The organism is Streptococcus infantis (assembly GCF_047463275.1).
Classification (GTDB): Bacteria; Bacillota; Bacilli; order Lactobacillales; family Streptococcaceae; genus Streptococcus; species Streptococcus infantis_AF.
Genome location: NZ_JASHEE010000002.1, coordinates 288,357 through 346,027, shown reverse-complemented (window position 1 = coordinate 346,027; position 57,671 = coordinate 288,357). Strand labels below are relative to the sequence as shown.

Below are 57,671 nucleotides of genomic sequence, written 5' to 3'. Positions count from 1 at the left end.
ATGACTATCGTAAAGGTGGACGTTCAAAGGATCGCTTTGATAAAGAGAAGCGTTACCGTAAGGATACTAAAAAACCACGCAATACTTCAAGCGAGAAGAAAACAGGATTTGTTATTCGTAACAAAGGAGATAAATAACAAAAAAAGCGGTTCACTGAGGTGGATCGCTTTTATATATAAGGAGACCGAGAGTCATATGAAAAGTAATACGAGAAGTTTGTATTTATAAATTTGTTATCTTGTAATGTTATTCTATCAAAAGATCAGGAAGCTGTCAATAAGAAAATTAAAAAAAATAGGAAAATTTTTCGAATACACTTGAATTGCAATTCAATAAACAATTTTCAGATAATTGTTGAAGTAGTCAGAATTTTATGATATAATGAAAGCGATTATATGCGAGGTAAAAAATGGCACATTTATTAGAAAAAACAAGAAAAATCACATCAATTTTAAAGCGTTCGGAGGAGCAATTACAAGATGAGCTTCCTTATAATGCCATTACACGTCAATTAGCAGATATTATTGACTGTAACGCTTGTATTGTGAATAGCAAGGGTCGTTTGTTGGGCTACTTTATGCGCTACAAAACTAATAATGACCGAGTAGAGCAATTCTTCCAATCAAAGACTTTCCCAGAAGATTATGTGCAAGGTGCAAACATGATCTACGATACGGAGGCCAATCTTCCAGTAGAGCATGATTTGACAATTTTCCCAACTGAGAGTCGTTCTGATTTCCCAGATGGTTTGACAACAATTGCTCCAATCCATGTCTCTGGTATTCGCTTGGGTTCTTTGATTATTTGGCGTAATGATAAGAAGTTTGAAGAAGATGATTTAATTCTTGTTGAAATTGCCAGCACAGTAGTAGGAATTCAACTCTTGAACTTCCAACGTGAGGAAGATGAGAAAAATATTCGTCGTCGTACGGCAGTAACTATGGCGGTTAATACCCTTTCTTACTCTGAACTTAGAGCAGTATCGGCTATTCTAGCTGAATTAAATGGTAATGAAGGCCAATTAACAGCTTCAGTCATTGCAGACCGTATCGGTATCACTCGTTCTGTAATTGTTAATGCCCTTCGTAAACTCGAATCGGCAGGGATTATTGAGAGTCGTTCTCTTGGTATGAAAGGAACCTATCTCAAAGTTCTCATTCCAGATATTTTTGAAGAAGTGAAAAAGAGGGACTATTAATGGCTAAGGCTTTAATTTCTATTGACTATACAGAAGATTTTGTAGCGGATCATGGGAAACTGACTGCGGGAGCTCCGGCTCAAGCAATATCCGATGATATCTATCATGTGACCCAAAAGGCTTTTGAACGTGGAGATTATATCTTTTTTACCATCGATGCCCATGAAGAAAATGATGTTTTTCATCCTGAAAGTAAACTATTCCCTCCACATAATATTATTGGGACTAGTGGACGAAACTTGTATGGTAAACTAGCCGAGTTCTATCAGGAATATGCTGATGATAGTCGTGTTTTCTGGATGGATAAACGTCATTACTCGGCTTTTTCTGGAACAGATTTGGATATCCGCCTCAGAGAGCGTAGGGTAGATACAGTCATTTTGACAGGAGTTCTTACTGATATTTGTGTCTTGCATACAGCCATTGATGCTTATAATCTTGGTTATCAGATAGAAGTTGTCAAACCAGCAGTTGCATCCATTTGGCCTGAAAATCATGCCTTTGCACTTGGACATTTCAAGAATACACTTGGTGCGAAATTGGTTGATGAAAATTTGCTTGAAATTACAGAATAATACATTTCAAGATGAAAAAATCTGAAAAAAGTCTTGACAATTTTTTTCAAAGTTGATATACTAGTAAAGTAATCGACGCGGGGATGGCGGAATTGGCAGACGCGCAGGACTAAGGATCCTGTGACCGCTTTAGGTCGTGAGGGTTCAAGTCCCTCTCTCCGCATAGTAGTGAGCTAGCTTTGGCTAGCTTTTTATTTTTTGAAATAGGTAGAGTGAAAAACATACAAGCTAGTTTTTTTGTATGTTTTTTGTTTTCTTTTAAAAAGTGCTATAATATAGATAGAAAAGATGGCAAAAAGTTCAGTATTGAAAAATTAGAGAGGTAGTAGTCTAGAAAAGTTAATCTATCCTAGTTTATAACGGTTATTATCGGGAAAGCTTTCATAGTTAAAGACTTGTATTTCCTGATTTAAAATAGGTATTTCAAAAATGTAAAGGAGGATTACGATGGTTAATGAACTTCAACGTATCATAAGTGCCTTTATTCAAATTCTCTTTATTATTTTACTACCTTCTATCTGGTGGTTTTTAATAGTGAGAGGTAAAGTATCTTTTGGGGAATGGATTGGTCTAAAAGCTGTTAAAAGGGTTGAAGATTCTTATCTTATCGCATGGATAATTGGTGGATTTCTCCTGTTTACAATTTTTTCTATGTTCATCTTTCCTCTTACACGTAGTATAGAAACGGCAACTTCGACTTTTTCCGGCATGGGTCTTAAAGCTTTGCCAAGTATACTAATTTATAGTTTTTTACAGACTTCTTTGCCTGAGGAACTTTTATTCAGAGGGTTTTTATTAAAACGATTAGTTAATCATATGCCATTTTTCTTTGCAAATACGATACAGGCTATCGCTTTTGGTTTGCTTCATGGAATATTATTTGCCTCACTTGTATCTATAAAAATTACTCTTTTTATTACCTTGTTTACAGGAGTAATCGCTGCTTATCTTGGTTTTGTGAATGAAAAAAAAGCTGGAGGGTCTATTTTAACAAGTTGGATCATACATGCACTAGCTAACATTTTCTCTGGGATAGTTGCTGCATTTTCTCTGTTTTAATCTGGGTGATTTATAAATGTAAAGTCAGTAGAAATACTGGCTTATTTTATTTCATAAATTTTTCTTATTTCATAAGCATTTCATATTTGAATATTATAATGGTTTTACAAATATGGAGGTGCTATATGAATCCCACTCAAAGAGCATGGGCTTACGTCAGCAGAAAACGACTGAGAAGTCTCATATTATTCTTAATTCTATTTGTCTTATTGGCTGGAATATCGGCTTGTTTGACGCTCATGAAGTCCAACAAAACAGTAGAAAATAATCTCTATCGCTCATTGAATACATCTTTTTCGATTAAAAGAATAGAAGCAGATCAGACTTTTCAACTGTCTCAACTAGATGACCTTAAAAAGATAAAGGGTCTTGAGAAGATTTCACCTGAGCTAGAAACAATAGCTAAGTTAACTGACAAAGAAGTCGTTACTGGAGAACAAAGTATCCAAAGGGATGATTTGACAGAGGCTGAAAAAAATCTTATCAGTTTGATTGCTTTGGAAGATTCTTCCAAGGATGTTTCTTTTACAAGTTCCGCCTTTACCCTTAAAGAAGGAAGACATCTACAAAAAGAAGATAACCAGAAAATATTAGTCCACGAGGAATTGGCTAAGAAGAATAACCTAAAACTTGGGGATAAGATTAGCTTAAATCCTGCTCAAGTCGAAGAAAATAGTGGACAAAGGCTAGACTATGAAATCGTAGGTATTTTCTCAGGTAAGAAGCAAGAGAAATTCACTGGTCTTTCGTCAGACTTTAGTGAAAACACGGTCTATACAGACTACGAAAGTAGCCAAACTCTTCTTGGAAATAAGGAAGCTCAAGTTAGCGCCGCTCGTTTCTATCTAGAAAATCCAAAAGATATGGATAGTATCATTCAAGAGGTTGAAAAGTTATCTCTGGAAAACCAAGGTTACCAAGTTGAAAAGGAAAATAAGGCTTTTGAACAAATCAAGGATTCAGTTTCGACCTTCCAAACCTTCCTACAGATTTTCCTCTATGGTATTATGATTGCTGGTGTAGGAGCCCTGATCTTGGTCTTGTCACTTTGGTTACGAGAGCGAGTTTACGAGGTTGGTATTTTATTGGCACTAGGTAAAGGGAAAATAGCAATCTTTAGCCAATTCTGCCTGGAAGTCATCCTAGTTTCATTGGCATCTATTCTGCCTTCATTTGTAGCTGGCAATGCCATTACTTCCTATCTCTTGAAGACTGTACTAGCAAGTGGCGACCAAGCTGCCCTACAAGATACGCTAGCAAAGGCAACGAGTCTTTCAACAAGTCTTCTATCATTTGGAGAATCTTATATCTTCCTACTTATCATCAGCTGCTTGTCAGTTGCACTTTGTTTCCTATTTTTATTTAGAAAATCACCGAAAGAAATTTTATCATCCATCAGTTAATAAAGGAGAAATCATGACTTTACTACAATTACAAGATCTTACTTATCGTTATAAAAACACTGCAGAAGCAGTATTATATAAAATCAATTACGATTTTGAACCTGGTAAGTTTTATAGTATTATCGGAGAATCAGGAGCTGGGAAGTCAACACTCTTATCTCTCTTAGCAGGACTTGATAGCCCAGTCGAAGGTGCTATCCTATTCGAAGGCAAGGATATTCGTGAACAAGGATATTCTTATCACCGCATGCACCATATTTCTTTGGTTTTCCAAAACTATAACTTGATTGATTATCTTTCTCCATTGGAAAATATCCGCTTGGTTAATAAAAAAGCTAGCAAGGACACCCTTCTTGAACTTGGTTTAGATGAAAGTCAAATCAAGCGGAATGTTCTCCAATTATCAGGTGGACAGCAACAACGGGTTGCCATTGCTCGTAGCCTTGTATCAGAAGCACCAGTGATTTTAGCCGATGAACCAACAGGGAACTTGGATCCTAAGACTGCTGGAGATATTATTGACCTGCTCAAATCTCTTGCTGAGAAAACAGGCAAGTGTGTGATCGTTGTGACCCACAGTAAGGAAGTAGCACAGGCGTCAGATATTACACTTGAATTGAAGAATAAGAAACTGACTGAAAAATAGAGTCTACTTCTTAAACTTTTGGAATTGCTTTAGTAAACTATTAAGTAATTATAAACGAAGTGATTCTTAAACAGTTATTTCCCGCTATAGTGGTATCCTAGATAATAACTTTGTTATTATCTAGGACGGGATTTTTGAGACAGATGGCTCAAAAATTAGGGATGAAATTCTAAAATGAAGTTGCTCCCGTCCGCACTATTTAAGGGAAATAAAGAAATATAAAAACATATAAGCGAAGTAAATCTAGAAAGGAATCTTATGTTACACAACGCATTTGCCTACGTCACAAGAAAATTTTTCAAGTCGCTTGTGATCTTTCTTATCATTCTCTTGATGGCTAGTTTGAGTTTGGTCGGCTTGTCTATCAAGGGAGCGACAGCCAAGGCTTCTCAAGAAACCTTTAAAAATATCACCAATAGTTTCTCCATGCAAATCAACCGTAGGGTCAACCAAGGAACTCCACGTGGTGCGGGGAATATCAAAGGTGAAGATATCAAAAAAATTACTGAGAATAAGGCCATTGAATCCTACATCAAACGGATTAATGCTATCGGTGATTTGACAGGCTATGAACTGATTGAAACGCCTGAAACCAAGAAAAATCTAACTGCAGATCGAGCTCAACGTTTTGGAAGTAGCTTGATGATAACAGGTGTCAATGACTCTTCTAAAGAAGACAAGTTTGTGTCAGGCTCTTACAAACTAGTCGAAGGAGAACATTTAACAAATGATGACAAATACCAAATTCTCATGCACAAAGACTTGGCTGCTAAACATGGCTGGAAAGTTGGTGACAAGGTCAAACTGAACTCCAATATCTACGATGCAGATAATGAAAAAGGAGCCAAGGAAACAGTAGAAGTAACGATCAAAGGACTTTTTGATGGACATAACAAATCTGCTGTAACCTACTCACAAGAACTCTATGAGAATACAGCTATCACAGATATTCACACAGCAGCCCAACTCTATGGTTATACAGAAGATACAGCTATTTATGGAGATGCTACCTTCTTTGTAGCTGGAGATAAGAATCTAGATACTGTCATGCAAGAATTAGGATCTATCAACGGAATCAACTGGAAGATGTATAGCTTGATTAAGAGTTCATCTAACTATCCTGCCCTCGAACAATCTATCTCAGGCATGTACAAGATGGCTAATCTTCTCTTCTGGGGTAGCTTGAGCTTCTCTGTTCTTCTACTTGCTCTCTTACTGACACTATGGATTAACGCCCGTCGTAAAGAGGTTGGAATTCTCCTTTCAATTGGTCTAAAACAAGCAAGTATTCTAGGACAATTTATCACAGAAGCAGTAATGATTGCAATTCCAGCACTTATTTCAGCTTATTTCCTAGCCAACTATACTGCTCGTGCCATTGGAAATACAGTTCTTGCAAATGTCACATCAGATGTGGCTAAGCAGGCTAGTAAGGCAGCACAAGCCTCTAATCTTGGTGGTGGTGCAGAAGTTGACGGCTTTAGTAAGACACTTTCAAGTCTGGATATATCCATTCAACCTTCTGACTTTGCCATCATTTTTGTACTTGGATTAGTTCTAGTGGTACTAGTTATGGCACTTGCTTCAAGCAATCTCCTCTTTAAACAACCAAAAGAACTCTTGTTGGATAGTGAATAAAAAACCTGCTACCTATTCTCATTCAAATGAGATATAATATAGGTAGCATTTTTGATAGAAAAGGATTTATATGAAAATTCTAATTGTAGAAGATGAGGACATGATCCGTGAGGGAATTAGTGACTATTTGACGGATTGTGGCTATGAAACCATTCAGGCAGCAGATGGCCTTGAGGCCTTAGAACAATTTTCAAATCACCAAGTTGCCTTGGTTCTCTTAGATATTCAAATGCCGAAACTCAACGGTTTAGAGGTTTTGTCAGAAATCCGTAAAAGCAGCCAAGTTCCGGTCTTGATGTTGACAGCCTTTCAGGACGAAGAATATAAGATGAGTGCCTTTGCTGCATTAGCAGATGGTTATTTGGAAAAGCCTTTTTCTCTATCTTTGTTAAAAGTACGAGTGGATGCCATCTTTAAACGTTATTATGATACCGGTCGTATTTTTACCTATAGGGACACCGAGGTAGACTTTGACAGTTATAGCGCCAAAGTGGCTGGTCAAGAAGTTGCAGTGAATGCAAAAGAGCTGGAAATTTTAGATTATCTGGTAAGAAATGAAGGTCGAGCCTTAACACGGTCGCAGATTATCGATGCTGTATGGAAGATGACAGATGAGGTTCCTTTTGACAGAGTGATCGATGTCTATATCAAGGAACTACGGAAAAAATTGGATTTAGACTGTATTCTTACCGTGCGCAATGTTGGTTATAAATTGGAGAGAAAATGAGACGTTCAGGTTTATTTAAAAAAATTTTTATCTATACCTTCTCGGTATTTTCTACCTTGGTTATTTGTTTGCATTTGGCCATCTATTTCCTCTTTCCTCCGACCTATCTCAGTCACCGTCAGGAGAGCATCGGGCAAAAGGCTACAGAAATTGCCCAGTCTCTCCAAGGAAAGGACAGTCAAGCTATTCAGGAAGTCCTTGAACTTTATTCTAAAAGCAGTGATATTAAGGGAGCTGTTAAGGGAGAGATGACTCAGGATAAGTTGGAAGTCAATGATAATCTTCCCATTGATAAACAACGACAGACGGCTTCCTTGGTTATTGAGGAAAGAGAAGTTCAAACTAAGGATGGTCAGACCATGACCTTGCAGTTTTTAGCTTCTATGGATTTGCAGAAAGAAGCAGAAGACATCAGTCTTCAATTTCTGCCTTATACTTTATTAGCGTCTTTTATCATTTCGCTCCTCATCGCCTTTATCTATGCTAGAACCATTGTTGCTCCTATTTTGGAAATCAAACGAGTGACTCGACGGATGATGGATTTGGATGCAGAAGTGAGGTTGTGCGTGGATTCTAAGGATGAAATTGGCGATCTTAAAGAACAAATCAACAGCCTTTATCAGCATCTCTTGACGGTCATTGCAGACTTGCATGAAAAGAACGAGGCCATCCTCCAGCTGGAAAAGATGAAGGTTGAGTTTTTGCGAGGTGCTTCCCATGAACTGAAAACACCTCTAGCTAGTCTAAAGATTCTTCTGGAGAATATGAAAGCAAATATTGGACGCTATAAGGATCGGGACCATTATCTGGGAGTTTCTCTGGGTATTGTGGATGATTTGACTCACCACGTTCAGCAAATCTTATCTCTTTCTTCAGTGCAAGAATTGCGAGATAAGAAAGAAGAAATCAACCTTCTTGAAATGACAGATTTTCTCTTAAAGGATTATGATTTATTAGCCAAAGAGAGGGAAATCTCAATTGTGAATCAACTGACTGACCAGCAAACTTATCTAAATCCTTCGGTACTAAAGCTGATTCTTTCCAATCTTATCAGTAATGCTGTGAAACACTCTGTTCAAGGAGGCTATCTAAAAATTGGGGCAGAAGAAGGCTGGGTTTTCATTGAGAACGCCTGTACACCTGAGGAGCAAGATAAGTTTGAACAATCCTTTACGGTTTCTAGTCGACAAAGTAAGGGAGCAGGTTTGGGACTCTTCGTAGTCAAAAGTTTATTGGAAAACGAAGAAATTGACTATCGATTTGAACGCTATGAAGACCACTTAGCCTTTTATATGAACCTACCTAAAGACCTATAAAATTAGGACTTTGAGGAGAGTTCCATATTTTTAGATAGAAGAAATTCAATCTAAACTACAGGAAAAACTAGATTTTTTTGTCAAAAAGTGATAAAATGAACAATGTAAATGGGATATCCCATAAAAATATACAGGAGGCCTGATAAAATGGCAATCGTTTCAGCAGAAAAATTTGTCCAAGCAGCTCGTGACAACGGTTATGCAGTTGGTGGATTTAACACAAACAACCTTGAGTGGACTCAAGCTATCTTGCGTGCAGCAGAAGCTAAAAAAGCTCCAGTTTTGATCCAAACTTCAATGGGTGCTGCTAAATACATGGGTGGTTACAAAGTTGCTCGCAACTTGATCGCTAACCTTGTAGAATCAATGGGTATCACTGTACCAGTAGCTATCCACCTTGACCATGGTCACTACGAAGATGCACTTGAGTGTATTCAAGTTGGTTATACTTCAGTTATGTTTGATGGTTCACACCTTCCAGTTGAAGAAAACCTTGAAAAAGCTCGTAAAGTTGTAGAATTTGCTCACGCAAATGGTGTATCAGTAGAAGCTGAAGTTGGAACTATCGGTGGTGAAGAAGACGGAATCATCGGTGATGGTGAATTGGCTCCAATCGAAGATGCTAAAGCAATGGTTGCAACTGGTATCGACTTCTTGGCGGCTGGTATCGGTAACATCCACGGTCCTTACCCTGCAAACTGGAAAGGTCTTCACCTTGACCACTTGCAAAAATTGACTGAAGCTGTACCAGGATTCCCAATCGTATTGCACGGTGGATCAGGTATTCCTGACGACCAAATCCAAGCAGCTATCAAACTTGGTGTTGCTAAAGTTAACGTTAACACTGAATGCCAAATCGCATTCGCTAACGCTACTCGTAAATTTGCTCGTGACTACGAAGCAAACGAAGCAGAATACGACAAGAAGAAACTCTTCGACCCACGTAAATTCTTGGCTGACGGTGTAAAAGCTATCCAAGCATCAGTTGAAGAACGTATCGACGTATTCGGTTCAGAAGGTAAAGCTTAATCTAGCTGAACCATACAAAATGAAACCCGCCTGTGAAGGTGGGTTTTTTGTTTCTGGATATAGACAGATTATACAGGAAAATTCTTAAACTTAAGTTGCTAAAAGAGTCTAATTTTTGTACAATAATGCTATGAAAATACTGAAAAAATCAGTCCTTGTCCTTCTTAGTTTCCTTATCTTGTTTTTAGTAGGGACATTTATCTTTCATCGTATCAGCTTAGAAAAGGAGCAAGCCTCTCTAACTCCTATGGGTAAAACTGTTCTCGTTAATGGGCACAAAATCAATGTTTACGTTGAAGGGGATGGTCCAGAGACAATAGTATTTCTCTCAGGTGCTGGAATTGCTTCACCTATATTAGACTTTAAGAATGTTTCGGATTCCTTATCAAAAAAATATAAGGTAGTCATCGTGGAGCGGGCTGGCTATGGTTATAGCGAGGATAGTAATCAATCCAGAGATGTGATGGAAGTTTTGTCTGAGACACGTCAAGCTCTATCACAAGCAAATATATCAGGACCTTTTATCATTCTGTCTCATTCCATGGCTAGTCTTGAAAGTCTGGCTTGGCAGGAAAAGTATCCTGATGAGGTGAAAGCCTTGGTTGGTCTGGATTGGGCATTACCAGCAAGTTATGAGGATTTAAAGGATAATCAGGCCTTGCTTACTGTGGCTTATTGGAGCAGTAAAATTGGCTTATTACGCTATTTCCCTGAGTCCTTTTATATAAAAAATCCAACTCTGACTGAAACTGAACGACAACAATATAAATTACTAGCATATAAGCAGTTGATGTCACAAGCCATGCTTCATGAATCCCGTTTGGTAAAGGAAAATGCCAAGAAAGTTCCATCTAGTATTAATCCTAAAATTCCAGCCTTATTACTGGTTTCTAACGGTCAAGGCACGACCTTTAGCCAATCCGAATGGCAGCATTATGCAGAAAAATTTTCTAGTGACCAGTCTAATGTTCAAGTCATCTATATGGACGCGCCTCACGAACTTTATTATTATCAAAGTCATGAAATAGTTTCTCAGATTGAAGAATTTTTAAAGAGTAATTGATGGTTTAGAGATTATTTAAATTTTATACTGATGACAATAATTGAAAGGTAATGACTTATGAATAATTCTTATATTTTACTTAGACATGCTCATTCAAAATTTTCAAGTGATGATTTTAATAGAACTTTGTCAGAAAAAGGATTTTCATCTCTTGACCAGTTAGAGTTTTTGAATTCTTTTAATATTGATCATTATTTTTCTAGTCCTTATAAACGAGCATTTGAAACGATTAATAGCTCGCCAATTCAATTTGATAAAATAGTTCTTGATAATCGGTTACGAGAGCGAAAATTATCTTCAATCTTTATAAAAGATTCTGAGTTTGAAGACAGTATTAAATATTTATGGCAAAATCCCAGTGAATCTCTTTCAGGAGGGGAATCAAATCAAGATGCACTAGCTAGAGTACTAAATTTTTTAATGGAATTGGAAGAGAGATACTCAGAAAAAACGATTTTACTTAGTTCACACGGGAATTTGATAGGAATACTACTACATCATTTTGATTCCAGTTTTGATTATGAAAAATGGGAGCAGATGACCTTTCCAGATTGTTTTCTAATTGATAGAAATGGGATTGTGAAAAGAATTATGAAAGATTAGTTCTTTGATTAAATAGTGATTCATATTGATCAAAATAGTTTGCCTTTTTACAATTCGTAGCCTGCCACTAATGGCAGGTTTTTGGTGTTTAAAGGAAACTAATAAACCAGAATTTTTGTTTAAAAGCATTATTATAAGAGAGAAATTTCTAATTTCAAAATCTATAAGCAAACGCTTGCATTCCTTTATTTATTGGATTATAATAGGTTGGTATAAATCCTTCTGTAATAATATTGAGAAGGTGTAGAAAGTAAGGATTTAGAATATTTGTAGTCAAAAATACAATGTTGCTTCTTACGATAGGGAGATAGATATGGCAATGATAGAAGTGCAACATCTTCAGAAAAATTTTGTGAAGACAGTTAAAGAGCCGGGGTTAAAGGGAGCTTTGCGCTCCTTTATTCATCCTGAAAAGCAGACCTTTGAAGCGGTCAAGGATTTAACTTTTGAAGTTCCAAAAGGGCAGATTTTAGGATTTATCGGGGCAAATGGTGCGGGGAAGTCGACAACCATCAAAATGCTGACAGGGATTTTAAAGCCGACATCTGGCTATTGTCGGATTAACGGCAAGATTCCCCAGGACAATCGCCAAGATTATGTCAAGGATATTGGAGTCGTTTTCGGACAACGCACCCAGCTATGGTGGGATTTGGCACTGCAAGAGACCTACACGGTTTTGAAAGAGATCTATGATGTACCGGACTCGCTTTTCCATAAGCGCATGGACTTTTTGAATGAAGTTTTGGATTTGAAGGAATTTATCAAGGATCCTGTGCGGACTCTTTCACTGGGACAACGGATGCGGGCGGACATTGCGGCTTCCTTGCTTCACAATCCCAAAGTTCTCTTTTTAGATGAACCGACTATTGGTTTGGATGTGTCGGTCAAGGATAACATTCGCCGGGCTATTACTCAAATCAATCAAGAGGAAGAAACAACTATTCTCTTGACCACTCACGATCTGAGTGACATTGAGCAACTCTGTGATCGGATTTTTATGATTGACAAGGGGCAAGAGATTTTTGATGGGACGGTGAGCCAGCTCAAGGAGACCTTTGGCAAGATGAAGACTCTTTCCTTTGAGCTGATGCCAGGTCAAAGTCATCTCGTCTCTCATTATGAAGTCTTGCCTGATATGTCCATTGATAGACAAGGAAATAACCTGATTATTGAATTTGATAGTTCCCGCTACCAATCAGCTGATATTATCAAACAAACCCTGTCTGATTTTGAAGTCCGCGATTTGAAGATGGTAGATACGGATATTGAAGATATTATCCGTCGCTTCTATCGAAAGGAGCTCTAAGATGGTCAAATTGTGGAGACGTTATAAACCCTTTATCAATGCAGGGATTCAGGAGTTGATTACCTATCGAGTCAACTTTATTCTCTATCGGATTGGTGATGTCATGGGTGCTTTTGTGGCCTTTTATCTCTGGAAGGCAGTCTTTGACTCCTCCCAGGAGCCTTTGATTCAGGGCTTCAGTATGGCAGATATCACCCTCTACATCATCATTAGTTTTGTGACCAATCTTTTGACCAGGTCTGATAGCTCCTTTATGATTGGGGAGGAGGTCAAGGATGGCTCCATTATCATGCGCTTGCTGAGACCAGTGCATTTTGCGGCCTCTTACCTTTTCACCGAACTTGGCTCCAAGTGGTTGATTTTTATCTCTGTTGGACTGCCATTTTTAAGTGTCATTGTTTTGATGAAAATCTTATCTGGGCAAGGTATTCTAGAGGTGCTAGGATTAACTGTCCTTTACCTCTTTAGCTTAACCCTGGCTTATCTGATTAACTTTTTCTTTAATATCTGCTTCGGATTTTCAGCTTTTGTATTTAAAAATTTATGGGGTTCCAATCTACTCAAGACTTCAATAGTGGCCTTTATGTCTGGCAGTTTGATTCCCTTGGCTTTCTTTCCGAAAATCGTTTCAGATATTCTGTCCTTCTTGCCTTTTTCATCCTTAATTTACACTCCGGTCATGATAATTGTTGGGAAATACGATGCCAGTCAGATTCTTAAAGCACTTTTGCTTCAGTTTTTCTGGCTTATAGTGATGGTGGGCTTGTCTCAGTTGATCTGGAAACGAGTCCAGTCATTTATCACCATTCAGGGAGGTTAGGATGAAAAAATATCAACGCATGCATTTGATTTTTATTAGACAATACATCAAACAAATCATGGAATACAAGGTGGATTTTGTGGTTGGTGTCTTGGGAGTCTTTCTGACTCAAGGCCTGAACCTCTTGTTTCTCAATGTACTCTTTCAACACATCCCCTCGCTAGAAGGTTGGACCTTTCAAGAGATTGCCTTTATCTATGGATTTTCCTTAATTCCAAAGGGATTAGATCATCTCTTTTTTGACAATCTCTGGGCTTTAGGTCAACGACTAGTTCGAAAAGGGGAGTTTGACAAGTATCTGACTCGTCCTATCAATCCTCTCTTTCACATCCTCGTTGAGACCTTTCAGATTGATGCCTTGGGTGAACTTTTGGTCGGTGGAATCTTACTAGCAACAACGGCGACTAGCATTGCTTGGACTCTTCCAAAATTCCTGATTTTCCTAGTCTGTATTCCTTTTGCGACCTTGATTTATACTTCCTTGAAAATTGCAACAGCCAGCATCGCTTTTTGGACCAAGCAGTCAGGTGCCATGATTTACATTTTCTATATGTTTAATGATTTTGCCAAGTACCCGATTTCCATTTACAATTCGCTCCTTCGTTGGTTGATTAGCTTTATCGTACCTTTCGCCTTTACCGCCTACTATCCTGCCAGCTATTTCTTGCAGGACAAGGATGTCTTATTTAATATTGGTGGTTTGATTCTGATTTCTCTTATCTTCTTTTGCATCTCTCTGAAACTCTGGGATAGAGGATTAGACGCATACGAAAGTGCAGGTTCGTAAAAGGAAGAATCTCAAAGCCTTGTCTCAGGACAGGCTTTTTTAATTGTGATGAAAATTTCTTGACATCCTTCCTTATAGTGCTATACTAAAAGAGTAATCGCCGATTTAGCCCAGTTGGTAGAGCACCGCACTCGTAACGCGAAGGTCACAGGTTCGATCCCTGCAATCGGCAGACTAAAAGAAGTCCTCTTGGACTTCTTTTTTCTTTTGATAAGATTTTTGACCACATAATCTATCATGACTACCACATAGGCAAAACCTATTGTTTGCGATTTTTATTTCTGTTATAGTAGTAATTGTCAAGGGGAGATAAAGCTTCCTAACAAAATAGAAAATGAGGTTATATCATGAAAAGAGTACTAGGTATCGGTTTTTTAGTCATTGCAGCAGCAGTCTTGTATTTTGGTTTAGTTGGATGGCCAAGTTTGAATGTTAACATCTGGGCACTTTTTCCAGTAGGTCTATTCTTATTCTTTACTCTTGAGAATTTGGTTAAAAAAGATTATAAGGCCAGTCTCATGAGCTTGATTATTGCCTTTATCATTGCAAATGCTATTTTTGATATCTTGCCACTTTCAAGTGGTTTGGTTATCGGTGCAGGAGTGCTAGCTTGCGTGGGAATTGGATTTCTCTTTCCTGACGCTAATAAGAAAGAAGCATAATAAAAAAGCCTCGAGATTTCTCGAGGTTTTTGCTTTATTTGCCTGCGTAATATTTTTGAATACCTTTGACAATACCTGTCACCAATCTATTTTGGTAAGCATCGCTACGAATTTGTTGGTTTTCGTTGAAATTGTCAATGTAACCAAGCTCCAATAGAACTGCTGGTTTATCAGTTTCTCGAAGGACAGCAAAGCTACTTTGGAGGAGACCTGCATCCTTAGCACCTGTTTCAGCTAGGAGTGAAGAGTGGATATCAGCAGCAAGGCGATTACTTTCACTGATACGATCAGGATGGTTATGCCAGTAAGGATTGATCTTAGCGCGATAGCCCGAATCTTCTTCGTAAGAATAGGTCTGAATTCCAGAACGGTTAGAAGCAGGGTTGCCACTAGCATTAAAGTGGATACTAATGAAAATATCTGAGTTTGTACTATTCACCATTTTTGAACGTTCAGTGATAAAGTCGACATAGACATCACTATCTCTCGAAGAAAGAACGGTATAACCAAGCCCCTCGAGTTCCTTGCGAAGTTTCTTGTAAACTTGCATAGTCAGGTCTTTTTCATTCGTGTTATAGTAAACAGCACCTGGATCTTTACCGCCGTGTCCTGGATCTAAGAAAACAGTCTTCGTGTATTTTCCTTTTTCAAATCCACGACTTACAGGAATTTCGCCAATCCATTTCCCATTACTTTGGAACTGCTGTGCTTTCCCGTCGATTTTGCGAGTTCCTGTGACATAGACACCATTTTCATCTAGATAGTAACGAGCATTGTAGTAGCTGTCGTCAATCCATTCACTCTTAGCCATGTAACCACCTGACTTGAGGTAGTATGAGCCAATCCATTCACGCGCAGCATAAGTACCACTAGATTTCAAGTAGAACCAGCTATTATAGTTTTTATCGAAAATCCACTCTTTCTCAGCCATAACTCCGTTAGCTTTTAGGTAGTAGTGACCTTGCCATTGGTTGTTTGCCATGCTGGCATCTTTGTTAAAATAGTACCATGAACCAGCGATTTTTTCCCATTTTTGTTGTGCTGCTTTACCAGAGCTTAGAGCGTAATATGATTTGCCATCATGTTTTACCCAGGAATTTTCAGCCATGGCACCACTGTTAGAAAAGAGATAACCATTGAAAATGGTGTTGCTGAGCATGATTCCGTCTTTGTCAAAGTAGTACCACACGCCACCAACTTTTTCCCATTTTTGTTGAGAGATTTTACCAGAAGGCTTTGCATAATACCATTTATCTTTGACTTTACCCCAGCCACTATCGACCATAGCACCGCTAGAAGTTAGAATGTATCCATCGAAAATAGTATTATCAAGCATGATTCCATTTTTATCGAAATAGTACCATTTGCCGTTAATTTTTTTCCAGTTTAGAGCAGGTTTGTTTGCTTCATAGAAGCGCCAGATATTTTCTTCAAATACCCAACCATTCTTTTTGACTTCTGGAGCTTTTTTCTCTTCTTTCTTGTCTGCACTTGTACTTGGAGTTGTAGTGGATGTTGTAGGGAGGCTTGAACTTGTTTCAGTAGAAGGAGCAGTTTCCTTGGTTGAAGGGGTGCTCTTTTTTTCTTTTTCTGTAGTTGTAGTTTCTTGTGTCGTTTCTGCTGTAGTAGTTTGAAGGTGTTTTTCTTCAGCAAAAGCTGGATTTGTTGCGAATCCTAGAAAAGTAAGCGTGATGGCACTTGCCAAGAGCGTTTTTTTCACTTGTTTGATCTCCTATTTTTTTAATAATCTCTTTTTAAAATGTCATTAGAAAAGCACCTCATGTGGAAGAACTAGTCGCCAACTGTTGAGGTGCTGGCATGATTTATTTTTATTTCATCATGAAGATTTGAACAATCATAACGATGTAGATGAGCAATGTGAGTAGAAATCCAGCTCTCCAAAAGAATTTAAGGAATTTTGGATAATAAAAGCTGCGTTTTTTGCTCAGGAAGAAAAAAGCTAGAATAATAGCTAGCAAAGATAGGGCTGCCCCCAAAATGGGAAGTTGATTATGGGTAAAAACCTTTGCACTGATTAAATAGTATTCAAAAATCAGAAAAGGAAAAGCCAAATCTGCAAAGTTAATCCCCTTTTTCTTTAACTTAAAAAATCTACTAAAGATAATTGCCAAAGCCAAGGTTAGTACCAAAAGCAAGACTGAAGCGAGTTTCATTAAAATCATAACAATATTGTATCATAAAATTTGAATAAAAGGAAAGCATATTCCTTGATTTAACAGTGTTTTTCTAAAAATTTTTGTTTAGAAACTGATTTTTTATACTATATCAAACATCAATATGATTTACTTTGTAAAGTTGGAGTAGTTTGAACCTTCATTATAAATCTTTTTTATAGTGACAATAAAAAATATATATTAGTCAGGAGAGAAGAATAGTAGTAGAATGAGTAGCAAATAAAACAAAGGAGTTTCTTATGAAATTAGTTACTTTATGGTCAAAACTCTCACTAGGCATTCAATTATTGGTGGCTTTGGTCTTGGGTGTTATCGCTGCCCTTATCTGGCCACAATTTGCAGGCTTTTATCAATTTTTAGGTCAAGCCTTTATTAAATTGATCAATATGGTTATCATTCCGCTAATCTTCCCAACCATCGTTGTTGCAGTAGCTGGAGTTATCGGAAAAAAATCTTTCGGAAAAATCTTGACCAAGAGTTTGGTTTACTTTTTCGTCGTAACAACTGCCATTACTCTTTTGTTTGTATTTGCTAGTTACTATTTAGGATTTGGTCAAGGAGTGAATATTGGTCAAACTGGTGGAAACCTTGATGGGATTGCCAACAATGTCAAATTTAGCGAATTTTTGCTTGGTTTCATTCCATCAAATATCGTTAAATCTCTTTCAGATGGCGCTCTATTGCCAATTATCGTTTTTGCAATCTTTCTTGGTTACGGAATTGGGAATCTTAAGTCTGAGAAATCTCAGAAGATTATCGAAGGTTTTCAGATCTGGATTGAAGCCATCTACAAGATTGTTGCAGTAATTATCAAACTATCACCGATTGGTATTTTTGGATTTATCGCTAAAGATGTTGCAACTACGGGTGTCGACAAGTTGATTGGGCTTGGTCAGTTTGTAATTGGAACTTATCTGGCTTATGCTGTATTGGTTCTCCTTATTTTCCCTTTGATTGCCGTCTTCTTTAAAGTACCGTATTTATCAGCCTTTCGTGAAAATTGGAGTCTCTTGACTCTGGCTTTTGTTACTGGAAGTTCTAGTGTGGTCTTGCCATCACTTCTTAAAGATTTGAAAAAACAGGGGCATGACGAGCATACAATTGATTTAGTTGTTCCTTTAGGATATACTTTTAACTTGGAAGGAGCAGCGGTTTATTTCTCAGTAGCGACAATTTTTATCGCCCACGCCTATGGTATTCAATTTTCTTTATCAAGTCTCTTGTTTACTGTTTTATTGTTGACCTTGATTGGAAAAACTGCAGCAACTGTGCCATCAGGGGCTATCGTGGTTCTATTAGCAGCAGCACCTCAACTGGGATTGCCAGTTGAAGGAGTAGCCTTAATCTTTGCAGTTGATTTCTTTGTCAATGCTGGCCGTACTATGATCAATGTTTTGGGTCAAATCTTAACAGTCAGCGTTATCGAAAAAACAGAAGGATATATTTTAGAAGAAGAAAAGGAAAGCCAATTATCAGTCAGCTTTTCTTAAGGAGTTATAAATAATGAGTGAAGCAAAAGTTTATGTGATTCATGAGAATCTAGAATGGACTCAACATTTAGTGAAATGGTTGGAAGAATTAGAAGTCCCTTATGAACTATGGGATTTGTCTAGTGGGATTTTAGATTTGCAAAGCCCACCGCCGCAAGGTATCTTTTACAATCGTATGTCTGCCTCTTCACACACAAGAGGACATCGTTATGCGCCAGAATTTACAGAGCAAGTGATTACTTGGTTAGAAGCACACGGACGCAAAGTTGTGAATGGTACCGGTGCTATCAACCTTGAAATTAGTAAAATCAAACAATATTTGAAGTTAAACGAATCTGGTATCGAGACTCCTGCAACAGTTGCAGTTTTGGGTCAAGAAAACATTATTGAAGCGGCAAGAAAATTAAACATTTATCCTTTGATTACCAAGCACAATCGTGCAGGTAAGGGATTAGGCGTTCAACTCTTCCAAAATGAAGAGGAACTGGCAACTTATGTCAATAGCCCTCTCTTTGAACCATCAGTGGACGGGATTACCTTGTTACAAGCCTACATCAAGCCAAGTGATGGACGTATCCGTCGTTCAGAGTTTATCAATCAAAAGTTTCTCTATACTGTTTCGATTGATTCTTCAGATGGATTCCAACTGTGTCCAGCAGATGGTTGCCAAATCGGCAAGAGACCAGAGCAACTAGAAACGTCTGAAAAATTCCAGATTACAGAACCTCTACCAGATGACCGGAGAGAAGCTTATGAGAATTTCTTGAAAAATGCTCAGATTGAAGTTGCGGCGATTGAATGGGTTCAATCAGAGAGTGGAGACATTTATGTCTATGATGTAAATACCAACACCAACTACAATCCTACCGCAGAAAAGAATGCCAATATTTTTGCTCACCAACATTTGGCTCAGTATCTAAAAACAGAATTGCAAGCCCTAACGAGTGGACAATAAAGTAGAAAATTCAAAAATCCCCCAGTATCAAATGACTGGGGGATTGATTTGTTTATACTCTTCGAAAATCTCTTCAAACCACGTCAGATTCCATCTGCAACCTCAAAACGGTGTTTTGAGCAACCTGCGGCTCGCTTCCTAGTTTGCTCTTTGATTTTCATTGAGTATTAATCGATAAAAAATTATTGATTTGCTTTAAAGCCTGGATCCTTCAAACTTTGAACACTGGCATTGATGACAGCACCGATAATTAATATCTTGGCAATGATAATGAACCAGAACATCATCACAACGACGACGATTGAACTGAAAAATCTGACGTCAACGAGATAATTGACATAATTGTTGAAATAAGCTGCAAAGATGTTTAATAAAGCAATCGTCGTAGCTAGTACAAAGAGACTTCCAGGTATGACGTATCGAATCTTACTTACTTTAACATTTGGTAGGAAATAATAGAGCATAATCACGGTAGCAAAAAGGAAGGCATAGATCAGCGGTCCTGTAAAATCCTGTAGATAAGAAAATAGAGCACTCTCGGATTTCCAGTAGTTTTTAAGCAGGTCCAATAACATATGGCCGAACATACTGAGGAATAAGGCAAGGGCAAAGAGAATTTGAAGGCCAAAGCTAACCAAGAGACTCATCAGCTGGTGTGAGATAATTCCTCTATTTTTTGCAACTCCATAGGCTTTATTAAAGGCCTTCTGAAGAAAATCCATGGATTTGGAGAAAGTCCAAAGAGCTGATAAGATAGCAAAACTTAGTAAACCTGTTGATGGTTGAGTCAGAACTTCTCTGACAATTTTTGCAACAACTTCATAGATTGTATCTGGTAAAAATTCCTTGATTGTTAATAGAAAGTTTGAGATGGGAATTTGAAAGTAGGGTAAGATATTGACCACTATCATGAGTAAAGGGAAGATTGAAATCAACCAATAGTAGGCAACAGCAACGCTAGTTAACTCACTATCGGAGGCTTGATAGTAGTGCAAAAAAGCTTTTAATAAGGGTCTATCAGTCAGCTGTTTCCACAACTTTTTCATGTTACAATCCTCCAGTTTTTCTCTTGTTTTCTATAGACTTTAATTTCTTCGAACTAATTCCATCATATCATAAGGTAAGGTATTAGCAGATTCTTTTAAGGAATAAGTTTCTAAATTATTGACATTTTGGCGTAGCTTTTTAGCATACTGAGCTGAGATGAGTTTTTGAGCTTCGTATTCAAAGATACACTTACGCTCAAGGTAGTATCCTCTAAGCATTTCATCAATGTTATTGGGTTTGATACGATTGATAACCCGTTCCACAAAGGCACCACTCGTAATATGACTGGTTTCGCGAAGACGAGATTCCTGCATGAAGCTGATCAGAGAACTCTTATAAATCCCTTTAAGGTTTTCCAAACTCTCGATAATAATTTCAGTGTTGGCTAGGTAGAGTTCTGCAATCTGGTCATAATCAATGGCAAGAAGTCGCTGTTTTTCCTTGTCTTTCCACGAACGGAATGTTTTCCCAAATGTGAGCAATTCATGAAGTAGAAAACGAAGAATGCGTATGGAGACAAGGAAGTAGTAGGTTAGTCGAGAAGCAAAGTTTCGCTTAATATTTTTCTCCATATTTTTCAAGTAGCGTTGATAGACACGATAAGCACGATCTCCAATCTTCCCTTCTTCATAGGCTTGTTCCAAGCCATCGCTTTCAACACTGAGAATCAAGAGTTTAAGAGCTTCCCAGTCCTCTTGAATTTCTTTGTTTTCTTGACTAAGAATAAGATTTTCAATACGTCCATGATAATTGTCAATAGCCGCATAGAGTGGAACCTTGTTTTTTGTGTTCTCTAAATCCTTCTCTAATTCCATGGCAACATCGTTTAAGATAGCGATGTGCATGAGCTGATCCTTAGATGGTTCTTTCTCTTCAGAAAGGTGTGGGAGTACTAGTAATCCCGTCAGGAAACTTACCAGGGTTACACCAGCTACAAGGAAGAGAAGAAGAGGATATTCTTGTTCCAGATTAGACGGTATCAAAAGGATAGTGGCAATGGATACAGTTCCCTTGACACCAGAAAAGGTAAGGAGGAGCATGTCTTTGACATATTTGTCTAAACTTTTATGAAGCTTCTTAATCCGAAATGCGTAGAATCCATAGATCATGACAAAGCGGATAGCAAAAAGCAGGAAGGTCAAGAGGAAAACGCTGAGTAAGAGAAGCATTTTGTTGTAGAAAGCACTCTTAAGAATTGGTTCCGCGATCATTTCCAGTTCCATCCCAAGAATGACAAAGACTGAACCATTGAGCATAAAGGTTACAGTCTGCCAAACAGTCTCAGTAACTGTATCAACTTGCGCTTCAAGCAGATTTATTTTCTTGAAACGACTGGCTTTCAGAATCCCAGCAACAACAACGGCGATGATGCCTGAAACATGAATTCCTTCAGCAATGAAGAATGTTAGAAGCGGTAAACTAAGTTCCAATAAGAGCTCACTTGCGATATCTGTTGCACGGACGCTGAGTAGAAAAGTATGGAGGAAGCGATTGATTAGGGCTGTTATCAAGCCGACTGCAAAACCTCCAACGATGGAAATGGCTAATGAAGTTCCGGCTTGGGTAAGGGAGAATGTTCCTGTTGTCCAAGCGATGAGAGCCATTCGAAAGGCTACTAGTCCAGAAGCATCATTCAGAAGACCTTCCCCCTTTAGGATATTAGAGACCCGTTTTGGGAAGGAAAAGCGTTGAGAAAGGGATGCGAAGGCGACTAGGTCAGTAGGACCTAAGGCGGCACCAACTGCTACGCAGGCGGCTAACGGAAGGCTAGCCCAAAGGACATGGGCGACTCCTCCCATGCTCAGGGCTGAGATAAAGATAACTGGAAAAATCAATTAGAGGACAATCCGCCAGTGTTTTAGGATAGAAGTAATGTCTGCTTCTTGAGCCTCTCGGAATAGTAGTGGCCCAATGACTAAAGCTAGGAATAACTCAGTATCTAAATGATATTGGTTGTTGGGTAAACAAAGTCCAATTCCAATCCCTAACAAAATTTGAATCAGAGGCATGGGTAAAAAGGGCAGAAGCTTATTGGTCGTACTAGAAACAATAAGAACTAGTAAAAATACCAAGAGATAAAAAAGTAAATTCATTTTCCACCTCCCTATTTTTGTTTACGACAATTTTCAAAAAGTTCCTTTTGTTCTTGGATTTTTTGATCGATCTTTGAGCAGTCCTTATGCTCGATTTTCTTCTGACAACGCTCCATTTCAAGTGAAATCATTTTCTTCTTGATTTTCAGCATTTTTTTACTCATATGTGCTTCATCCAAAATACCAACTGCACGTTCATGTTGGGTTGACTCGACAAAGTTGTGACGAAGAGCTTCGATTTTATCTTTTAGGTATTGTTTATCCATGTCGATACCTTTCTAATTTTTCAATCATAACTAAAAATGGTGGATTGTTAATTTGGTTGAGGGTGCGATAGATAGTAGCAGTATATTCTTGTTGCGGTAACTGACTAACATAATCCATAACTGCATCCCGTTCTATATCTCCGCCTTCATGCCCGTAATAAATCATGATGGCTATTCGTCCGCCTTTAACGAGCATCTGACAGAGTTTTTCAAGTGCCTCAATGGTTGTGTGAGGTTTAGTAATGATAGACTTATCGGCAGAAGGAAGATAACCTAGATTAAAGATGGCTGCTTTCACCTCAGTTACAGACTGATCTACGGTTTCATGACCTTGTAGAAGTAACTCGACATTGGTCAAACCGGCTTCTTGTAGTCGTTGACTTGTTTTTTGAAGAGCTTGTTCTTGTATATCAAAAGCGTAGACTTGTTTAGCTAATTTGGCAAGGAAAAGTGTATCATGGCCATTCCCCATCGTTGCATCTACAACAACATCATCTTTTGTGATGACTTGGGCAAGAAAATCATGTGCCATATCAAGTGGTTTTTTCATTCATAAACTCCTATTTTACAGCCTTGCATCCTTGGACACTACCTCGACGTCTCATTTCAGCTTCTATGCTATTTAGAACTTCCCATTTATTGAGACTCCACATAGGCCCAATTAGCATATCTCTAGGCGCATCACCCGTAATTCGATGGATTACTATATGTTTGGGAATAATTTCTAGCTGGTCACAGATAACTTTCACATAGTCATCTTGACTCATAAGCTGCAGTCTACCCTCGTGATAATCACGTTGCATCCGAGTATTTGTCATAAGGTGAAGTAGGTGAAGTTTAATCCCTTGAATATCATTATCAGTCACACAACGACGAACATTTTCCACCATCATGTCATGAGTTTCACCTGGCAAACCATTAATTAAATGAGCTACAATCTCAATCTTTGGATATTTTCTCAAGCGTTTAACTGTCTCCACATAAAGTTCATAGGAGTGGGCACGGTTAATTAATTCAGAAGTTTCCTCATAGGTTGTTTGTAAACCTAACTCTACAGTAACATGCATTCGTTCTGACAGTTCTGCCAAGTATTCGATAGTCTCATCAGGCAGGCAATCTGGCCGTGTACCGATATTGATTCCAACCACACCAGGTTCATTAATAGCTTGTTCATAGCGTTCGCGAATGACTTCGAGTTTTTCATGAGTATTAGTAAAGTTTTGGAAATAGACTAGATATTTTTTTACATCTGGCCATTTACGGTGCATAAAGTCAATTTCTTTATAAAATTGCTCACGAATAGGAGCGTCAGGTGCAACGATAGCATCTCCAGATCCAGAAACTGTACAGAAAGTACAACCTCCATGAGCTACTGTACCATCACGATTTGGACAATCAAATCCGGCATCGATAGGAACTTTGAAAGTTTTTTCTCCGAATAAATTTCGATAATAATCATTCAAGGTATTATAGGATTTCATAGCTAATATTATATCAGAAATCACTTATAAACTCAAAAACAGCTAGTATATAAAAGTTTTGAAAAACTCTTTGTATAAAAAAATTCAATTTTTTTTATAAAAGCCTTTACAAAAAAATAAAAAGTGGTAAAATTAAAACATAAACATGCGCAAACGTTTTCGTAAAACGTTTGCCGAATAAATATAAAGGAGATTTGAATGATGAAAGATACATTCAAAAATGTCTTGTCTTTCGAATTTTGGCAGAAATTCGGTAAGGCTCTAATGGTGGTTATCGCTGTTATGCCAGCGGCTGGATTGATGATTTCAATCGGTAAGTCACTTGCAATGATTGACCCAAACCTTGCTCCCCTAGTTATTACTGGTGGCGTACTAGAGCAAATTGGTTGGGGGGTTATCGGTAACCTTCATATTTTGTTTGCCCTCGCTATTGGAGGAAGCTGGGCTAAGGAACGTGCAGGAGGTGCGTTTGCAGCAGGTCTTGCCTTTATCTTAATCAACCGTATCACTGGTACAATCTTCGGTGTATCAGGGGATATGTTGAAAGATCCTAACGCTATGGTTTCAACAATCTTTGGTGGATCAATCAAAGTTTCTGATTACTTTATTAGTGTTATGGAAGCTCCAGCACTGAACATGGGTGTCTTCGTAGGGATTATTTCTGGTTTTGTGGGGGCAACTGCCTTTAACAAATACTACAACTTCCGTAAACTTCCTGATGCACTTTCATTCTTTAACGGGAAACGTTTTGTACCATTTGTAGTTATTCTTCGCTCAGCAATCGCTGCAATTCTTCTTTCAGCTTTCTGGCCAGTTGTTCAAACAGGTATCAACAACTTTGGTATTTGGATTGCTAACTCTCAAGAAACAGCTCCAGTTCTAGCACCATTCTTATATGGAACTTTGGAACGCTTACTCTTGCCATTTGGACTTCACCACATGTTGACTATCCCAATGAACTATACAGCTCTTGGTGGTACTTATGATATTTTAACTGGTGCAGCAAAAGGCACTCAAGTATTTGGACAAGATCCACTTTGGCTTGCATGGGTAACTGACCTTGTAAACCTTAAAGGTACTGACGCAGCTCAATACCAACACTTGTTAGATACAGTACATCCAGCTCGTTTCAAAGTTGGACAAATGATTGGTTCGTTCGGTATTTTGATGGGTGTGGCTGCTGCGATTTACCGTAATGTTGAAGCAGACAAGAAACACCAATACAAAGGAATGATGATTGCGACAGCTCTTGCAACTTTCTTGACTGGTGTTACTGAGCCGATTGAATATATGTTCATGTTCGTTGCAACACCTCTTTACCTTGTCTACTCTGTGGTTCAAGGTGCTGCCTTTGCAATGGCTGATATTGTGAACCTTCGTGTGCACTCATTCGGTTCAATCGAATTCTTGACTCGTACTCCACTGGCTGTTAACGCAGGCCTTGGAATGGATATTATTAACTTTGTTTGGGTAACTGTCCTCTTTGCAGTTATCATGTACTTCATTGCTAATTTCATGATTCAAAAATTCAACTATGCTACTCCAGGACGTAATGGAAATTACGAAACAGCTGAAGGTGCTACTGAAGAAGGATCTAACGGAGAAGGGCAAGTTGCTGCAGCTTCTCAAGCTGTAAATATTATCAATCTTCTTGGTGGACGTGCTAATATCGTCGATGTTGACGCTTGTATGACTCGTCTACGTGTTACAGTAAAAGATGCTGAAAAAGTTGGTTCTGAAGCACAATGGAAAGCAGAAGGAGCTATGGGGCTTGTCATGAAAGGACAAGGAGTTCAAGCTATCTACGGACCAAAAGCCGACGTTTTGAAATCAGATATCCAAGATATTCTTGATTCAGGTCAAGTTATTCCAGAAACACTTCCAAGTCAAATGGCAGCAGCTCAAAAAGATGCTGTTGTATACAAAGGAGTGACTGAAGAAGTTTACTCAGTTGCTGACGGTCAAGTTATCAAATTGGAACAAGTTAAGGACCCTGTCTTCTCACAAAAAATGATGGGGGATGGATTTGCAGTAGAACCATCGAATGGAAACATTGTATCTCCAGTTTCAGGTACTGTATCAAGTATCTTCCCAACTAAGCATGCTCTTGGTCTTGTGACTGCAGAAGGTCTTGAAGTTCTTGTTCACATCGGTCTTGATACTGTAAGTTTGGAAGGAAAACCATTCGATGTGAAGGTTTCAGAAGGCCAAGCAGTAGCTGCTGGTGATCTCTTAGTCAAAGCTGACCTTGGTGCTATTCAGGCAGCAGGTCGTGAAACTACAACTGTAGTTGTCTTTACAAATGGAGACGCAATCAAGTCAGTTAAATTGGAACAAACAGGTTCTCTTGCAGCTAACACACCAGTTGCAAAAGTAGAATTGTAATACACTAAGGGGTTGGAAGCTGTTTTCCAACCTCTTGTTTATAGGAGAAAAACATGAAATTTTTAACACTCAATACTCATAGTTGGATGGAAAAAAATCCTGAAGAAAAATTTCAGCTCTTGTTTCAAGATATACTTGAAAACAGCTATGATTTGATTTGTTTTCAAGAAATCAACCAAGAAATTACATCAGCACAAGTAGAGGCGGGGCCGCTATATCAACCTTTACCTTCAGCAGAACCCATTCACCAAGACCACTATGTTCGTCTTTTGGTAGAGAAGTTGTCTGAAAAAGGACTGGACTATTATTGGACATGGGCTTATAATCATATTGGTTATGACCGTTATCATGAGGGTGTGGCTATACTATCTAAAACACCTATAGAGGCGCGTGAGATTTTGGTTTCAGATGTAGATGATCCAACTGATTATCACACTCGTCGAGTTGCACTAGTAGAAACAGTAGTAGAAGGTAAAGAGCTTGCAGTTGCGAGTGTGCATCTCTCTTGGTGGGATAAAGGATTCCAAGAGGAATGGGCAAGATTTGAAGCAGTTTTAAAAGAGTTGAAAAAACCTCTATTACTAGCAGGAGATTTTAACAACCCTGCCGGTCAGGAAGGATATCAAGCTATCCTAACTAGTCCGCTAGGCTTACAGGATGCGTATGAAGTTGCAAAAGAGAGAAGTGGAAGCTACACTGTTCCTCCAGAAATTGATGGTTGGAAGGGAAATACAGAACCGCTTCGAATTGATTACGTCTTTACGACAAAGGATTTACAGGTAGAAAAGTTACAGGTAGTTTTTGATGGTCAAGCAAGTCCGCAGGTCAGTGATCACTATGGTCTTCAAGCAGAACTTTCTTGGAAGAACTAACAAAGAATTTTTACTAAAATAAAACGAGTCCCCCTTCGGATATGCGAAGGGGGTTCCTTATTCAAGGGGTTAATATAGTTAAAGTTTTTAGTTGAATAACTTGTAAAATGAAATAAAATCCTTTAAAATAAAAAGTGTTGGAGGAATTTATGAATGTAAATCAAATTGTGCGTATGATCCCGACGCTGAAGATAAATAATAGAAGATTAAATGAATTGTTTTATATCCAAACCTTGGGTATGAAACCCTTGCTTGAAGAGTCAGCTTTCTTATCACTAGGAGACCAGTCAGGCATTGAAAAATTGGTTTTAGAAGAATCACCAAGTATGAGAAGCCGTAAGGTTGAAGGGATCAAAAAATTAGCTAGATTGATTGTAAAAGTAGCGAATCCATCCGAGGTTGAAGCACTGCTAGCTAGAATGGAAAAACTTCCTCAACTCTATAAAGGAAACAAGGGATATGCTTTTGAAATCCTTTCACCAGAAGGGGATCTTGTCCTAATCCATGCGGAAGATGACATCAAAGATTTGAGAAAGTTTGATGAAACTGTCACTTTCCCAAAAGATGAAAAAGTGCAATATTTGACAGCATTTGATATTTCAGCAGAAATTAACTTGCCTGCTGAAACGACGAGCCTGCTTGAAAAAGAGGAAATCGAAACTAGCATAACTTTTAAGCAAGCTCAAGGTAGTGATTTGCTTGTTGAAAATAATGTAACTTGGGATTTGTCTATGTTAAAATTCCAAGTAAAAAAACTTGAATTAGCTAGTCTGCGTCAACGTTTTGAAACTGCAGGTTACTTTATTCCTAAGTCTGAGAAGTTTTTCCTAACCAAGGATGCCAACAATATCGAATTGTGGTTTGAAGAAGTATGAAACAAGAAATCATTCAAAAAATAGAGCAACAAATTGAGGCAGGGATTTATCCTGGTGCCTCTTTTGCGTATTATCGGGATGGTGAATGGTCTGATTGCTGCCTCGGAGAAGCAAATCCAGAAATCGGAGAGCAGACTTGTCAAGGTTTAGTCTATGATTTGGCAAGTGTGAGCAAAGTCGTCGGAGTTGGAACTGTCTTAACCTTCTTGTGGAAGCAAGGCAAGATTGAGCTCGATCAATCCATAAAGACCTATCTTCCAGAGGCGGATTATCCAGATATCACCATTCGTCAACTCCTCACACATTCTACGGACTTGGACCCGTTTATTATCAATAGAGACCAGTTGAATGCAGAAGAATTGAAAGAAGCTATGTATCATTTGAATCGACGAGAGAAGAGGGCTTTTCTATACTCTGATGTGCACTTTCTCTTGCTCGGTTTTCTCCTAGAGAATTACTTTGAGAAAGACTTAGACCAGATTTTACAAGAGCAAGTTTTGGATCCATGGAAGATGAAGGAAACTCAGTTTGGACCAGTTAGCAGTGCTGTCCCAACTGTTCGGGGACAGAAGGCAGGAGTGGTGCATGATCCTAAGGCACGTTTACTAGGTAAACATGCTGGAAGTGCAGGCTTGTTTTCAACTGTGAAGGATTTAAAAATCTTCCTTGAGCATTATTTACAGGATGATTTTGCTAACGGATTAAGTCAGAATTTTTCAGATTTGAGTGATAAGGAACGCTCCTTAGCCTGGAATCTTGAAGGTGATTGGCTAGACCATACAGGCTATACTGGAACCTTTATCATGTGGAATCGTAAGAAGCAGGAAGCTGCGATTTTCTTGTCCAATAGAACCTACGAAAAAGATCAGCGTGCGCAGTGGATCATAGACCGTAATCAGGTCATGGACCTAATTCGTGAAGCAGACTAGGGAGGAAGTATGTCAAAAGCTCTTAAAGGAACTTTTTTTACAGTGATTGCTGGTATTGCTTGGGGCTTGTCTGGGACCAGTGGTCAGTACCTAATGGTTCATGGGATATCGGCTCTAGTCCTAACCAATATCCGTTTGATTGTTGCAGGTTTGCTCTTAGTTCTCTTGTCCTATATAAAGTCTAAGGAACAATTTTTGGCTTTTCTAAAAGATAAATCAAGTCTGTTTTCTCTCTTACTATTTTCTTTATTTGGCCTCTTTCTGAATCAATTGGCTTATTTATCGGCTATTCAGGAGACAAATGCAGGTACAGCTACAGTGCTTCAGTATGTCTGTCCTGTTGGAATCTTGGCTTACACATGTATAAAGGATAAGGTAGCACCTACTATAGCCGAAATCCTTTCTATGATTTTAGCAATAGGTGGAACCTTTTTAATTGCGACTCATGGTCAGTTGAATCAGCTCTCTATGACACCAGCAGGTCTCTTTTGGGGCTTGTTCTCTGCTTTAACCTATGCTCTTTATATCATCTTACCCATTAAGCTCATTCAAAAATGGGGGAGCATTCTGGTTATTGGTGTCGGTATGACCATTTCAGGTTTTGTAGCAGTGCCATTTACTGGGATTATCGGTGCTAGTCTACCTATGTCATTTGATATTTTCTTAGCATTTGCTGGAATTATTCTCATCGGGACTGTTTTTGCCTACACGGCCTTTCTTAAGGGGGCAAGTATGGTTGGGCCAGTCAAATCTAGTCTCTTGGCCTCTATTGAACCAATATCTGCTGTATTTTTTGCTTTCATGATTATGGGAGATATCTTTTATCCTGTAGATTTTCTTGGTATGGCAATGATTTTATTGGCTGTGACTATTATTTCTTTAAAGGATTTAATGCTAGAAAAGAAACACAAGTCCATTTAAGAACAGAACAACCTTATAAAGAGGTTGTTTTTTTATGCTCTAGTATCAATTTAATTAATTTTAAGATTGAAAGTTTATAATGAAGTCACAAAAATAAGTTAAACGGAGGAAATATGAATTTTATACAAAGTATTCATCCTGCTAAACCTTTAAGATACTTAAAATGGTTCGACATCTTAATCATCACTGTTTTAATGTTTGGAGAGTTTATCATCCGTTCTACTCAACAATTTATGGGGAGTCTATCACCTTCAACTGTTGCTAGTGTTGCGGAAACTACAACAAATGTAGCAAGTGATGGGGCTGCTTATTCTAGTAATTTTACTTTTCAATTGATGATGTTAGGGATTACTTTCCTTTATCTCTTGATTCGAAATTATGATTTTAAACAACTTCCTATACGCTTTTCCTGGTCTGTTTTCATCTGGGTTCCCCTTATCTTTGCTATTGTTGGTATTTTTGGTGATATTGTAACAACCCTTAGTGGTGAGTACAATTATTTTAATCCTCAGTTGATTCCTTTTATAGACCCAATGGAAATCATTAGAAAATTCATGGCCTTAACGCCAATGGCTATTGGCTATGCGCTTTTAAATGGTTTTTACGAAGAATTTTTCTTCTTGGGATTACTGACTTCAGTAAAAGAAAAGCATCAGTGGCTGGTTCTGGTATACTCGGTAATCATACGGATTTCTTTCCATACCTACCAAGGATTACTCTGGGCCTTAGTTATTGGGCTTGTATATGGACTATTCTATTATTTCTTGTACAAGTATGTAGTCAAGAATTTACTGCCATTCTTTCTTATGCATGCTCTTGCAGATATGTTTGGTTCAAGTCTCTTGTACCTCTTGATTACTTGGGGAACTTAAGCAAAAAATCCACTCATTTGAGTGGATTTTTTTATGAATGCCTTTAGTCTTTATTTTCGTATGGCAAGATCAAGTTCAAAAGGATACCTGTCATTGCTGATAGGGCAGTACCTGAAAGGGTAACTGGACCAAGTTTAAGGATTGCTCCACCAAGTCCAAGCACGAGCATTGCACTTGCGATGATTAGGTTACGCATTTGACCGAAGTCTACACGTTCCTTGATCAAAACTTTCAAACCATTGCTGGCGATAACCCCATAAAGAAGGATTGACATACCACCAAGTACGGCACTAGGGATTGTAGAAATCAAAGCAGTAAATTTTCCAAGGAAGCTAAGGGCGATTGCAATAAAGGCTGCGTTACGGATAACTGAGACAGAAGCGATACGAGTCATACCGATCACCCCTGTATTTTCACCGTAGGTAGTATTAGCAGGACCACCAAGGAAGGCAGATACAGATGTTGCGATACCGTCACCAAGAAGGGTACGGTGAAGACCTGGTTCTTTCAAGAATTGACGACCACAGATTTGGCTCAAGACCGTGTGGTCTCCAATGTGTTCTGAGATTGTTACGATCGCGATTGGTAAGATTGCGATTGTTTCTGGACCGAAGTAAAGGTTGTATTCTTTGAAGGCACCACCTGTGCTAAATGGTAGGTAGAACCCTGGAATTTCGAACCAGCTAGCTTGAAGAACAGGTGTGAAGTCTACTAGACCAAGAAAGACTGCAAAGATATATCCACCGATAATGGCAAATAAGAAAGGAATGATACGAAGGAATCCTTTTCCTTTTGTATTGATAAAGGCAGCGATGAGGAAGGTAACCACAGCTACAAGAGCATTTTTCCAGTTGCCATCAGCAACAAGACCAGCATTTGTTACCGCAGAACCTGCAAGACCAAGACCGATAACGATAATCATAGGTCCGATAACGATTGGTGGTAAAAGTTTGTCAATCCATTTTGTACCAGCAAAGCGGATGCTAGTTGAAACAAGAACGTAGATTAAACCAGTTAAGATTACCCCTGTTTGAGCGGCAGAAACATCGCCACCCATTTCCTTCATAGCAAGAGACATTGCAGTGATGAAGGCAAAAGAAGAACCGAGATAGACCGGAACTTTAAAGCCAGTACATACCATGTAAATCAGTGTTCCGACACCTGATGCAAACAGGGCAACAGATACAGGCATTCCCAAAATCAGTGGCACCAAGATGGTAGCACCAAACATGGCAAACACGTGCTGGAAGCTGAGTAGAATTCCCTTACCAAAAGAAGGACGTTGGTCAACGTCTAATAACAAATCAACAGTTGATTCTTGTTTCATAAATACCTCACTTTTTGGGCATCAAAAAAGAGCCCATTATTTACAGCAATAGGCTCTCAGAGTAAGACATCTTTAAAACATGGTTATCCCAATATTTAAAGAATTTCATATATATCTGCGTCTTCGTCACCTCACGGGATGACATTAAAAACCTTTGCTTGTGATAGTATAGCAGAAAAAAATGATTTTGTAAATCATTTTTTCCCGAGCCTTGAAACAAGAGAGCGAGGTTTGAGTCACTATGGAATATATTTTTGAATCAGGATAGAGTTGAATGATAGACGCAGTGGTTGAGTGGCCCATCTTACGCTTTGATTCTAGCTTTGATGGACCTACTCAACTTTGCGGGGGAGGGACGACGAAATCGTCATTCCAAATGGTAATCGATTTCTGTCCCTCTCCCTTTTCCCGAGCAAGGAAATAAAGACGCGAGGTATAATCTTGTGAGTATCTATTTAAAATATCCTAAAGTGGTCGTTTGTTGGGCATACCAGCCTTACGTGGATATTTGTTTGGAGTTTCTTTTTTCTTTTCTACAATGGTGATGTAGCGAGGGTCTCCATTAGGAAGTGTGTAGCTGATGTTATCTTCAACCTTACTAAAGAGAAGGTTGAGAGCATTTTTGGCTTCTGTCAATTCCTCAGGAGCATTACTGGCCTTAAGAGCTAAAAGTTTTCCACCAACTTTAAGGTAGGGAATGGTTAACTCTGAGAGAACTTGCATGTGAGCAACTGCACGAGCTGTCACAATGTCAAACTGGGCACGGAAGTTCTTGTCTTGGGCAAAGTCTTCGGCACGTCCATGGTAGAAATGAACCCCTTCTATATCAAGCTCCTCAGCCAGAAGCTGAAGGAAGTTAATACGCTTGTTCAGAGAATCAATGATGGTCACATCTAGCTGAGGGTAGAGAATCTTCATAGGGAGACTTGGGAATCCTGCACCAGCGCCAATATCAAGTAACTTAATTTCTTGGTTTTCTATCAACCCTTGTAGGATAGGAGCGATAGAATCATAAAAGTGCTTAAGATAAACCTCTTCCTTTTCGGTAATGGCAGTCAGGTTGATTTTTTGGTTCCACTCGACTAAGAGTTCGAAATAGCGCTCAAATTGAAATTTTTGCTGGTCAGTCAGATTAATATTGTGTTGGTCAAGTAGTGAGTAAAATGTTTCTGGTTTCATAGCTGTATCCTTCTTATATATCATCTTATTTTACCACAAAAACATGGAAATTTGATATACTGGTACTAATCTTAAATGAGAAAGGAATCCTACTATGTCTTGGATTATTCTTGGAATTTCTACTCTTATTGTTCTCTTTGTGATTGTTAGTTATAACAGCCTAGTCAGAGGGCGTATGCAAACCAAGGAAGCTTGGAGCCAGATTGATGTTCAATTGAAGCGTCGAAATGATCTTTTGCCCAACTTAATTGAAACGGTTAAAGGTTACGCGAAATATGAAAGTTCTACACTTGAAAAAGTTACTCAACTTCGAACACAAGTAGCGGCAGCAACTACACCTGCAGAAGCCATGAAAGCTAGTGATGCACTGACTCGTCAGATATCTGGTATCTTTGCGGTGGCTGAGAATTACCCTGACTTGAAAGCTAGTAGCAACTTTGCTAAATTACAAGAAGAATTGACTAACACAGAAAATAAAATATCCTACTCTCGTCAGCTTTATAACAGTGTCGTTAGCAACTACAATGTTAAATTAGAAACCTTCCCAAGTAATTTGGTTGCTCTGATTTTTGGGTTTAAAGCGTCTGACTTTCTTCAAACTCCTGAAGAAGAAAAAGCTGTTCCTAGAGTTGATTTTAGTGGTTTAGGTGACTAAGATGCTGTATCAACAAATTGCAAGTAATAAACGTAAAACTTGGGTTTTATTAATTGTTTTCTTTCTTTTGTTAGCTATTGTAGGTTATGCAGTTGGGTATCTTTTCATGAACTCAGGTATCTGGGGCGTGACTATAGCCATGATTCTTGGCTTTATCTATGCCTTGACCATGATTTTTCAATCTACAGAGATTGTCATGAATATGAATGGTGCGCGTGAAGTTGATAGGAATGAAGAACCTGTTCTCTATCATGTTGTTGAGGATATGGCTATGGTGGCGCAAATTCCTATGCCACGAGTTTATGTAATTGATGACCCGGGTTTGAATGCTTTCGCCACAGGTTCGAATCCTCAAAATGCTGCTGTAGCAGCGACATCAGGACTTCTAGAGATCATGAATCGTGAGGAATTAGAAGCTGTAATCGGGCATGAAGTTAGTCATATTCGCAACTTAGATATTCGAATCTCTACCATTGCTGTTGCTCTTGCCAGTGCCATTAGCCTTTTATCGAGTATGGCTGGTCGTATGATGTGGTGGGGTGGAGCATCACGTAGTAGAAGAAATAGTGACCGTGACAGTGGAGGACTTGAAGTGATTATGTTAGTCATTTCTCTCCTAGCCATAGTTTTGGCACCTCTTGCAGCAACTTTAGTGCAATTAGCTATTTCTCGCCAACGAGAATTTCTAGCAGATGCTTCAAGCGTAGAATTAACTCGTAATCCGCAAGGGATGATCAATGCTTTACAAAAATTAGAAAATAGTCAACCCATGAGTCATCATGTGGATGATGCTAGTAGTGCACTTTATATCAATGATCCTCAAAAACCAGGTTTCTTGAAAAAACTATTTTATACGCATCCACCTATTTCAGAACGAATTGAGCGTTTGAAACATATGTAAAAAGTATCCAGAGGAAAACCTCTGGATGTTTTATTTCCAAAAGTTAAAGATCTTGTAAATCAACTACTTCTAAACCATGCTCTGTCAGACTATAGATACTCGTACAGACTTCTTTTAAGAAACGTCGATCATGCGAAACAGTGACGAGACCACCAGGATAAGTGGCAAAGAGTTTTCTGATTTCGGGTTGAGATGTTGGAGAAAAGTTTCGTGTGGGCTCATCCAGAAGGAGAAAGTTTGGTTTACGTAGAACTAAATTCAAAAGAAGGAGTTTGCCTTGTTGACCACCAGATAAGGAGTGGATTTGGTGGTGCATCTCTGGATAGCTGAAATTAAGACTGGCTAAGTGAGATTGGATTTTCTGTATTTCCTCTTTGTGTCCAGTTTGGCTGAGAAATTCTACTGGGGATAGATCCAATTGCAGTGTTTCTTGGTAATCTTGTGGCATAAATCCAAGCGAAATCTCTCTTTTGCCACTTAGTAGTTGATGTAACTTTGCTAAAAGAGTGGATTTGCCAACGCCATTGGGACCGATGATGCCGATTTTATCTTGACCACGAACAGTTAATTTTAGCCCTTGAGACAGAACTCGTTGGCCAATGGATAAAGTCTCATTTTCTAGTCGAACTAAGACTTTTGAAGTCGCTAATGGCTCTATATCTGAAAAGAAAAGTTGGATTTGTTCCTCTTCAAGTGGCTTTTGGGTCATGGACTGAGTTGCTTTTTCGTATCGTTTTTCTTGAGAAAGAACATTTTTCATCTTTTTAGCTAATAGGCGACCGGCAGTACTGTCTTTGGTAGCTCGAAGTGCAGTTTCGACATTTTGCTTGACTCGGCGATGCTTTTCCATGGTTTTGTCATAGGCTCTCTGGTCGTTGGCAGCTTGTTGGCTTTGTCTGACAAAACTAGCCCTTCTCTGGTCACTATAGCTATCGTAGTCTAAATGCTCTACTAGCGTTTCCGCTTCTTTCCGGTGCTTGATCAGTCGCAAGTGGATAATGGTGTCTGCTGTTTGAGAAAGAAAGTCTTCATCATGAGAAATGAAAATAACGGTTTGCCTCATCTTTTGAATCTGATTTTTTAGCCAATCAACCATCTCTATATCCAGGTCATTTGAAGGTTCATCTAAAAATAAAATCTCAAAGGGTTTGGCAAATTCATGGATGAGCTGAATTTTCAAAGCTTCACCACCCGAGAGACTACCAATTTCTTGATCACTTGCAAAACGACTGCTGTCAAAGTGTAATTCATCAGACAAGCGATAGAGAAGGCTGTAGTCTAAATCAGCAGAATCTAAAAAGAAGTAGTCCTGTAAAGACTTTTTCTTCAGTTCTTCAGGGAGATGTTGGGGAATGTAGGCCAGGGACTGAAGGTCAGATTGGATTTCTCCCCTGATAGAGAAATCAGCTAATTTTTCTCCCATTAAAGTTTTAAGTAAGGTTGATTTTCCATTTCCTTCTTCGCCTATAATAGCGACCTTTTCTCCGTCTTGGATGGTAATGTTTAAATCGGAAACAAGGTCTCTTAAATCTTTGTTTTGTGTAATGGTCAGATGATTAATTTTGATCATATTATTGCCCTTTCTAGAATATCCATATTGCATAACAAAAAGCTCTACTTTACCTAGTAGAGCCCAAAGTCTATGTCAAAAAAACTCTTTTAATACTCTTCGAAAATCAAATTCAAACCACGTCAGCGTCGCCTTACCGTACTCAAGTACAGCTTGTGGCTAGCTTCCTAGTTTGCTCTTTGATTTTCATTGAGTATAAAATGCCAGAAGAAAGAGCATAAAAGAGCGCACAAAAAGAGACAGAAACAAGATCTACTAAATAAAGGTTCTTTATTTGATAGACTTAGTTGTTCATGTCTCCCTTACCTCCGAATATTGTTGCAATCATCATACTCTTTTTGAGAAAATTTGTCAAGATTAAGCCAGAAAATCCTCTATTTTAAAACCCAAAAACAGGCCCATAAAGTGTCAACGTATGTTTAACGTGATCGTAGTGGAACTTATCATAGTTTCGCCAAGCAGTGCGAGCCTGGTCGTTTAGTTTTAGACTACCAAGTCCAATCAAAAGACTAGTCCGTTGGTAAAAAGTTTCCAGTTCAATTAAGATGGCGTTGTCTACTTTCTGAGCCTTTTTTAGTGCTCTGAGAATTTCGTCTATATTTTGCTGTAAGCGTAGGTCATCTGGCAATCCCTGTTTACAGCTTTGTATTGTTTGGTTTAATTCTGAAACGAGCTGATAGGCTTCTTTTAAAAGAGCTTTGTCTTCCATATGAGCGTCCTCCTTTGCTCATGTATTGATACCTATAGTATAGCACAAAAAATAAATTTGTCATAATAAATATATCAAAAAACCACAGAGAGATGTTTTTAAAGTTTAGAGACTTTACTTGACCTCCTTTCATGGTATAATCAAGTGAGTAAAACTTTATGGAGGAAGTATGAAATTAAATATTCAAGAAGTTCGTAAGCAGCCTGAAGGCATGCATTTTGAAGTAGCCTTAGACTTAGCAGCCGACTTACGTGAGCGTAACCAAGAAATTTTAGACGTAAAAGATATTGTCGCAGTTGGGAAGGTTCAGTATGAAGACCGTATGTTTTTCTTAGATTACCAGCTGTCTTATACCATCGTACTTGCTTCTAGTCGTAGTATGGAACCTGTTGAGTTAGCAGAGTCTTATCCAGTGACAGAAGTCTTTATGGAAGGTGCTACCAATCAACTGGACCAAGAAGTTCTTGATGATGACTTGGTTTTACCTATCGAAAATGGTGAAATCGACCTGGCTGAGAGTGTTTCAGATAATATTTTGCTAAATATTCCAATCAAGGTCTTAACGGCAGAAGAAGAAGCAGGTCAGGGATTTGTTTCTGGAAATGACTGGCAAATCATGTCTGAGGAAGAATATCAAGCTCAACAAGCAGTCAAAAAAGAAGAAAATAGTCCTTTTGCAGGTTTACAAGGGCTGTTTGATGGAGACGAATAGATGGTTTTATCCAAGAAACGTGCCCGTCATGTCATTGAGGAAATCATAGCTCTTTTTCCAGATGCAAAACCTAGTCTAGATTTTCGCAATCATTTTGAACTCTTAGTTGCAGTTATGTTGTCTGCTCAGACGACAGATGCGGCGGTAAACAAGGCGACTCCAGCTCTTTTTGAAGCCTTCCCTACACCACAAGCCATGGCAGACGCAAGTGAGAGTGACATTGCTAAGCATATTTCTCGTTTAGGTCTGTATCGAAATAAAGCAAAATTTCTTAAAAAATGTGCGCAACAGTTATTAGAAGATTTTGATGGTCAAGTTCCTCAGACTAGAGAAGAATTAGAAAGCTTGGCGGGAGTTGGGCGTAAAACAGCTAATGTAGTCATGAGTGTAGGATTCGGGATTCCAGCTTTTGCGGTAGATACCCATGTGGAGCGTATCTGTAAACACCATGATATTGTTAAAAAATCAGCAACTCCATTAGAAGTTGAAAAACGTGTCATGGATGTCTTGCCACCAGAAAAGTGGTTGGCGGCGCATCAGGCCATGATTTACTTTGGTCGTGCTATCTGTCATCCGAAAAATCCAGAATGCGAACACTATCCACAATTGTATGATTTTAGTTCATTATAAGGTCAAACATTGAATGTTTTTACTTGCTTTGAACTGGGCTTTGTGATATAGTAAAAACAATAAAATATTCCTTTAAACCTGTCCCGTGAGGCAGGCAAGGAGCTCGATAAAGTAGAAGGGTAAGTCTATGCTGTTTCCAGTATGGCTCGCTTAATGATACATTCTCAAGTCTCCTTGTCTAAGGAGACTTTTCTTTTTGGAGGTTTGTCATGAAGACAAAAGAAGTTGTAGACGAATTAACCGTCAAGCGAGCAATTACGCGTATCACTTATGAAATTATCGAACGCAACAAAGATTTGAATAAAATCATTTTAGCGGGAATTAAAACACGTGGTGTCTTTATTGCCCACCGCATCCAAGAGCGCTTGGAACAATTGGAAAACATTTCTGTTCCCGTTGTAGAATTAGATACCAAACCTTACCGTGACGATGTCAAAAGTGGTGAAGATACTTCCTTGATTTCTGTTGATGTGACAGACCGCGAAGTTATCTTGGTGGATGATGTTCTTTACACAGGTCGTACAATCCGTGCCGCTATCGATAACATTGTCGGCCATGGTCGCCCTGCCCGTGTAAGTCTTGCAGTATTAGTGGACCGTGGGCACAGAGAATTGCCAATTCGTCCGGATTACGTTGGGAAAAATATTCCAACTAGTCGTTCTGAAGAAATCATCGTTGAGATGACGGAACTTGATGGCCAAGATAGAGTTTTGATTACTGAAGAAGCTTAAAATCTAAAGGAGTAGCCATGTCAGAAAATCAACAAGCAATCAAACATGTGGTGTCCATGGAAGATCTCACTGTAGATCAGGTTATAAAATTGATTAAACGAGGGATTGAGTTTAAAAATGGAGCCCAGTTGCCCTACGAAGACCATCCCATTGTTTCCAACCTTTTCTTTGAAAATTCGACAAGAACGCATAAATCCTTCGAAGTTGCAGAGATTAAACTGGGATTGGAACGACTTGACTTTGATGTGAATACAAGTTCGGTAAACAAGGGTGAAACACTCTATGATACAATCTTGACCTTGTCTGCGCTTGGTGTAGATATCTGTGTTATTCGGCACCCAGAGGTTGATTACTACAGGGAATTGATTGCGAGCCCAACCATTACGACATCGATTATCAATGGTGGTGATGGCTCAGGGCAACATCCTAGTCAGAGTCTGCTTGATTTGATGACAATTTACGAAGAATTTGGCCGTTTTGAAGGGCTCAAGGTTGCCATTGCAGGTGACTTGGACCATTCACGTGTTGCCAAGTCCAATATGCAGATTTTGAAACGTTTAGGTGCTGAACTTTACTTTGCAGGACCTGAGGAATGGAGAAGTCAAGAGTTTGCAGATTATGGTCAATTTGTAACTATTGACGAGATTGTTGACCAGGTGGATGTTCTGATGTTGCTTCGAGTTCAACATGAACGCCACGAAAGTGGAGCAGTCTTCTCAAAAGAAGAGTATCACGTTCAACACGGCTTGAACCAAGAACGCTATAATCGCTTAAAAGAAGAAGCAATCATTATGCATCCGGCTCCTGTGAATCGGGATGTGGAAATTGCCGATCATCTTGTTGAAGCACCAAAATCACGCATTGTTCAACAAATGACCAATGGAGTATTTGTTCGAATGGCAATCTTAGAATCCGTATTGGCAAGTAGAAAAGCCAAATAAGACACAAGACGTTAAAAGACGCCAGTGAGCGTCCACGAGAGGTGAAAATATGACAAAACGACTTCTAGTTTTAGAAGATGGCACAGTTTTTGAAGGTAAGGCCTTCGGTGCAGATATTGATGTAACTGGGGAAATAGTCTTTAACACTGGAATGACAGGTTATCAAGAATCCATTACAGACCAATCTTATAATGGACAAATCTTGACCTTCACATATCCACTAGTAGGGAATTATGGAGTTAACCGTGACGACTACGAGTCTATCAGTCCTACTTGTAAGGGAGTTGTGGTTTTCGAAGAGGCACGTAGAGCAAGTAACTGGCGTAACCAAATGACGCTGGACGAATTCTTGAAGGCTAAGAAAATTCCTGGAATTTCAGGCATTGACACTCGAGCTCTTACAAAGATTATTCGTAAACATGGTACCATGAGAGCGACTCTAACACATGCTGGCGATAGTATGGATCACATTGCAGATCAACTTCAAGCAACTATCTTACCGACTGATAATATCAGACAAGTTTCTACAAAGACTGCTTATCCGGCTCCAGGAGTTGGCTTGAGCGTTGTTTTAGTAGACTTCGGCCTTAAACACTCTATTTTACGAGAGCTATCTAAACGTGATTGTAATGTGACTGTAGTTCCATACACAACTACGGCTGAGGAAATCTTGCATTTAAACCCTGACGGAGTTATGTTGTCAAATGGTCCTGGAAATCCAGAAGATGTACCAGAAGCTCTTGAGATGATCCGAGGTATTCTCGGGAAAATTCCAATCTTTGGTATCTGTATGGGTCACCAGCTCTTTGCCATGGCAAATGGTGCTAAGACCTATAAAATGAAGTTTGGTCACCGTGGCTTTAACCACGCAGTACGTGAAATTGCAACTGGGCGCGTGGACTTCACTAGTCAAAATCATGGTTATGCAGTGAGCCGTGAGGATTTACCAGAGCACTTAATCATCACCCACGAAGAAATCAATGACAAGTCAGTTGAAGGCGTACGTCACAGATATCTACCAGGTTTCTCTGTGCAATTCCACCCAGACGCAGCTCCTGGGCCACATGATGCAAGTTATCTATTTGATGAGTTCATCGAGATGATGGAAGCTTTTAAACAAGCAAACTAAAGACGAGTGAGAAATCGTCGGAGAATTTATGGAATTGAACACGGACGGAAAGCTCGGAATTTAGATAAACCAACAAGGATAGAAATCCTTCTATGGTTTCCTAAAATTCAGTCGCTTTCTTATCGTCCTTTGTATCTTATTTAATGTCGCTCTGTGAGGCGACGAATAGAAAGGCAGGTCGTTTCTTTTAGTCGCTATATGGCGAACTAAAAACTCCCTGCACTAGATTTTTTACCGAAAATGATCGTTTCGCTAAAAAATTGTCGGAGAATTTATTTAATGGCAATCGGAGAGTTGCCGAATAGAAAGGAGAAGGGTGGTCCGTATTTGCTGAACTGAATATGGGCTACGGACGGTGCTAAAAAGATAGTTATTCCTAGAACTAACAGTTCTTCGTCATAACTCCTATTTTAGCTTTGTCCGCTTGACGCCCTTAATATCTTATAAATGCCTAAACGTACTGATATTCAAAAAATTATGGTGATTGGTTCTGGTCCGATTATTATTGGTCAGGCTGCTGAGTTTGACTATGCTGGAACCCAGGCCTGCTTGTCTTTGAAAGAAGAAGGGTATGAGGTTGTCTTGGTAAACTCAAACCCTGCAACCATCATGACGGATAAAGAGATTGCAGATAAGGTCTACATCGAACCGATTACACTTGAGTTCGTGACTCGTATTCTCCGTAAGGAACGTCCAGATGCCTTGCTTCCAACTCTTGGAGGTCAAACAGGGCTTAATATGGCCATGGAATTGTCAAAAAATGGTATCTTGGATGAGCTTGGAGTAGAACTTCTCGGGACTAAACTGTCTGCCATCGACCAAGCGGAGGACCGAGATCTCTTTAAACAATTGATGGAAGAACTCAAGCAACCAATTCCAGAATCAGAAATTGTCAACACAGTTGAGGGAGCAGTTGCCTTTGCAGCAACTATTGGCTACCCAGTTATCGTCCGCCCAGCTTTTACCCTAGGTGGTACTGGTGGTGGTATGTGTGCCAATGAGGAAGAATTACGTGAAATTGCTGAAAATGGTTTGAAATTGTCACCTGTTACCCAGTGTTTGATTGAACGTTCCATTGCCGGTTTCAAGGAAATCGAGTATGAAGTCATGCGTGACTCAGCTGATAATGCCCTTGTTGTTTGTAACATGGAAAACTTTGACCCAGTCGGGATTCATACAGGGGATTCCATCGTATTTGCCCCAGCGCAAACCATGTCCGACTATGAAAACCAAATGCTTCGTGATGCTAGTTTGAGCATTATCCGCGCTCTCAAGATTGAAGGCGGATGTAACGTTCAGCTTGCGCTTGATCCACACAGCTTTAAGTACTATGTCATCGAAGTAAATCCTCGTGTATCTCGTTCTTCAGCCCTTGCTTCTAAGGCAACTGGTTACCCAATCGCCAAATTGGCGGCTAAAATTGCTGTAGGGTTGACCTTGGATGAAGTTATTAACCCAGTTACAGGTTCAACCTATGCTATGTTTGAACCAGCCCTTGACTATGTGGTGGCTAAGATTCCACGTTTCCCATTTGACAAGTTTGAAAAAGGGGAACGTCGTCTTGGTACCCAGATGAAGGCGACTGGAGAAGTTATGGCCATCGGTCGAAACATCGAGGAATCTCTCCTTAAAGCTTGTCGCTCTCTAGAAATTGGTGTCCATCACAATGAAATGCCTGAGCTTGCAGATGTTTCAGATGATGCCTTGATTGAAAAAGTTGTCAAGGCTCAAGATGACCGTCTCTTCTACGTATCAGAAGCTATTCGTCGTGGTTATACACCAGAAGAGATTGCTGACTTGACTAAGATTGATATCTTCTACCTTGATAAACTCTTACATATCTTTGAGATTGAACAAGAATTGGGAGCACATCCTCAGGATGTCGATGTCCTAAAAACAGCAAAACTCAATGGTTTCTCAGATCGTAAAATCGCAGAACTTTGGGGAACTACAGCTGATCAAGTTCGACAACTTCGTTTAGAAAATAAGATTGTCCCAGTTTACAAGATGGTAGATACTTGTGCCGCAGAATTTGAATCAGAAACTCCGTACTTCTACTCAACATATGGATGGGAAAATGAGTCTATCAAGTCTGATAAGGAATCTGTACTTGTCCTAGGTTCTGGTCCAATCCGTATCGGTCAAGGGGTTGAGTTTGACTACGCAACAGTTCACTCTGTTAAGGCAATTCAGGCTGCTGGCTACGAAGCTATCATTATGAACTCAAACCCAGAGACAGTTTCAACAGACTTCTCTGTATCTGATAAACTCTACTTTGAACCATTGACTTTTGAAGATGTGATGAATGTCATCGACTTAGAGCAACCAAAAGGTGTTATCGTTCAGTTCGGTGGTCAAACAGCTATCAACCTAGCTGAGCCATTAGCAAAAGCTGGTGTGACTATCCTTGGTACTCAAGTTGCTGACTTGGACCGTGCGGAAGACCGTGACCTCTTCGAGCAAGCCCTCAAAGACTTGGATATTCCACAACCTCCTGGACAAACAGCAACTAATGAAGAAGAAGCAGTACTTGCTGCACGTAAAATTGGTTTCCCAGTTCTCGTTCGTCCTTCATATGTTTTGGGTGGACGTGCTATGGAAATCGTTGAGAATGAAGATGATCTTCGTTCTTACATGCGTACTGCGGTTAAGGCAAGTCCAGACCACCCTGTTCTTGTTGACTCTTATATCGTCGGACAAGAGTGTGAAGTGGATGCCATCTCAGACGGACAAAATGTCCTCATCCCTGGTATCATGGAGCATATCGAACGCGCTGGTGTCCACTCAGGTGACTCCATGGCGGTTTATCCTCCTCAAACTTTGTCGCAAAAAGTGCAGGAAACAATTGCAGACTACACTAAACGCCTAGCGATTGGCCTCAACTGTCTTGGGATGATGAACATTCAGTTTGTTATCAAGGATGAGAAAGTATACGTCATTGAAGTAAACCCTCGTGCCAGTCGTACCGTTCCATTCCTTTCTAAAGTAACCAATATCCCTATGGCACAGGTAGCGACTAAGTTAATTCTTGGTCAAAGTCTTGAAGAGCTTGGTTACCAAGATGGACTTTACCCAGAAAGTAGTCGCGTTCATATCAAGGCACCAGTATTCTCCTTTACCAAGCTAGCTAAGGTAGACAGCCTGCTTGGACCTGAAATGAAGTCAACAGGGGAAGTTATGGGTTCTGATACCACTCTTGAAAAAGCTCTCTACAAGGCCTTTGAAGCTTCTTATCTTCACTTGCCAACCTTTGGTAATGTTGTCTTCACTATCGCAGATGATGCAAAAGAAGAAGCACTAGATTTGGCTCGTCGTTTCCAAAATATTGGCTACGGAATCCTTGCTACTGAAGGAACTGCAAAGTTCTTTGCAAGTCATGGATTGCAGGCTCAACTCGTTGGAAAGATTGGTGATGATGAACACGATATCCCAAGCTACGTCCGTAAAGGAAAAATTCAAGCAATCATCAACACAGTTGGTACCAAACGGACAGCTGATGAAGATGGTGAACAAATCAGACGTTCAGCAATTGAACATGGAGTTCCTCTATTTACAGCTCTAGACACAGCAGATGCGATGTTAAAAGTATTAGAAAGCAGAAGTTTTGTCACAGAGGCAATTTAATGAAAAAGGTTCTCTTTTGAGAACCTTTTTATTACAATAATATAAATTTAGTTATGAAAATCACATTCATAAGTTAAAAAAGAATTACAAATATAATTTAAAAATAAAAATATAGTATAACTTTATTTCTAGACAATTAATAAATCCAATGAAATAAGTAGTGTAGACTTAAAAACACAAAAAAAAATAATATAAAAACTAAAATTGATAGAAAAGCAAAAAGTAAACGTTTTCAGGAGCACATAATTCTTTGAACTATTTAAATTCTTATGATAAGATGGAGATGCTAAAGAGCTTAGAAAAAATTTGTATTTAAAAACCAAAAATCTTAAAACATCAAATTTTTTCTGATTAATAGTAAAAATATTAAAAAGGAGAACTTATCCATATGATAAGAAAAGAACAACAACGCTTCTCTTTGCGTAAATATAAGGTTGGTGTTGCATCAGTCTTTTTAGGAACAACTCTTAGCTTCATGATGGCTAATGGAGCCACAGCATTGGCGTCCGAGCTTCCGGCACAGCCAGTTACCGAAGAGAAAACTGAATTGGTAAATACGGGTGATTCTAGTGGGGAATTATCAAATAAGGATGTGGAAACTACTGAAGTAGTAGCTGAAGCTAAGGAAGAAGTCGCTGAATCTCAACCGACGGAAACTACTAATGTAGCAGAAGGTCAAGCTGCGCCAGAAGTAAAAGAAGAAATAAAGCCAGAAACTACTGAAGTAAAGTCTGAAGCTGCAACTTCAGAAAAACCTGCTACAGAAACTATCAAAGCTTCTGAAAGAAAGGAAGAAGTAAAACCAGCTGTTTCAGAAGGTGATATGCCTAAGGTTCGCAGTCGTCGTGCAGCAGAAGACCACAATAACGAGCCGGTTTCCGTAGAAACTTACCTTAAAAATGGTGAAACCACGACTCCAGACATGACAGACCCAAATGGGGCAACTGTTAATTCTCAAACAGTTCCAGCTGGCTATGAAAGAAAAGAAGGAGATCTTTATACATACAGTATTGTCGAACTAACTGAGTTTAATAAACGTTACAATACAAATTACTACTCTCGTTCATACAAGAAATTTGATGATTCTACTGAAACAACTGTCGAATTAATTGATAAGAATACTGGTAATGTAGTAGAAACTAGAACGATTACTGCTTCAAGTGGAGTTCAAAGCTTTACGACAACTAAGGCTGCCTCTAATGGGGAGCTTACTTATCAAGTTGATTATAATAAAGGTGTTGCTGCTAGTAAGGCTGAAGCACCTCAACCCTTCCTTCAATATGGTTTTGAAGTTGGTGCAAGTATCCAAGCTTTAGTCGCTCCTGGTCACAACCTTACTCCAGATGAGCAAAAATTATACGATGCAGTTTATAAAGCTCGTACTTCAACAGATATTATTAACATTGTAGAACCAGCTTATAATGGACGTACCATTACAGATACAAACAGTAAAATTCCTGGATTTGTTAAAAAAACAACCTACTATCGAGTAGTTGACAAAAACAATGCGACATTTAACGCTAATAAAACAGATAAAACTGTTCAAGACTACGTGCCAAATGGTAATGAGGTAGATTTAGCTAAGTACACAACTAAAGCTATGGAAGGACAACATTTCACAGCTTCAGGTGAGCGCCAATTTGATGGTTATAAACTTTATCAAACAGCAGATCCGGATACCACATCTGGTTATGTCAGTCGTCCTTACAAAGTTGGTACGAAATTTATGGACGCTGAGCGCGCGGGAATTAAACGTATTAAAGAAATCGTAGACGAAGATGGTTCGGTAGTCGTTCGAGTTTATCTTTTAGATCCAAAACAACAAAGCAAACGTTCTGATGGTACCTTGGAAACAGATGGCTACATGTTACTAGCAGAAACCAAACCGATTAAACCGGGAAAAGCAAATACCGAAGATTTGGTAGTTAAGAAGTCTCCACTTTATACTATTCCTTTCACAGATAGTAAAGGTGTAAACTATCCAAACGGTAAAGAAATTCCATTTGACTTCCAAAAAGCTGGTGGCTACACGCCTAAGAAGACTGTATTTGTACCATTCTTAGGAGACAAAATCGGTCACCTTTCTCCGAACGAACAATTGATTCGTGGAGTATATGGTATTGGTACAAACGTTGACTTATTAAACTCTTTAACACCTTATAAACAACCGATTTACTACTATGTAAAACGCAAACCAGCTAAAGTTACACCAGAATTCGAAAAAGAGCTTGCTGGACGTGTATTAACAGATGGAGAATTTAGCTTCAAGTTAACAGAGGAAAAGAGTACTCCTGATAAACATGAAGAAACAGTCACAAACAAAAATGGCAAGGCTACATTTAGTGAATTATCATTTAGCAATCCTGGTACCTATAAATATAAGATTACAGAGTTAAAAGGTTCTGATGCAAACGTTGACTACGATGCGATGACAGTTACAATGACAGTTACGGTAACTGAAAAAAATGCAGTGGGTGATCTCGAAGCTACAGTTAAGTATGATTCAGAAGGTGGATTTAGTGCAGATGCTAATGACAAAATCTTTAACAACTATGTAGTTTCACCAGTAGTTACTAAGTTTGATTTTACGAAGAAACTCGCAGGCCGTAAACTTAAGGAAGGTGAATTTAGCTTTGTCCTGAAGAATGCAGCAGGTGAAGAAGTTGAAACTGTTAAAAATAAAGAAGACGGTACTGTTACCTTCTCAGAATTATCATTCGATAATACAAAAGTTGGTACCCATACTTATACAGTAGAAGAGGTTATCCCAGCTACTAAAGAATTAGGAATGACTTATGACACCATGAAAGCAACGCTTACTGTGGAAGTTGCAAAAAATGGACATACCCTAACAACTGTAACAAATGTCAGCTCAGCAGGTGGTGTGAATGAAAATGGAGAATCAACAGATGGAACGGAAGATAAAGAGTTTAACAATAAACTAACTCCTCCAGAGACACCAGAATTCCAACCTGAAAAATTTGTCCTCAGCAAAGAAAAATATGATCTCACTGGTGAGAAATTGCTAGATGATGATAATGAACTAACAGACGAATATGGTGAGACAAATGCTAATCCATATGCTGATACTGCTAAATACAATGAAGTAGAAAATATTAATACCAAGACTGTTGAACGTGGTTCAAAACTTGTTTATCAAGTTTGGTTGGATACAACTAAATTTACTGATAAAAACAATGTCCAATATGTAGGTGTTTCAGATAAATATGATGCTGACAAACTTACAGTTGAGTCTTCTTCAATTAAAGCTTACGATGGTAAAACTGGTGTTGATGTAACTGATAAATTTGATATTACAGTTGAAAATGGTACTATTAGTGCGACATCTAAGAAGAAATTTGTCAATGCTGATAATGTCATTGATACAACTGAATTTGAATTTGGAAGATATTATAAGTTTGATATCCCAGCTACAGTCAAAGAAAATGTTGCAGCAGGAGCTGATATCGAAAACACTGCCAACCAAATCGTTCACGTTTATAATCCGGTAAGTAAAACAGTTGAGAAACCAGAAAAACCTACTCAAAAACGTGTAAATACTGTACCAATTACAGTTGATCTCAAGTTTACTAAGAAGTTGGAAGGTCGTACTCTAGCTGCTGGTGAATTTAGCTTTGTTCTTAAGAAAGACAATGTTGCAGTTGAAACTGTTAAGAATGATGCAGAAGGTAAGATTACCTTTAAGACACTTAAGTTTGGTAAAGATGATCTTGGTAAGACTTACAACTACACAGTAGAAGAAACTCCTGGTACAGATGCAACTGTCAAATACGACACAATGGTTGCTACTGTTAAAGTGGTTGTTTCACACGATGGTACAGCGAAAGCCATCGTTGCCAACGTCACAGACGCTGCTGATAAAGAGTTCAACAATACAGTCACTCCTCCAGAAGAACCTAAGTTCCAACCAGAGAAATACGTTGTTTCCAAAGAAAAATACGATATCACTGGTGACAAGCTCGTTGATGATGATAAAGAGTTGGCAGACAAGTACGCAGATACAAATGCGAACCCATATGCGGACAATACCATCAATAATGAAGTGGAAAACTTAAATACTAAGACTGTTGAACGTGGATCAAAATTAGTTTACCAAGTATGGTTGGATACAACTAAATTCGACGCAGCTAACAAGGACAACATCCAATCAGTAGGAATCTCAGATGACTACGATGAAACTAAGTTAGAACTTGATTCTACTAAGATCAAAGCTTATGACTCAGTAACAGGCGCAGAAGTAACTGATAAATTCGATATAACTGTGAACAACGGTGTGATTACTGCGACACTTAAAGCTGGCTTCACGAAGTCACTTGGCGATGCGGAAAACACTCAAGTGATCGATACAACTAAGTTCGCCTTCGGACGTTACTACAAGTTCGACATCCCAACAACAGTGAAAGCTGATGTGGCAGGTGGTGTGGATATCGAAAATACTGCGGCTCAAGTAGTCAACTACTACAACCCAACAACTAAAAAAGTTGAAAAACCTGAAAAACCAACTGAAAAACGCGTAAACAACGTACCAATTCAAATTGAACTTGACTTCAAGAAAGCTCTTGCAGGTCGTCAATTGAAAGCTAACGAGTTTACTTTCCAATTGTTAGACGATGATGAATTCAATGTTCTTGAAACAGCAACCAATGATAAGGATGGTAAGGTTAAATTCACTAGCCTTAAGTACACAAACAATGATATCGGTGTTTACCGTTACAAAGTAGTAGAAGTTGCTGGTACAGACTCAACCGTTACATATGACAATATGAAAGCTGTTGTAACAGTCACTGTTTCTCATGATGGTACGGCTAAAGCTTTAGTTGCTAAGGTCGGAGATATTGCCGATAAAGAGTTCAATAACACTGTGACTCCACCAGAAGAACCTAAGTTCCAGCCTGAAAAATATGTTGTAAACACAGAGAAATTCGATATCACAGGAAACAAACTTGTTGACGATGATAAAGAATTAACTGACAAATACGCAGAAACCAACGCTAACCCATACTCAGATAAGACTGACAACAACGAAGCTCAAAACTTGAATACGAAGACTGTGAAACCAGGCGATAAATTGGTTTACCAAGTATGGTTAGATACAACTAAATTTGATGCAGCTAACAAGGACAACATCCAAACAGTTGGTATCTCAGATAACTATGATGAAGCTAAATTAAATCTTAATAAAGCTGACATCAAAGCCTATGACTCTGTAACAGGCGCAGAAGTAACTGATAAATTCGATATAACTGTGAACAACGGTGTGATTACTGCAACCCTTAAAGATGGCTTCACGAAATCACTTGGCGATGCGGAAAACACACAAGTCATCGACACAACTAAATTCGCCTTCGGACGTTACTACAAGTTCGACATCCCAACAACAGTGAAAGCTGATGTACCTGGTGGTGTAGATATCGAAAATACTGCGGCTCAAGTTGTAAACTACTACAACCCAACCACTAAGAAAGTTGAAAAACCTGAAAAACCAACTGAAAAACGTGTAAACAACGTTCCAGTTGAAGTGGAATTTAACTTCACTAAACGTTTGGAAGGCCGTGAGTTGAAGGCTGGTGAGTTCAGCTTCGTATTGAAAGATTCTAAAGGTACTGAAATCGAAACAGTTCAGAACGACAAAGATGGTAAGGTGAAATTCGCTAAACTTGAATTCACTAAAGCCCAAGTTGGAACTCATAAGTACACTGTAGAAGAAGTAGCTGGAACAGATGGAACAGTCACTTACGATACAATGAGAGCCGAGATCACAGTAGAAGTTAAATACGATGGTACAGCTAAAGCACTTGTGAAGACAGTGACTGATGCTCCAGATAAAGAGTTCAACAACACTGTGACTCCTCCAGAAGAACCTAAGTTCCAACCAGAGAAATACGTTGTAACTGAAGAGAAATACTCAATTACTGATAACAAGCTTCTTGATGATGATTCTGAGTTGGCAGACAAGTACGGAGATACTAATAAAGATCCATACGCAGATAAGACTGACAACAACGAAGCAGAAAACTTGAATACCAAGACTGTTAAACGTGGCGATAAATTGGTTTACCAAGTATGGTTGGATACAACTGAGTTCGACGCTAACAACAAGGATAACATCCAATCAGTAAGTATCTCTGATGACTTCGATGAAACGAAGGTTGATGTAGATGCATCCGCAATCAAGGCTTATGATTCAGTAACTGGTGATGATGTGACTGACAAGTTCGACATTAAGGTTGAAAATGGTGTTATGACCGCAACCCTTAAAGCTGGCTTCACGAAGTCACTTGGAGATGCAGAAAATACTCAAATCATCGACACCACTAAATTCGCATTTGGACGCTACTATAAATTTGATATCCCAACAACAGTTAAGGAAGATGTAGCTGCTGGCGCAGATATCGAAAATACAGCAGCGCAAATTGTAAACTACTACAACCCAACTACCAAGAAAGTTGAAAAACCAGAAAAACCAACTGAAAAACGTGTCAACTCAGTTCCAATTGAAGTCGAATTCAACTTCACTAAGAAATTGGAAGGCCGTGAGTTGAAAGCTGGTGAGTTCAGCTTCGTATTGAAAGACTCTAAAGGTACTGAAATCGAAACAGTTCAGAACGATAAAGATGGTAAGGTGAAATTCGCTAAACTTGAATTCACTAAAGCCCAAGTCGGAACACATAAGTACACTGTAGAAGAAGTAGCTGGAACAGATGCGACAGTCACTTACGATACCATGAAAGCTGAGATCACAGTAGAAGTCAAATACGATGGAACGGCTAAAGCGCTTGTGAAGACATTAACTGACGCTCCAGATAAAGAGTTCAATAACACTGTGACTCCACCAGAAGAGCCTAAGTTCCAACCAGAGAAATACGTTGTAACTGAAGAGAAATACGACATTACAGGCGACAAGCTTCTCGATGATGATTCTGAGTTGGCAGACAAGTACGGAGATACCAATAAAGATCCATACGCAGATAAGACCGACAACAACGAAGCAGAAAACTTGAATACCAAGACTGTTAAACGTGGTTCTAAATTGGTTTACCAAGTATGGTTGGATACAACTAAGTTCGACGCAGCTAACAAGGATAACATCCAATCAGTAAGTATTTCTGATGACTTCGATGAAACTAAGGTTAATGTAGATGCTTCAGCTATCAAGGCTTACGATTCAGTAACTGGCGCTGATGTGACTGACAAGTTTGACATCAAGGTTGAAAATGGTGTCATGATCGCAACTCTTAAAGCTGGCTTCACGAAGTCACTTGGCGATTCGGAAAACACTCAGATTATCGACACAACTAAGTTCGCCTTTGGACGTTACTATAAATTCGATATTCCAGCTACTGTTAAAACAGACGTTGAAGGTGGAGTAGACATCGAAAACACAGCAGCGCAAATTGTAAACTACTACAACCCATCTACGAAGAAAGTTGAGAAACCAGAAAAACCAACTGAAAAACGTGTGAACTCAGTTCCAATTGAAGTCGAATTTAACTTCACTAAGAAACTCGAAGGCCGTGAATTGAAAGCTGGCGAGTTTAGCTTCGTGTTGAAAGACTCTAAAGGTACTGAAATCGAAACAGTTCAGAACGACAAAGATGGTAAGGTGAAATTCGCTAAACTTGAATTCACTAAAGCCCAAGTTGGAACTCATAAGTACACTGTGGAAGAAGTTAAAGGTTCTGACGTTACAGTCACTTACGACTCTATGAAGGCTGAGATCACAGTAGAAGTTAAATACGATGGTACAGCTAAAGTCCTTGTTAAGAAAGTGACTGACGCTCCAGATACAGAGTTCAACAACACTGTGACACCTCCAGAAACTCCTGAGTTTAACCCACAGAAATACATTCTCAACGAAGAGAAATTTGATATTACTGGAACTAAACTTCTGGATGATGATAAAGAGTTGACTGATAAAGTAGCTGATACCAACAAAGATCCATATGCGGATAAAGTTGATAACAACGAAGCACAAAATATCAATACTCAAACACTCCATAAAGGTGATAAGGTTGTTTACCAAGTATGGTTGGATACAACTAAATTTACAGAAGCTCACAATATTCAATCTGTTGGAATTACAGATAAATATGACAGTGAAAACTTGGATGTTAATGTAGCTGATATTAAAGCTTACGATTCAATAACTGGTGAAGATGTAACAGCTAAGTTTGATATCTCAATTGTGGATGGTGTTATTACTGCTACATCTAAAGCTGATTTGACTAAGTCACTTGGAGATGCAGAGAATACACAAGTAATCGACACTGCTAAATTAGCATTTGGACGTTACTACAAATTTGATATTCTTGCACGAATCAAGGATAGCGCTAAGGAAGGTGTAGATATTGAAAATACAGCTTCTCAAATCGTTCACCAATACGATCCAACTAAGAAGTCAGTTGAAAAACCAGAAAAACCAACTGAAAAACGTGTTGTTAATATTCCAGTGAAAGTTGAATTCAACTTCACGAAGAAATTGGAAGGTCGTGCGTTGAAAGCTGGTGAATTCAGCTTCGTATTGAAAGACAAAGATGGTAACGTGATTGAAACCGTAAGCAATGATGCTGAAGGTAAGATCAAGTTCTCAGCTCTTGAATTCAAACGTGGTGAAGAAGGCACCCATATCTATTATGTAGAAGAAGTGAAAGGTACAGAGACTGGAGTTGAGTACGATAAGATGGTAGCGACTGTTGGAGTTACTGTAACTAAGGATGGTAAAGTGTTGACCCTTACTTCACAAATGCCGGAAGACACTGAGTTTAACAACAAGGTGACACCGCCAACACCGCCAACACCACCAACACCACCAACACCGCCAACACCACCAACACCACCAACACCACCAACACCACCAACACCACCAACACCGCCAACGCCGCCAACACCGCCAACACCGCCAACACCGCCAACACCACCAACACCACCAACACCGCCAACACCGCCAATACCACCAACACCACCAACACCGCCAACACCGCCAACACCGCCAACACCACCAACACCACCAACACCACCAACACCACCAACACCGCCGGTAACACCACCGACACCGCCGGTAACGCCACCAACCCCAGAAACACCTAAGGAAGGTGAATTACCAAATACTGGTGAAAAATCAACTACAGTTGTTGCGGCTATTGGTGCAGTTCTTGGACTATTTGGTCTTGGGTTGGTTACCAAGCGTAAAGAAGATGAAGTTTAAACGAATACCTTTTAAGATTGGTTAAGTTTCTGATTCTTATTCAAGAAAATGGAGAGGGCTTAATTGCTCTCTCTTTTTTGATTCATTCATTCTTTCTATTTCATTATGGATTCAAGTAAATAAAATCTCTTCTTAAAAAAATAAACCGTTTTCACTTGACAAAAATTGGTCTATACCATATAATGAAATAAAGAAATATGGAGGAACAATTATGAAGGTTATTCAAGTGAAAAATCCTGAAGAAGGTGGAAAAGTAGCTTTTGAAATTTTAAAAGAAAAGTTAGCAAACGGTGCTAAAACACTGGGTCTTGCGACAGGAAGCAGCCCTCTCGAGTTTTATCAACAAATCGTTGAGAGTGACCTTGATTTTTCAAGCCTAACAAGTGTGAACCTAGATGAATACGTAGGGCTAGATGGAGATAACCCTCAATCTTACCGTTACTTCATGCAAGAACATCTATTTAATAAAAAGCCATTTAAGGAAAGCTTTTTACCTCGTGGTGTCAAAGATAATGCAGAAGAAGAAGTAGAACGCTATAATCAAATTCTTGCTGCTCATCCAGTTGATTTGCAAATTTTGGGAATTGGTCGAAATGGTCACATCGGCTTTAATGAACCAGGAACTCCATTTGATAGTCAAACCCATCTTGTAAATCTTGATCAGTCTACTATTGAAGCAAATGCTCGCTTCTTTGATAAGATTGAAGATGTCCCAACACAGGCTATCTCAATGGGCATTAAGAACATTTTAGATGCTAAGTCTATCCTTCTATTTGCTTATGGAGAGTCAAAAGCAGAAGCTATCGCTGGAACTGTTGAAGGTCCTGTGACAGAAAGTCTTCCAGCAAGTAGTTTACAAAACCATCCAGATGTAACTATTATTGCGGATGCTGGAGCACTTAGTTTATTAAAGGAATAGTTCTCATAAAAACGAAAACCATTCGAAAATTTTCGAATGGTTTATAAATTTACACTATCAAAGATTTGAATTATCGCTCTTTTTATGTTTCGTAATTTCAAAAAAATGTATGCTATAAAAGCAAGAATTCTAAAAATTTCAAAAATTTAAGATTTTAGCAAAAGCATGTTAAATTAAGGGGGTTTCGCCCTCGATTTCTTTGACTTTAAGACTGAATTATAGTACTATAATGTTGAGTTGGTTAATAATTCAATATATTCAAAAAATAAGGAAAGAAGGAAATATTTAATGGTGAAAAAGTTAAAGAGAAAGCCGTTTTTAATATTTTTTGTATCAGTTCTGACCTTCTTGAGCGCGTTCTTCTTATCAACCAATGTCGCTTATGCAGATGGGAAAGAATTAACGGGTGTAGTAACTGATATAAGTGTCCTCAACATGTCGGATTCCAAATTGGAACCGAATGCAGACGGTACTTATCAGATTATTACCAATCGTTCAAATCAGTTCTTTGTTCAATTTGATCTCAAGCAATATGATGGTAAATTGGCCAATGGCGATTACTTTGATGTAGATATTCCTACACCGGTAACTGTCTATAATGGAACAACTGAATTATTCGATAAGGGAACAAAAGTTAATATCGGTACAGTAGTTGTTACTGCTAATGGTGATAACCAAGGTGGTAAGGCACGTGTTACTTTGAAGAACCTTGATGAGTTCCAAGCTAAAACAGGCGGGGATATCGTTAAGGGTGTGAAAGGAAATTATGCAATTACTTTCTTGTTCAAGAGTGACCAAACAGCAACTCCATTAACTTTCGAAAATAAAGGTGTTGGTAAAACAATCACACATACCTTTACTTCTAAAACAGTTGACAGCAAGCAAGAAGGTTTCGAAAACTATGCTAAGGTCGGTAACGACGTAGTAAGTAAGGAATGGACTTCAGAAAAATTAGCTGCAATTGGTTCAGTAGGTAAAGGAGACATATACTCTCCATGGAGAATCCGTGTCAATACAGGAAGACAAGACTATGGTAAAAACCTAGTTCTTAATGACTTTCTTCCAAATACAGCTGAGTTTGCTCCTATCCAGTATATCCCTGAGTCATTGGTAGTTTATTCTTCAGCTACATTGAACGATGGTACTTCTCAAGTTCCGTCTGATGCTAAGAAGATGGTAGAAGGTACTGACTATACTGTAGCTTGGAATGAGAACTATACTCAGTTCAACCTTATCTTTGCAGATGGATCTAAATCATACTGGGTTGAGTACCATACAACTACACCTGGTGACGGTAGAAAAGTTCAAAACGTTATCCAGTTGACTACAGCAGATGGAACTGCACTTACTCAACGTAGTAATCGTACAAACTTAGATTTTCAAGCTGAACGTGTATCTCTTGTAAAAGGACAAATCGAAGCTTCTACAGCCTTCAAGATTAAGATCAACAAGACAAATGCCTTCACATTGGTTCCAGTTGCAGGCGCAGTTTATACTGTTAAGTCAGAAGACGGAACTATCTCTAGAGAATTGACTACAAATGAAAAAGGTGAGGCAATCTCCGATGAGTTTGATCAGAAATATGTCGGTAAGACATTTATCATCAAAGAGAAAACAGCTCCTGCTGGATATACTCTTGATGAAAAAGAATACAAGGTAACTCTTGGAGCTGAAGGTTCTAAGATTAACATTCAAGACGAACCAATCGCAGCTGATTTCTCAATTACTGCTAAGAAAGTCATTGCTGGAAATCGTCCAGTAGCTTTGAAAGATGGTGAGTTCAAGTTTGATTTGTACAATGCAAACAACTTGACTACTCCAATTGCTTCAACAACAAACAAAGCAGATGGAAGCATCACATTTGAAGGTTTGAAAGCTAAAGGTCCTGGTACCTACAACTATGTCATCAAAGAAAATACTGAAACAAAAATTCCTGGTATCACATTTGATGAAAACTCATACGAAGTAACAGTCGTTGTTAAAGCTGAAGGTGGAACACTTAAAGCTGAGGTTACAACTCAAGCACCTACATTAACAAATACATATGAGCCATCACCTGCTCGTGCTACATTCAAAGCAACTAAAGAATTAGTTGGTAAAGAACTTGCTAAAGAACAATTTGAGTTTGAATTGAGCGAAGGTGGTAACGTCATTGCAACGTCTTCAAATGGTAAGACAGTCAATGGTGTCGAAGCAGCAACAAAT

Annotated in this window: 45 protein-coding genes, 2 tRNA genes and 1 pseudogene (2 of these 48 cut by a window edge); 37 read left to right on the top strand and 11 right to left on the bottom strand. The window is 38.8% G+C overall.

Annotated features, from left to right (window positions below; genetic code table 11):
* From QM923_RS04400 to QM923_RS04315, 18 genes are all read left to right on the top strand, one after another.
* Positions 1–137: the end of a DEAD/DEAH box helicase gene (locus QM923_RS04400; protein WP_074324622.1), read on the top strand. The gene continues 1,438 nt to the left of window position 1, outside the view; only the last 137 of its 1,575 coding nucleotides appear in the window; the start codon falls outside the window, past its left edge; its stop codon occupies positions 135–137.
* A 272-nt stretch (positions 138–409) separates the two neighbouring features.
* Positions 410–1,198, top strand: coding sequence for a GTP-sensing pleiotropic transcriptional regulator CodY (codY, locus tag QM923_RS04395; RefSeq protein WP_016466100.1), 789 nt, complete (start codon positions 410–412; stop codon positions 1,196–1,198).
* Entirely contained in the window at positions 1,198–1,773 is a 576-nt protein-coding gene (locus QM923_RS04390) for a cysteine hydrolase family protein (RefSeq protein WP_414291015.1), read from the top strand. Before codY ends, QM923_RS04390 begins: the two co-directional genes overlap by 1 nt.
* A gap of 77 nt (positions 1,774–1,850) precedes the next feature.
* Positions 1,851–1,936: transfer RNA gene (locus tag QM923_RS04385), tRNA-Leu, on the top strand.
* Between the two features lie 284 nt (positions 1,937–2,220).
* A complete protein-coding gene (locus QM923_RS04380) occupies positions 2,221–2,832 on the top strand; it encodes a CPBP family intramembrane glutamic endopeptidase (protein ID WP_414291014.1) in 612 nt (203 codons plus the stop codon).
* Positions 2,833–2,957: 125 nt separating this feature from the next.
* Positions 2,958–4,235 carry an ABC transporter permease gene (locus tag QM923_RS04375; protein ID WP_414291013.1) on the top strand — a complete coding sequence of 426 codons (1,278 nt, stop codon included), beginning with the start codon at positions 2,958–2,960 and terminating at the stop codon, positions 4,233–4,235.
* Positions 4,236–4,248: 13 nt separating this feature from the next.
* The gene (gene vex2, locus QM923_RS04370) at positions 4,249–4,881 is read left to right on the top strand and encodes an ABC transporter ATP-binding subunit Vex2 (protein ID WP_195183665.1); all 633 of its coding nucleotides are present in this window, start codon (positions 4,249–4,251) and stop codon (positions 4,879–4,881) included.
* Positions 4,882–5,139: 258 nt separating this feature from the next.
* Positions 5,140–6,519, top strand: coding sequence for an ABC transporter permease subunit Vex3 (gene vex3 / locus QM923_RS04365; protein WP_414291012.1), 1,380 nt, complete (start codon positions 5,140–5,142; stop codon positions 6,517–6,519).
* Between the two features lie 70 nt (positions 6,520–6,589).
* On the top strand, positions 6,590–7,246 hold the full coding sequence (gene vncR, locus QM923_RS04360) for a response regulator transcription factor VncR (protein WP_414291011.1): 657 nt from the start codon (positions 6,590–6,592) through the stop codon (positions 7,244–7,246).
* Positions 7,243–8,562: a sensor histidine kinase VncS gene (gene vncS / locus QM923_RS04355; RefSeq protein ID WP_414291010.1), complete on the top strand. Its 1,320-nt coding sequence runs from the start codon at positions 7,243–7,245 to the stop codon at positions 8,560–8,562. Before vncR ends, vncS begins: the two co-directional genes overlap by 4 nt.
* A gap of 147 nt (positions 8,563–8,709) precedes the next feature.
* On the top strand, positions 8,710–9,591 hold the full coding sequence (locus tag QM923_RS04350; protein ID WP_001019005.1) for a class II fructose-bisphosphate aldolase: 882 nt from the start codon (positions 8,710–8,712) through the stop codon (positions 9,589–9,591).
* Between the two features lie 130 nt (positions 9,592–9,721).
* The gene (locus QM923_RS04345) at positions 9,722–10,654 is read left to right on the top strand and encodes an alpha/beta fold hydrolase (protein WP_414291009.1); all 933 of its coding nucleotides are present in this window, start codon (positions 9,722–9,724) and stop codon (positions 10,652–10,654) included.
* Positions 10,655–10,711: 57 nt separating this feature from the next.
* The gene (locus QM923_RS04340) at positions 10,712–11,257 is read left to right on the top strand and encodes a histidine phosphatase family protein (protein WP_414291008.1); all 546 of its coding nucleotides are present in this window, start codon (positions 10,712–10,714) and stop codon (positions 11,255–11,257) included.
* Between the two features lie 313 nt (positions 11,258–11,570).
* Positions 11,571–12,563, top strand: coding sequence for an ABC transporter ATP-binding protein (locus tag QM923_RS04335; protein ID WP_414291007.1), 993 nt, complete (start codon positions 11,571–11,573; stop codon positions 12,561–12,563).
* A 1-nt stretch (position 12,564) separates the two neighbouring features.
* A complete protein-coding gene (locus QM923_RS04330) occupies positions 12,565–13,383 on the top strand; it encodes an ABC transporter permease (RefSeq protein ID WP_414291006.1) in 819 nt (272 codons plus the stop codon).
* 1 nt (position 13,384) lies between these two features.
* Positions 13,385–14,170 carry an ABC transporter permease gene (locus tag QM923_RS04325; protein ID WP_414291005.1) on the top strand — a complete coding sequence of 262 codons (786 nt, stop codon included), beginning with the start codon at positions 13,385–13,387 and terminating at the stop codon, positions 14,168–14,170.
* A 99-nt stretch (positions 14,171–14,269) separates the two neighbouring features.
* Positions 14,270–14,342, top strand: a tRNA-Thr gene (locus tag QM923_RS04320).
* A gap of 175 nt (positions 14,343–14,517) precedes the next feature.
* Positions 14,518–14,832: a hypothetical protein gene (locus tag QM923_RS04315; protein ID WP_414291004.1), complete on the top strand. Its 315-nt coding sequence runs from the start codon at positions 14,518–14,520 to the stop codon at positions 14,830–14,832.
* 34 nt (positions 14,833–14,866) lie between these two features.
* On the opposite strand, the gene QM923_RS04310 is transcribed toward QM923_RS04315, so the two are convergent.
* Entirely contained in the window at positions 14,867–16,552 is a 1,686-nt protein-coding gene (locus QM923_RS04310; protein ID WP_414291003.1) for an N-acetylmuramoyl-L-alanine amidase, read from the bottom strand.
* A 109-nt stretch (positions 16,553–16,661) separates the two neighbouring features.
* Positions 16,662–17,021: a DUF3397 domain-containing protein gene (locus QM923_RS04305; protein ID WP_025170162.1), complete on the bottom strand. Its 360-nt coding sequence runs from the start codon at positions 17,019–17,021 to the stop codon at positions 16,662–16,664.
* A 245-nt stretch (positions 17,022–17,266) separates the two neighbouring features.
* On the opposite strand from QM923_RS04305, the gene QM923_RS04300 reads away from it, so the two are divergent.
* Together QM923_RS04300 and QM923_RS04295 are read left to right on the top strand one after the other, a co-directional pair.
* Positions 17,267–18,517, top strand: coding sequence for a dicarboxylate/amino acid:cation symporter (locus QM923_RS04300; protein ID WP_414291002.1), 1,251 nt, complete (start codon positions 17,267–17,269; stop codon positions 18,515–18,517).
* A gap of 13 nt (positions 18,518–18,530) precedes the next feature.
* On the top strand, positions 18,531–19,472 hold the full coding sequence (locus QM923_RS04295; RefSeq protein ID WP_414291001.1) for an ATP-grasp domain-containing protein: 942 nt from the start codon (positions 18,531–18,533) through the stop codon (positions 19,470–19,472).
* Positions 19,473–19,654: 182 nt separating this feature from the next.
* Here the strand turns inward: QM923_RS04295 and QM923_RS04290 are convergent, their stop codons facing one another.
* The 5 genes and pseudogenes from QM923_RS04290 to mnmL form a co-directional block, all read right to left on the bottom strand.
* A complete protein-coding gene (locus QM923_RS04290; protein ID WP_414291000.1) occupies positions 19,655–20,518 on the bottom strand; it encodes a YihY/virulence factor BrkB family protein in 864 nt (287 codons plus the stop codon).
* A gap of 39 nt (positions 20,519–20,557) precedes the next feature.
* Positions 20,558–22,612 (bottom strand): annotated as a pseudogene (locus QM923_RS04285) (cation:proton antiporter).
* Between the two features lie 11 nt (positions 22,613–22,623).
* A complete protein-coding gene (locus QM923_RS04280) occupies positions 22,624–22,878 on the bottom strand; it encodes a hypothetical protein (RefSeq protein ID WP_006148185.1) in 255 nt (84 codons plus the stop codon).
* Positions 22,871–23,428, bottom strand: a complete 558-nt coding sequence (gene mnmM, locus QM923_RS04275; protein ID WP_414290999.1) for a tRNA 5-(aminomethyl)-2-thiouridylate-methyltransferase MnmM — start codon at positions 23,426–23,428, stop codon at positions 22,871–22,873. Before mnmM ends, QM923_RS04280 begins: the two co-directional genes overlap by 8 nt.
* Positions 23,429–23,438: 10 nt before the next feature.
* Complete coding sequence (gene mnmL / locus QM923_RS04270) at positions 23,439–24,368, bottom strand: tRNA modification radical SAM protein MnmL/YtqA (RefSeq protein WP_254724348.1); 930 nt, start codon at positions 24,366–24,368, stop codon at positions 23,439–23,441.
* A 189-nt stretch (positions 24,369–24,557) separates the two neighbouring features.
* On the opposite strand from mnmL, the gene QM923_RS04265 reads away from it, so the two are divergent.
* The 6 genes from QM923_RS04265 (at position 24,558) to QM923_RS04240 (ending at position 31,213) form a co-directional block, all read left to right on the top strand.
* A complete protein-coding gene (locus QM923_RS04265; protein WP_414290998.1) occupies positions 24,558–26,744 on the top strand; it encodes a PTS transporter subunit IIBC in 2,187 nt (728 codons plus the stop codon).
* 53 nt (positions 26,745–26,797) lie between these two features.
* On the top strand, positions 26,798–27,616 hold the full coding sequence (locus QM923_RS04260) for an endonuclease/exonuclease/phosphatase family protein (protein WP_414290997.1): 819 nt from the start codon (positions 26,798–26,800) through the stop codon (positions 27,614–27,616).
* 149 nt (positions 27,617–27,765) lie between these two features.
* On the top strand, positions 27,766–28,491 hold the full coding sequence (locus QM923_RS04255; RefSeq protein WP_414290996.1) for a CppA N-terminal domain-containing protein: 726 nt from the start codon (positions 27,766–27,768) through the stop codon (positions 28,489–28,491).
* Positions 28,488–29,420, top strand: coding sequence for a serine hydrolase domain-containing protein (locus tag QM923_RS04250; RefSeq protein WP_414290995.1), 933 nt, complete (start codon positions 28,488–28,490; stop codon positions 29,418–29,420). Before QM923_RS04255 ends, QM923_RS04250 begins: the two co-directional genes overlap by 4 nt.
* A 9-nt stretch (positions 29,421–29,429) precedes the next feature.
* Positions 29,430–30,341 (top strand): DMT family transporter, encoded by a 912-nt coding sequence (locus QM923_RS04245; protein WP_414290994.1) that lies wholly within the window; start codon positions 29,430–29,432, stop codon positions 30,339–30,341.
* A 113-nt stretch (positions 30,342–30,454) separates the two neighbouring features.
* Positions 30,455–31,213, top strand: a complete 759-nt coding sequence (locus QM923_RS04240) for a CPBP family intramembrane glutamic endopeptidase (protein WP_414290993.1) — start codon at positions 30,455–30,457, stop codon at positions 31,211–31,213.
* A 43-nt stretch (positions 31,214–31,256) separates the two neighbouring features.
* Here QM923_RS04240 and QM923_RS04235 read toward each other — a convergent pair whose 3' ends face one another.
* Both QM923_RS04235 and rsmG read right to left on the bottom strand, forming a co-directional pair.
* Entirely contained in the window at positions 31,257–32,540 is a 1,284-nt protein-coding gene (locus QM923_RS04235) for a uracil-xanthine permease family protein (protein ID WP_414290992.1), read from the bottom strand.
* A 465-nt stretch (positions 32,541–33,005) separates the two neighbouring features.
* Positions 33,006–33,719, bottom strand: a complete 714-nt coding sequence (gene rsmG / locus QM923_RS04230; RefSeq protein WP_414290991.1) for a 16S rRNA (guanine(527)-N(7))-methyltransferase RsmG — start codon at positions 33,717–33,719, stop codon at positions 33,006–33,008.
* Between the two features lie 94 nt (positions 33,720–33,813).
* On the opposite strand from rsmG, the gene QM923_RS04225 reads away from it, so the two are divergent.
* Positions 33,814–34,374 carry a LemA family protein gene (locus QM923_RS04225; RefSeq protein ID WP_414290990.1) on the top strand — a complete coding sequence of 187 codons (561 nt, stop codon included), beginning with the start codon at positions 33,814–33,816 and terminating at the stop codon, positions 34,372–34,374.
* 1 nt (position 34,375) lies between these two features.
* Complete coding sequence (gene htpX / locus QM923_RS04220; protein WP_414290989.1) at positions 34,376–35,275, top strand: zinc metalloprotease HtpX; 900 nt, start codon at positions 34,376–34,378, stop codon at positions 35,273–35,275.
* 43 nt (positions 35,276–35,318) lie between these two features.
* Here the strand turns inward: htpX and QM923_RS04215 are convergent, their stop codons facing one another.
* Together QM923_RS04215 and QM923_RS04210 are read right to left on the bottom strand one after the other, a co-directional pair.
* Entirely contained in the window at positions 35,319–36,878 is a 1,560-nt protein-coding gene (locus QM923_RS04215) for an ATP-binding cassette domain-containing protein (RefSeq protein ID WP_414290988.1), read from the bottom strand.
* A gap of 346 nt (positions 36,879–37,224) precedes the next feature.
* The gene (locus tag QM923_RS04210) at positions 37,225–37,554 is read right to left on the bottom strand and encodes a helicase BlpT (RefSeq protein WP_414290987.1); all 330 of its coding nucleotides are present in this window, start codon (positions 37,552–37,554) and stop codon (positions 37,225–37,227) included.
* Between the two features lie 169 nt (positions 37,555–37,723).
* On the opposite strand from QM923_RS04210, the gene QM923_RS04205 reads away from it, so the two are divergent.
* From QM923_RS04205 to QM923_RS04165, 9 genes are all read left to right on the top strand, one after another.
* Positions 37,724–38,266, top strand: a complete 543-nt coding sequence (locus QM923_RS04205) for a YceD family protein (protein ID WP_414290986.1) — start codon at positions 37,724–37,726, stop codon at positions 38,264–38,266.
* Positions 38,267–38,896, top strand: coding sequence for an endonuclease III (gene nth / locus QM923_RS04200; protein WP_036753407.1), 630 nt, complete (start codon positions 38,267–38,269; stop codon positions 38,894–38,896).
* A 209-nt stretch (positions 38,897–39,105) separates the two neighbouring features.
* The gene (pyrR, locus tag QM923_RS04195; RefSeq protein WP_004252509.1) at positions 39,106–39,627 is read left to right on the top strand and encodes a bifunctional pyr operon transcriptional regulator/uracil phosphoribosyltransferase PyrR; all 522 of its coding nucleotides are present in this window, start codon (positions 39,106–39,108) and stop codon (positions 39,625–39,627) included.
* Between the two features lie 17 nt (positions 39,628–39,644).
* On the top strand, positions 39,645–40,568 hold the full coding sequence (locus tag QM923_RS04190; protein ID WP_414290985.1) for an aspartate carbamoyltransferase catalytic subunit: 924 nt from the start codon (positions 39,645–39,647) through the stop codon (positions 40,566–40,568).
* Between the two features lie 49 nt (positions 40,569–40,617).
* Complete coding sequence (locus QM923_RS04185; RefSeq protein WP_414290984.1) at positions 40,618–41,697, top strand: carbamoyl phosphate synthase small subunit; 1,080 nt, start codon at positions 40,618–40,620, stop codon at positions 41,695–41,697.
* 447 nt (positions 41,698–42,144) lie between these two features.
* The gene (carB, locus tag QM923_RS04180) at positions 42,145–45,321 is read left to right on the top strand and encodes a carbamoyl-phosphate synthase large subunit (protein WP_414290983.1); all 3,177 of its coding nucleotides are present in this window, start codon (positions 42,145–42,147) and stop codon (positions 45,319–45,321) included.
* Between the two features lie 388 nt (positions 45,322–45,709).
* Complete coding sequence (locus QM923_RS04175; RefSeq protein WP_414290982.1) at positions 45,710–54,547, top strand: SspB-related isopeptide-forming adhesin; 8,838 nt, start codon at positions 45,710–45,712, stop codon at positions 54,545–54,547.
* A gap of 211 nt (positions 54,548–54,758) precedes the next feature.
* The gene (locus tag QM923_RS04170; protein WP_414290981.1) at positions 54,759–55,466 is read left to right on the top strand and encodes a glucosamine-6-phosphate deaminase; all 708 of its coding nucleotides are present in this window, start codon (positions 54,759–54,761) and stop codon (positions 55,464–55,466) included.
* A 288-nt stretch (positions 55,467–55,754) separates the two neighbouring features.
* Positions 55,755–57,671, top strand: the 5' portion of a protein-coding gene (locus tag QM923_RS04165; RefSeq protein ID WP_414290980.1) for a Spy0128 family protein. Its footprint extends 1,083 nt past the window's final position; 1,917 of the gene's 3,000 nt are visible here — the first part of the coding sequence; the start codon lies at positions 55,755–55,757; its stop codon lies beyond the right edge, outside the window.

What these genes read in the sequence shown, in the direction of transcription:
- codY (WP_016466100.1), top strand. Translation starts at nt 410, where the DNA reads ATGGCACATTTATTAGAAAAAACAAGAAAAATCACATCAATTTTAAAG.
- QM923_RS04390 (WP_414291015.1), top strand. Translation starts at nt 1,198, where the DNA reads ATGGCTAAGGCTTTAATTTCTATTGACTATACAGAAGATTTTGTAGCG.
- QM923_RS04380 (WP_414291014.1), top strand. Translation starts at nt 2,221, where the DNA reads ATGGTTAATGAACTTCAACGTATCATAAGTGCCTTTATTCAAATTCTC.
- QM923_RS04375 (WP_414291013.1), top strand. Translation starts at nt 2,958, where the DNA reads ATGAATCCCACTCAAAGAGCATGGGCTTACGTCAGCAGAAAACGACTG.
- vex2 (WP_195183665.1), top strand. Translation starts at nt 4,249, where the DNA reads ATGACTTTACTACAATTACAAGATCTTACTTATCGTTATAAAAACACT.
- vex3 (WP_414291012.1), top strand. Translation starts at nt 5,140, where the DNA reads ATGTTACACAACGCATTTGCCTACGTCACAAGAAAATTTTTCAAGTCG.
- vncR (WP_414291011.1), top strand. Translation starts at nt 6,590, where the DNA reads ATGAAAATTCTAATTGTAGAAGATGAGGACATGATCCGTGAGGGAATT.
- vncS (WP_414291010.1), top strand. Translation starts at nt 7,243, where the DNA reads ATGAGACGTTCAGGTTTATTTAAAAAAATTTTTATCTATACCTTCTCG.
- QM923_RS04350 (WP_001019005.1), top strand. Translation starts at nt 8,710, where the DNA reads ATGGCAATCGTTTCAGCAGAAAAATTTGTCCAAGCAGCTCGTGACAAC.
- QM923_RS04345 (WP_414291009.1), top strand. Translation starts at nt 9,722, where the DNA reads ATGAAAATACTGAAAAAATCAGTCCTTGTCCTTCTTAGTTTCCTTATC.
- QM923_RS04340 (WP_414291008.1), top strand. Translation starts at nt 10,712, where the DNA reads ATGAATAATTCTTATATTTTACTTAGACATGCTCATTCAAAATTTTCA.
- QM923_RS04335 (WP_414291007.1), top strand. Translation starts at nt 11,571, where the DNA reads ATGGCAATGATAGAAGTGCAACATCTTCAGAAAAATTTTGTGAAGACA.
- QM923_RS04330 (WP_414291006.1), top strand. Translation starts at nt 12,565, where the DNA reads ATGGTCAAATTGTGGAGACGTTATAAACCCTTTATCAATGCAGGGATT.
- QM923_RS04325 (WP_414291005.1), top strand. Translation starts at nt 13,385, where the DNA reads ATGAAAAAATATCAACGCATGCATTTGATTTTTATTAGACAATACATC.
- QM923_RS04315 (WP_414291004.1), top strand. Translation starts at nt 14,518, where the DNA reads ATGAAAAGAGTACTAGGTATCGGTTTTTTAGTCATTGCAGCAGCAGTC.
- QM923_RS04300 (WP_414291002.1), top strand. Translation starts at nt 17,267, where the DNA reads ATGAAATTAGTTACTTTATGGTCAAAACTCTCACTAGGCATTCAATTA.
- QM923_RS04295 (WP_414291001.1), top strand. Translation starts at nt 18,531, where the DNA reads ATGAGTGAAGCAAAAGTTTATGTGATTCATGAGAATCTAGAATGGACT.
- QM923_RS04290 (WP_414291000.1), bottom strand. Translation starts at nt 20,518, where the DNA reads ATGAAAAAGTTGTGGAAACAGCTGACTGATAGACCCTTATTAAAAGCT.
- QM923_RS04280 (WP_006148185.1), bottom strand. Translation starts at nt 22,878, where the DNA reads ATGGATAAACAATACCTAAAAGATAAAATCGAAGCTCTTCGTCACAAC.
- mnmM (WP_414290999.1), bottom strand. Translation starts at nt 23,428, where the DNA reads ATGAAAAAACCACTTGATATGGCACATGATTTTCTTGCCCAAGTCATC.
- QM923_RS04265 (WP_414290998.1), top strand. Translation starts at nt 24,558, where the DNA reads ATGATGAAAGATACATTCAAAAATGTCTTGTCTTTCGAATTTTGGCAG.
- QM923_RS04260 (WP_414290997.1), top strand. Translation starts at nt 26,798, where the DNA reads ATGAAATTTTTAACACTCAATACTCATAGTTGGATGGAAAAAAATCCT.
- QM923_RS04255 (WP_414290996.1), top strand. Translation starts at nt 27,766, where the DNA reads ATGAATGTAAATCAAATTGTGCGTATGATCCCGACGCTGAAGATAAAT.
- QM923_RS04250 (WP_414290995.1), top strand. Translation starts at nt 28,488, where the DNA reads ATGAAACAAGAAATCATTCAAAAAATAGAGCAACAAATTGAGGCAGGG.
- QM923_RS04245 (WP_414290994.1), top strand. Translation starts at nt 29,430, where the DNA reads ATGTCAAAAGCTCTTAAAGGAACTTTTTTTACAGTGATTGCTGGTATT.
- QM923_RS04240 (WP_414290993.1), top strand. Translation starts at nt 30,455, where the DNA reads ATGAATTTTATACAAAGTATTCATCCTGCTAAACCTTTAAGATACTTA.
- QM923_RS04235 (WP_414290992.1), bottom strand. Translation starts at nt 32,540, where the DNA reads ATGAAACAAGAATCAACTGTTGATTTGTTATTAGACGTTGACCAACGT.
- rsmG (WP_414290991.1), bottom strand. Translation starts at nt 33,719, where the DNA reads ATGAAACCAGAAACATTTTACTCACTACTTGACCAACACAATATTAAT.
- QM923_RS04225 (WP_414290990.1), top strand. Translation starts at nt 33,814, where the DNA reads ATGTCTTGGATTATTCTTGGAATTTCTACTCTTATTGTTCTCTTTGTG.
- htpX (WP_414290989.1), top strand. Translation starts at nt 34,376, where the DNA reads ATGCTGTATCAACAAATTGCAAGTAATAAACGTAAAACTTGGGTTTTA.
- QM923_RS04215 (WP_414290988.1), bottom strand. Translation starts at nt 36,878, where the DNA reads ATGCAATATGGATATTCTAGAAAGGGCAATAATATGATCAAAATTAAT.
- QM923_RS04210 (WP_414290987.1), bottom strand. Translation starts at nt 37,554, where the DNA reads ATGGAAGACAAAGCTCTTTTAAAAGAAGCCTATCAGCTCGTTTCAGAA.
- QM923_RS04205 (WP_414290986.1), top strand. Translation starts at nt 37,724, where the DNA reads ATGAAATTAAATATTCAAGAAGTTCGTAAGCAGCCTGAAGGCATGCAT.
- nth (WP_036753407.1), top strand. Translation starts at nt 38,267, where the DNA reads ATGGTTTTATCCAAGAAACGTGCCCGTCATGTCATTGAGGAAATCATA.
- pyrR (WP_004252509.1), top strand. Translation starts at nt 39,106, where the DNA reads ATGAAGACAAAAGAAGTTGTAGACGAATTAACCGTCAAGCGAGCAATT.
- QM923_RS04190 (WP_414290985.1), top strand. Translation starts at nt 39,645, where the DNA reads ATGTCAGAAAATCAACAAGCAATCAAACATGTGGTGTCCATGGAAGAT.
- QM923_RS04185 (WP_414290984.1), top strand. Translation starts at nt 40,618, where the DNA reads ATGACAAAACGACTTCTAGTTTTAGAAGATGGCACAGTTTTTGAAGGT.
- carB (WP_414290983.1), top strand. Translation starts at nt 42,145, where the DNA reads ATGCCTAAACGTACTGATATTCAAAAAATTATGGTGATTGGTTCTGGT.
- QM923_RS04175 (WP_414290982.1), top strand. Translation starts at nt 45,710, where the DNA reads ATGATAAGAAAAGAACAACAACGCTTCTCTTTGCGTAAATATAAGGTT.
- QM923_RS04170 (WP_414290981.1), top strand. Translation starts at nt 54,759, where the DNA reads ATGAAGGTTATTCAAGTGAAAAATCCTGAAGAAGGTGGAAAAGTAGCT.